This window comes from Bowmanella dokdonensis (assembly GCF_017254865.1).
GTDB classification, from domain to species: Bacteria; Pseudomonadota; Gammaproteobacteria; order Enterobacterales; family Alteromonadaceae; genus Bowmanella; species Bowmanella dokdonensis.
Window position 1 is genome coordinate 171792 of record NZ_JAFKCV010000004.1, and the last position, 57671, is coordinate 229462.

The following is a 57671-nucleotide window of genomic DNA, read 5'->3' on the forward strand; positions in this document are numbered from 1 at the left end:
CAGGCCAGCAAAAAGACGAGCATACCGGGGTTGCGATTGAATCCGCTGCGGGCAGTCTGGCCAGAAAACACCTGAGCCAGTGGCAATACCAACAGCAACAGCAGGTCGCCGAACAGGCCGCCCGTGAGTTTATGCAGCGACAGGCCAATCCTGTCGGAAAAATACCGGACTTTTCCCAGACGCTCAGCGAGGATGAGCAGCGACTTAAGGCCATTACCAAAGAGGTGAATTGCGACTCGACAGTCAATGCTACGGTAGCCGTACTGATGGGGATAGCCGGTGGGATGGTCAAATGCAGCAACAAGCCGGATTTTCAGCAGTTTATCGACAAGCGCCTGAACAAGCAGAACTGAGGCCTGCCCCGGGGCTGATTTTCCAGGCAAAAAATCCTCTGCTAAGGTTTTAATTCAGTGCCGGCAAGGTCAGAATAGGCGGTTGGGCGTTCAGCTTTAAATGGATCTGATATATTGCATAATATTTCAATAATCCTGCATTTAAATGCGATATATTGCGCCGGCCCGCATTGTCTGAGGAAGGAAAGATGTCATTGAATATTGCCAAGTTTGGTGGCACCAGTGTCGCCAATATTGATGCCATGCGCAGTTGCGCAAAAATCGTTATCGGTAATCCCGCCACCCGGATGGTAGTGGTAAGTGCCGCAGCGGGCGTAACTAATCATCTGGTGCAACTGGCAAACGAGGAACTGACCTCTGAGCAAGTCAATGAACTGATCGCCAAGGTGGAAAGTATTGAGTTTGCCATCCTGGTCGGTCTCCAGTCCCCACCCCATGTGACGGTCAAGCTCAATGAGCTGTTGAGCATTTTGCGCGATCTGGCCTTTCATGAGGAATTGCTGCACAGGCCGGATTTGAAAGACGATTTGTTGTCTCTTGGGGAGCGTATGTCCTCCCTGCTGTTCGCAGAATTGTTGTGCCAGATGGGGCATTCGGCGGAGAATTTCGATGCCCGCAAGGTCATCAAGACAGACAACGAGTTTGGCCAGGCCGAGCCCGATATCGCCCAGATTGCCTTGCAGGCGGACAAACTCGTCAGGCCCGAGCTGGAAAGAGTGGTGCTGGTCACCCAGGGCTTTATCGGTTCGGATGAGCAGGATAACACCACCACCTTGGGGCGGGGCGGGTCCGACTATACGGCCGCGCTGCTGGCCGAAGCCCTGGATGCGGCCACCTGTGAGATCTGGACCGACGTTATCGGGGTCTATACCACAGATCCTCGCATCACCGATAAGGCCAAACCACTGCCGGAACTGAGCTTCGAGGAAGCGGCAGAAATGGCCACGTTCGGTGCTAAGGTATTGCATCCGGCGACCATGGTACCGGCGGTGCGGAAGAATATCCGGGTGTTTGTCGGTTCCAGCCGGGAGCCTGAAAAAGGCGGCACCTGGATCGCCAAAGACTGCAAAGTGGAGCCTCACTACCGGGCCCTGACAAGGCGCAAGGAGCAGGTGCTGGTGACGGTGAAAACCCCCAGTATGCTATATGCCTCAGGTTTTTTGCAGCAGGTCTTCGAGATTCTGGCCCGTCACCATCTGAGCGTGGATCTTGTCACCACCTCTGAGATCGCCGTGTCGCTGACCATCGACAATCCGCCCAACTCCGTCAGGGCCAGACTGAACCGCGAAACCATTGAAGAGCTCAAGGAGATCAGTGAGGTTAAAGTGGAAGAAGGCTATGATCTGGTGACCGTAGTGGGTAACAATATGCATAGCGCTGCCGGCGTTTCCAGCCATATTTTCGCTGCCATCAAGGATTATAACCTGCGCCTGATCTGCTATGGCGCCAACCCGCACAACATCTCCTTCCTGGTCAGGGAAAGCGACAGTACCGAGATTATTAAACTATTGCACCGTGAGCTGTTCGAGCAGGAGCCGCTGCAGAGTCATCATGCCAATCATGGTTAAGGGGTTTGTTGCCCCTTAATCAACATTACCTCAATTAATCCCTGACTCTGTGCGCTTTGTCACAGCGGGGTGCTATTCGCTACTGTCCTTGTCTTCTGTGTCCCTTCAGCCGTTGAATTAGTCACAGCAAAGAATCTTCCTGATGCCTTCCTGATAGCGTCTCCATCATCGGCGGGTCCGGCTGCTGCCTGCGCCGTGAATAATTCAAAAATAACTCCATAGGGGACTTTTATGAGAGCAAGGTTCAACAAACATCTTACGGCTATTGCCGTCGCTGCCTCACTGGGCATCGCCCTGCCGGTCATGGCCAATAACACCTCCAATATCGTCGGCTCAGTGATGATTGAAAGTGTACAGGGCCTGACTGCCACGGCCACCAACCCGGAAACGGGCTATAGTCGCCAGATCAGTATCAATCCAGAGGGGCAGTTCCGATTTGCCCAACTGCCCCCCGGCAATTATCAGGTAGAGATCAAGCGTGACGGTGGGGTCATCGCCACCCAAACCCTGCGTTTATCACTGGGCTCCAATGCAACACCGGTCTTTGACCTGCTTGCCGCTGGTACGGAAGTGATTGAAATCTCAAGCGCTCGCATCTCTGCGGTGGATGTTTCCACTACAGACTCCGGTCTGGTGGTCAGTGAAGTAGAGCTGGATAAGATGCCGGTGGCGCGCAACCTGACGGCGGTATCGCTGCTGGCGCCGGGCGTGGTGCAAGGAGACGAGGGCTTTGGCAATACAGCCTCCTTTGGTGGCGCATCGGTAGCGGAAAACGCCTGCTACATTAATGGCCTGGAAGTGACCAATACCAGACAGGGGTTGGGGTGTGGCTCCGTGCCCTTTGAATTCTACAAAGAGTTTCAGGTAAAGACCGGCGGCTATTCGGCTCAGTTTGGGCGGTCCACCGGCGGCGTGATAAACGCCGTGACCAAAAGTGGCACCAATGACTGGGAATTTGCCGCTACTGCTTACTGGCAGCCTTCCAGCCTGCAGAGCGAAGGCAGTTACTCCCGTGCCAACGGAGGTACCGGAAGGGTATTCAGGGATGCCCGGCGGGATGAGAATGACCGGATGGAAATGACCTTCTCCGCTGCCGGCCCTATTATCGAAGACACCTTGTTTGTTTATGCCCTGGTCAATCCAAGAGACGTAAATCAGAAATTTGCTACCGATACCGGCTTTGCCAACAACGAATACAGTGGCATTACCGAGTTCCGGGAGCGTGAAGCGTCCGGCGGAGATAACCTGTTCTGGGGGGCGAAACTGGACTGGGATATCAATGAAGATCACCGCCTGAGCTACTTTGCCTATTCTGATCGTTCTGATACCCAGGAGACGGTCTACAGTTTTGACGCCAACAGCGGTGTCATCAGCGATGCGCCCATCGGATCCAACCTGCGCATGCGAGGGGGGGAAGCCCAGAGTCTGACTTATACGGGCTATCTGACCGATGATCTGACCGTATCGGCAATGGCGGGTGAAATTGAAACCCAGTACACCACCTCACCGAGCAACCAGGACTGCCCCCGCGTCGTGGACAACCGGGATGTTGCCAATCCAGCGCATGCCTGCGGACCTGGCACACCAGTGGGTGACAATTATGACAAGAACACCCAGTACCGCCTCGATATAGAATACTTTATCGGCTCCCACACCTTGCGGCTCGGGGCCGATGTGCAGGATCGCGAATCCTACCGTGTGACTACGCCGGTGGCCGGACATAGCTGGACCTATGACACATTGTCCGCCAACGGGAGCATACAGGGCAATAACGGCGCTTTATATACCAATAGCACAGGTGCTCCCCTGGACTATGTATCGGATCGAATTTTTGTGGGTGGCGGTGCTTTCAGCTCTGACCTCACCGCTTATTATTTTGAAGACAAGTGGCAGATCACCGATACGGTATTGTTAACACTGGGCGCCAGAAAAGATGAGTTTGAGGGGCTTACCCCAAGCGGCAGCACCCTGTATAAGTTCGACACCGGCGTTGCTCCCAGGCTGGGTGTGAGCTGGGACGTGAACGGGGACGGCGATTCCAAGTTGTACGCGACCTGGGGACGCTACTACCTGCCGGTGGCCAACAATACTATCTATCGGGCAGCCGCGGGCATCAATGATGCGACCACCTACTATACCTTTACCGGCATCGATTCTAGCACTGGAGCTCCCACCGGCATTTCTCCGGTTACCGGGTCCGCCGTCAGCTCCACTGTCACCAATTCGGTGGCGACAATACCTCAGCAGCCCATATTCCAGGCACAGGAAGCGGATCCTTTCGCCAAGGATGAGCTGATCGTGGGCTATGAAAGGGTATTGACCGAAGAACTGAGCATGTCCGTGCGAGGCACTTTCCGGGAAGTCACCAGCGCCCTGGATGACTATTGCGGTTTCTATGCTTACCCCTACTGCGTGCTGCTCAATCCCGGAGAGGCATCGTCCTGGTATAAGGATGGTTACTACTGGAACGGACAGGACTTTGTCATTGATCGGGATCTGTTCGACGGTATACCGGATGAAGGGTCGCTGACTACGCATTCAGTGGATACGCTGGGTTTGCCTGAGGCCAAGAACGAATATCTGGCCCTGCAGACCGGGTTGAAGTATCAGGCTGAGGATTTGCGTTTGAACTTCATCTACACCTGGTCACGTAGCACGGGTAACTTTGAAGGGGCGGTGAAATCCGACATTGATCAGGCCGATGCCGGCATCACCCAGGACTTCGACTCTCCTGCCCTGATGGACGGAGCCGACGGCTACCAGCCAAACGACAGGCGTCATGTGTTCAAGTTATTCGGCAGCTATGACATCAGCGATGACTGGTCTATGGGGTTCAATGCCACCCTGGCCAGTGGCCGTCCCCTCTCCGCTTTTGGTCAGGGCTACCCCAGTGACGATCCCGATGTGTATGGCAGCTATGGGGACACCTTCTACCTGTTTACCGGTCAATGCCCGGACAGCAACGGCAACGGCGCTTGTGACCAGGAAGAGAAAGTCTATAACTTCGTTCCACGGGGCACTGTGGGACGAACGCCATGGACGTTCAATGTGGATATGTCACTGGCCTATCATTTCAATATCCAGGGGGTGGAGATGCGTGCTTCGCTGGATCTGTTCAATGTGCTGAACTCGCAAGCGGCGACGGCGCTTAACGAGCACTTTGAGAGCTCTGAAGGCACGGAGAATCAATGGTACGGTGCGGCCTATTCCTGGCAACAACCACGCTATGTGAGACTGGGTGTGGAGGCTCGTTTCTAGGTCGACGCATGCTCCAACAATGAAAACCGGCCTCGGCCGGTTTTTTTAACTTCTGATACCGTAACTTGTCGCATGACCTTGCAGAGATCTGCCTTTAGCCACTTATAGTCGGTATCAGGAATCAGGAGACATAGATGCTGCGCTATATGATTGTCGAAGATGAAGATCTGGCCTGCGAGCGGCTTAAAATGGAGTTATCCGTGCGACCCGCCTGGCACCTGGTTGCCGAAGCCCGCGAAGTCAACGAAGCCAGACAGGCGCTGATGCGACATAAGCCACAGGTTTGCTTCATGGACATCAATATTGTCGGAGGCAGCGGATTTGAATTGGTCAGGGAACTGCAGGGAAGGCTGGATACACGCTGGGTATTCACTACCGCCTACAGCGAATATGCAGCGCAAGCCTTTGCCGTCAATGCCTGCGACTACTTGCTAAAACCCTTTGACCAACAAAGGTTTGAAGCGGTGCTGGGCAAGCTTGAAGCCCGGTATGCCGCTGAGCAGAAACCACTCGAGCGTCTGGCAATACGCTCCATGGGCCATGTACAGTTTATCCCGGTGACCACTATTATCTGGATTAAAGGTGCCGGCAACTATCTTGAGTTGCATTGTCAGGACAAGACTTACCTGCACCGGGAATCCATGGCTGTGCTGGAACAATCTTTGGATGCGCGGCAATTTTTACGGGTTCACCGCTCGGCCATGATTAATTTGGATCACTTAATGGCCATCAACAGTGAACTGGGGCGATTTAATAATATTGAAATGAGTAATGGTGATGAAGTCAGAATCGGCCAGTGCTATCGACAATCCCTTTTCAGACAGATCGGACTGGAATCCACAGACTGAAGGAGGCGGGCAAATCTCTCCGCAAACTCCGCGTCATGTCTTAATCAACAAACCGAGCTTCTGGCTCTGTCACTCAGGGGGGTGGGCATTCTATTACCTCAGCATGTCGCTGGATAATATTTTCCTGCTTCAGCAATACAATCAGCTGGGTAGTATGGTGTTAGTAGCATTGTTACCCATTGCCTTACTGGGCATGTTGATGACCTGGCCGTTACGCTTTTTATACCAACGCTGCTGGAATCTGTCGGTGACCCGTCTGGCTCTGGTGGCAATGGCCGCGAGTTTGCTGGTTGCCTGTGCCTGGGTGGTGCCGAAAAACCTTATCCTGTGGGTCAGTCAGAAAGCATACACTCAGGGCTACGTGGGGTTAGAGGCGTTGTGGCTGGAGTTTCAAAGTGCCGAATTTTCCTGGCTCATGTTGTTTATGACGGTCAGTCAGACCTTCTTCACCATCATGGTCTGGAGCAGTCTGTATTTCGGTATCAATTATTACTTTAGGTTGCTCGAATCACAGGCCAAACAACTCAGCTCCGCCCGCCTTGGCCACCTGGCCCAAATCCGCATGCTCAGATATCAGATTAATCCGCATTTCCTGTTCAATACCCTTAATGCCATTTCCACCCTGGTGATGCGTGAAGACAAGCAGCTGTGCAGTAAAATGGTCAGCCAACTGGCAACCTTTCTGCGTTATTCCCTGGACAGTGATCCGGAAAAGAAAATTCGTCTCCAGGATGAACTCAAAGCCCTGTTGTTGTACCTGGATATAGAAAAAACCCGATTCGGCAATCGTCTGGAACTATCCCTGGCGGTCAGTAAAGAAGCCGAGCATGCACTGGTGCCCAGTCTGATACTTCAGCCGCTGGTTGAAAACGCCATCAAGCATGCCATCGCCAAACTGGCCAGAGGGGGAGAAATCAGAATACGTGCCTGGATCGATATCGATGTTTATTTGGAAGTGGAAGACAACGGTCCGTTGAACGACCTGTCAGGGGTAAAAGCCGAGGGGGTAGGGCTGAACAATATCGCTGAGCGCCTCAGTGTACTTTACGGCGAGCATCAGTCGATGACGCTGCGACTGGCCTCACCACAGGGACTGTGTGTGAGGCTGCGCCTGCCGTTGGAGACCGAACAGCATGAATAAGGTTACCGTGTTGATAGCAGACGATGAAGCACTGGCCAGAGAGGGAATGCTTCTGCTGCTACAGGATTTGGAGAATGTCGAGGTTATCGCATGCTGTGAGGAAGGGCAGCAGGCACTGGAGACCATCCAGTCGCTCAGGCCAGACATTGCTTTTCTGGATATCGAGATGCCTAATCTGAACGGCAGACAGATAGTCGAAGTGTTGCGCCGGGCTCCTCAGTTGAATACACAACTTGTTTATGTGACCGCCTTCGATCAGTTTGCCGTGGAGGCGTATGCTCAAGGCGTACAGGACTACCTTCTCAAACCTGTCAGCCATGAACGGCTGCAGGATTGTATTCAGCGTTTCTGTATTCGCCGGCAACAACAACGGGCCAGCGTTGACCTGGATACCATCGATCAGTTGCTGAGACAGCGCACCGGCAAAACGGTGCAAGGGGTGATTCACCAGCTCAGTACCGATAGGGAGACCCATCTGTCCAGCGTCAATCCGTTTTTATCACTGAAAAGCGGAACCCAATGGTTCCGGGTAGCACTGAATGACGTGCATTGGATTGAATCAGCCGGTGACTATATCTGTGTGCATTTGGCCGATGCGTCACATATTGCCCGCCATACCCTGACCAGCCTGGAGAAAGAGTTGGATCCAGCGTCTTTTTGTCGGATCAGTCGCTCGGCCATCATCAATCTGACTCAACTGCAACGCCTGATCCCAAATGCCAACGGCGAGTATCTGGCCCTGCTTTTGTCAGGGCAGCAGATAAAGATCAGTCGCCATTATAAAAACCGGCTTAAGGAATTTAAGTGACATCCGCAACTGCGCCTGGCAGCGTATCGCCCAGGCTCAGATTGCTTAACTGAGGATAAAGACTAATGAAAACACTGTTATTCGCTTTTTTAGCCGCAGTGATGACCGCACAGGCTGCAGACATTCAGGTAAAGCGGTATACCACCAGTGAACAGGACTGGGGGACCAATGCCTACTGGCTGGTCGGCGATAAAGGGATAGTGGTTATCGACAGTCTGTTACGTGAGTCGGATGCCCAGAATTTTGCCGCCTTGCTCAAGGCTCAGCAGCGCCCGGTACTGGGAATGATCCTGACCCATCCTCATTCTGACCATTATTCGGGTATCCCGCAGCTGAAGCGGGTTCTCGGCGACTTTCCGGTGTACGCCACGGCGGCGACGGCGGATGCCCTGGCGGCGGATTTTGCCAAATTTAAACAGAATTCTGCCGAGCAGTTTGCCGGCGATATTTATCTGGGAGGGCCACCGAAAGTCGATAAATTGATTGATACCACAGCGCCATTGCAACTGGGAGATTTGGCGTTTGAGGTACAAGATCTTGGCGAGGGAGAAGCGGCCAATATGACAGTGATTTACCAGCCACAGAGCCGCTCTTTATTTGTCGGTGACATACTGATGGCCCATCATCATTATTATGTGGGGCAAGGTAATCTGGACAATATCCTCAGGCAGTTTGCCACCTTACAGGCAGACTATCAGGGTAGGCAGGTCACTCTCTACGGTGGACACGGGGATCCTGGGGCCCTCAACCTGCTGCAGATGCAGGCCGATTACGTATACCATACCCGGCAGACCTTCCAGACGATGATGACTGAGCCGGCCAACTTGCAACAGGGCAAACCATCTCGCGATGCCATACTTGAGGCGGCGCGAACAATTGTCAACGCCTACCCCTATTTAAACAACTACGGATATGCCGAGGGAACCATAGTGCAGATGAATCTGATCAATCTGTTTCGACGTCAACAGTCTGCACAGGTAAAGGCTACAGGAAGCTGACCTCACCGGTTTCCAGTGAATATTCGGCGCCCACTATCAGCATGCCGTCCTTTTGCACCATCTGTTCGAGGATGGCCGAGCCACTTTTAAGCAGGTTGACAGACATACGCACATTGGCCTGCATGGCTTGATGAGCCAGCTCGGCCGGATCGTCTTTGAGGTTGGTATTAAGCAGGCCGGATACGGCCGGGCTGATGCGCTCTACTATACTGCGCAGATTCTTGGACTGACTTTCCATTGGGCGGCGCAACTGATCCAAAGTGGCCTGAATGGCGCCGCAATGGCTGTGGCCAAGCACCACCACCAGGCGGGTACCGAATTGTTCGGCGGCAAATTCCACGCTGCCTATCTGGGTCGGTGCGACAATATTGCCGGCTACCCGGATAACGAACAGATCACCCAGGCCCTGATCAAAAATCATCTCCACCGGTACCCGGGAATCCGAACAGCCGATGATCACCGCAAAGGGCGTCTGACTGGTGACCATTTCACTGCGTCGGTTCTGGCTGAGCAGGGTATCGAGGCTGCGCACCCCGGATACAAATCGGCGGTTGCCCTCCTTGAGTCGGGAAAGGGCCTCTTGGGCGTTATTCATCTACACTCCTTCACATGTTCGGCAAAAGTCCCAATATAGCTGGTTGGCCAATGCGGCCAAAGTGCTTTTTCCTTTAAATGGGATAGCCATAAGCAAATCCGTAGCTTGGCAGATAGAATAAATAGTTGTTCAGCCTGGATTAATTCTCTCAGGCTAAGGTTACAACAGGATTAACTTAGATATTAAGGACAACAGGATGAAGAAAACACTGATCGCTTTGACTCTCTCGACCATGGTGCTGGGAGGCTGCGCCTCCAATGCCACCAATACGCAAAAGGGTGCTGCGATTGGCGCCGTGACAGGCGCCTTGCTGGGTAAAGGTACCGGAGACAATGCCAAGAGCCGTTATGTCTGGGGAGCGCTGGCCGGCGCCATTGCCGGCGGAGCAATAGGCAATTACATGGACAAGCAGGAACAGGAGTTTCGTGATGAACTGGCCGACACCGGCGTGTCGGTGTACCGCGAAGGAGATAATCTGCGCCTGCAAATGCCCGGTAATATCACTTTTGCCACCGGCAGCGCCAATATCGCCGGGGACTTTTATCCGGTGCTGGATGATGTGGCAAGAGTACTGAACAAGTACGAGAAAACCTTCCTGGTGGTGGAGGGACACACGGACGATGTGGGCAGTGCCGAGAGCAACCAATCCCTTTCCGAAGCCCGGGCCAGATCGGTGAAAAACTACCTTACCCAGCAGGGAATTGATGAGCGTCGGGTGCAGGTTCAGGGCATGGGTGAGTACCAGCCCGTCGTACCCAACAGCTCGGATGCCAACCGCCAGACCAACCGGCGGGTTGAGTTGAGGATTATTCCAAACAAGGCCTCATAACATCCTCCAAAGGCCGCCGATCCGGGCGGCCTCAAGCCATCCCCCCAGCAGTCAGAGACTGACCGAGATCAACAATTTTGGGAATAATGCCTCTGTGTGGTTGTATTCTCTTGATGACATAATAAAATGCGAACCGTTTTCATTAACGGTTGTATTCTATGTCTGCCAAGTATCTTATTCCCCTTATGGGCCTCTCCTTTGTCAGCCAGGCTGACCAGCAGGATATCGAGCGTGTTTCTGTGACCGCCACCCGCGGTGCCTACCCGGTCAGTACCGTACCGGCGGCCATCAGTGTGATCAGCCAGGAAGATATCCAGGCCCAGTTGGCCCACACTCAGGACCTGTCGCAGATCCTTGGCAATCTGCTGCCCAGCTTTTCACCCAGTCGTCAGAAGCTGACCTCGGCAGGCGAGACGCTGCGAGGCCGTGAGCCCTTGTACATGATTGACGGCGTGCCTCAGTCCAATCCCCTGCGCAACGGCTCGCGGGACGGCAAGACCATCGATCCGGCCATGATTGAACGCATCGAAGTGATCCGAGGTGCCAATGCTATTCAGGGCATGGGCGCCAGCGGCGGGATTATCAATATCATCACCAAATCGGCAGGCGGTAAAGCCCACCAGGTCAGCCTGGGTTTTTCGGCACCCACCTCCGGCGGCAGCGACAGCCAGAGCTTCAAGAGCAGTTACCTGTTCAGTCACGAGGGTGAGCAGACCGAGCTGGTGGCGGGCGTTTCCCTGGCCAGCACCGGCATGTATCGGGACGGCAATGGCGATCTCATCGGCGTGGACGGTACCCAGGGCGACACCCAGGACTCAGACAGCCAGGACTTTTTTGTCAAGGTCAAACATGCACTCGACGCCGAGCAAAGCATTCAGTTGATGGTCAACCACTACGACATCCAGGGCAATGGCGACTACGTTGTAGTAAACGGCGATGTCGATGCAGGTGTCCCAACCAGTGCCGAGCGTGGTGAAATCCAGGGCGGGGCGCCGCAGAACAAGGTCACCACCGCGTCACTGGACTACCAGAATGATAACCTGTGGGGCGGTCAACTGACCTGGCAATGGTTTCTGCAGGATTTTGCTGCTCTGTATGGCGGCGGTACCTTCGGTACCTTCCAGGATCCCAGCCTGGGCGAGAACATTTATGATCAGTCGCAGAACAAGTCCACTAAGCTGGGCAGCCGCCTGACCTGGTTTAAACAGAATCTGGGCGGCACGGACCTGGATCTGGTCACGGGTCTGGACTGGCTGAACGACGAAACCTTCCAGGAGCTGGCTCTGACTGGTCGAAAGTGGGTACCAGAGGCTAAGTTTAATAACCTGGCACCTTTTGCGCAGTTGCGTTACGACGGCCTGGAAGACTGGGTATTCAACCTGGGGGCCCGTTACGAATATGGCAAGCTGAAGGTGGATGACTTTACCACCCTGGCGTCCTACGGCAGTGCCTTTGTCGAGGGGGGAGAGCCGAGCTTCAATGAACTTCTGAGCAACCTGGGTGTGGTGTATCAAATTACCCCTGAACTGCGTGTTTTTGCCAGCTACAGCGAAGGTTTCAGCATGCCGGATGTGGGCCGGGTCCTTCGAGGCATCAACCAGCCCGGCTTGTCGGTCGCTTCCTTCCTGAGCCTGCAGCCTGTGGTATCGGATAACCGAGAAATCGGCCTGGACTATGCCAATAACTGGCTTAGCGTGCAGACCAGCTACTTCCAGTCCGATTCGGATTTGGGATCGCGCCTGCAGGCTGACGCCGATGGTATCTATAGTGTGGAACGGGAAAAAACCGAGATCTCCGGCTTTGAAGCCCAGGCGCAGTTTTACTTCGGGGCCAGCAGCGTCGGTATCAATTACGCACGCACCCAGGGCCGCTATGATGGCGACGATGACGGCGTGGTGGATAGTGATCTTGGCGGGGCCAACATCAGTCCCGAGCGACTGAATTTATACTGGCAGCATGCCTGGAATCCGGATCTGAGCAGCCGGGTGCAATTGAATAAGCTGTTTGATATGACCTTTGAACCGGGCGAGGATTTTGAGGGCTATCTGACCCTGGACGCATCCCTACGCTACGACCATGGCCAGTGGGGCAGCTTTACCCTGGGGCTGGAAAACCTCACTGACAAGCAGTACATCACCTACTATGGTCAGACCAACCCGGCGCCGACCCGCTATTTTCCCGGTATGGGTCGCACGGTCAGCCTGACCTGGCAACTGGCGTTCTAAATGAACGGTAAGGCGGTGCATCGCTGGCTGGGCTGGCTGGCCGGCAGCTGGTTTGTGCTGGTCAGCTTAAGTGGTGCGCTGCTGCTGTACAAGAATCCGCTGCTGGCCTGGCAGTATCCAGAGCTGCGACAGGCCGGGCCGGTGGCGTCCGTGACCCACTGGGGGCCACTGCTCAATCAGTTGCAACAAGATCCGGCCTTTCGCTATGCCAAGCTACCGGCCGCCGATGCCTTATGGCTGGAGGCTGTGACCCATGATGATATTCGTCATTATTACGACCAGGGCTTCGAGCTGCTGCTGGTGCGCGCGCCCCACAGCGATTTGATCGGCTGGCTGTACGACTTCCACCTCCACTTACTGCTGGGTGAACTGGGTCACGAAATCCTGGGCTATCTGGGCCTGTCGATTGTGGCGCTCATCGGAGTGGGGCTTTATCTCTGGTGGCCCCGGCAGTTTCGTCGCCAGCTCTGGCGCTTGCCGCTAACTAAGCTCAACCTGCGTACTTTGCGCCAGTGGCACACCAGCCTGGGTAGCCTGTTTACCCCGCTGTTACTGCTGGCGACCCTGACCGGGGTATTGATGGTGTTCAATGGGCCTTTCAGGGCAGGCATGAATTGGTTATTTACCGACCCGCCCCTGCAGATGCCGAGCCGGGAACCTGTTCCCTGGCCGCTGGCTGACACCGACTGGCCGGAAATCCTGCAGGTGGCGACCCGCCACTGGCCGCAGATGGATTTCCGTTTACTGAGTTTTCGCCAGCAGGAGACGGATGCGGTGAGCTTCCGGGCCAAGGCAACCGATGAATGGCATCCGAACGGACGCGGCGTCTTGATATTGGAACCGGGTACCCGCCAGGTATTGCTGGCACGAACAGCCGAATCCCTGGGGCAGGGCCATCAGCTCAGCAATGCTATCTACCCCCTGCATATCGCCGCCGTGGGGGGTAACTGGTACAAGATCCCGCTGTTGCTGACCGGCTTATTGCCGCTGTTGCTGATGACCACCGGGCTGGTCTATTACCTCAAGCGTCCCAGATCTTAAACCTGAGTCTGGATTAACTTGTTTCCGGACCTCTCACATACCCGGCGGCCTGAATCGTTTTCAGGGTCTCTATCCGGTGAATATTTTCCCGGATGACAGGCCCTGGCATTCATCGAGGCCCACAAAAAACAGATAAGCTACAGCTTGCTTGGCTCTAACAGCCTGCCTGGAAACTTGCCCTTTCGTTATTACGATTGCTGTTTGGCATCACTGGTCAACAGAGTTCAACTGTTTAACAGCCCACTGCTTAAACCGGTTTTGTATTGAATCACGCCGTGCTTAGCCTATTTTTACAGGTAAAGCTGTATGGAGGGCCCAACCCTTATGGCAAATAAACAGAATAATTCGTCTGAGGAAAAATGGTCACAGGACGTCACCGAAAAGAGCGATTCCCTGGATCTGGAAGAGGGTGTTTTTACCTGGAAAGACCCCAGGAAAATAGCCAGGTCATTGAAAAAGTCAGCCGATTCCAGCGATAAGCGCAAAACCGACCCCTTTCGCTCAGCCATGTCCATGCTCGTCTTTTATATCAACCGTACAGGTAAGAACCTGGACAAGGATCAACTGGATATCCTGGAGCAAGCCAAGCAGGAACTGCGAAAACTCTATGGCAAGGATGAGTAGGTAATCTCAATTATTTCGGAGGGATGGGATGAAGGGTTTCACCAATCTTCGCGCTCTGTTTATTAACACATCGCTCAAAAGGAGCAATGAGCAAAGTCATACCGGATTACTCCTCGCCGCCTCGGCGGCCATCATGAGCAAGCAAGGGGTGGCCGTCGAACATCTGCATCTGGCCGCGCACGATTGTCCGCCCGGCGTCTACCCCGACATGACAGAACACGGCTGGCCGAAAGACGAGTGGCCCAAGCTATGGGAAAAAGTCAAAGCTGCGGACATACTTATCGTGGGGACGCCCATCTGGTTAGGGGAGGAAAGCTCCATCTGCCGCATATTGATCGAGCGCCTCTACGCCATGTCTGCGCAGCTCAACGACAAAGGCCAGTCCATCTACTATGGCAAGACAGGAGGATGCGTGATCACCGGCAACGAAGACGGGATCAAGCACACGGCGATGACCATTGGATTTGCCCTCAACCACCTGGGGTATACCATCCCCCCGCAAGCCGACTGCGGATGGATAGGCGAGGCGGGCCCCGGCTCTTCCTATGGCGATCAGCTTGAAGGCGGCGGCCGTGCCGGTTTCGACAATGAATTCACCCAACGGAACACCACCATCATGACCTGGAACTGCATGCACCTGGCGCGGATGTTGAAGGCAGCGGGCGGCATCCCCAATCAGGGCAATGATCGTAAGGCCTGGGACGCAGGGCAACGTTTCGACTACGAAAATCCCCTGTGATTCGAAGAACTCAGATCTGGCCCGAATGACGGTAGAGGGCCGGTGACGCAGTGGCGCGTCTTTCACTGCAGGAATATCGGTTCTGTTGCGTTAGAATGGGGATAAGTGGTTGTATAAATGGGAGAAAGCCGGGTACAGTGAGAGCATGTAAGAACGAATGGTTTCAGACTGATACTGGATTTTGACTGGCCTGCTAAAGCGGTCATCGCAGTCGCGGTCCGGCAAAGCAGCCGCACTCAACATACCAAGGGGACCACTGAGAAACCTATGACCAAGCTAAATTCACCAAAGGCTACGCCTTTTTCTCAGACGTTTTTCCATGGCACTAAGGCTGACCTGAAGATTGGTAGCCTGGTGGAAGCCGGACGCAACTCAAACTTTGGACAGAGGAAACAAGCCAGGTACATCTTTCTAACGGCAACGCTGGATGCTGCCATCTGGGGCGCTGAGCTGGCCCTTGGTGAAGGGCGGGAAAGGATTTACCTGGTGGAGGCCACCGGTCCCATTGAAGACGATCCTGACTTAACCGACAGGAAATTTCCCGGTAACCCAATAATGTCCTATCGCTCCGTCCATCCGTTTAAAGTCGTCGGAGAAGTAGCAAATTGGCAGGGGCATTCAGTTGAGCAGGTCAGGGCGATGAAAGAAGGAGTGGCAAGACTCAAGGAACAAGGGATTGAGTCCCTAAATGATCGCTGACAAGTCAAAATATTTGCTCCTCGCTGTGCCCGATGCCGATAGGCTGATTGCGCTGTTTGTGAGCATCATCGGCACAAAAGTCTGGACGCTGATTGAGCTTTTGCATAACCCTGTTTACTTTGTCCCTTGCGGTAGCCGATGACGTCTTATCAGAACAGCGAATCCGAGAAAGTCGCACTTGAACATGAAGCCGCCCGGCTGTTTATGCGCTGGTATGAGCGTAATACGGGTGAAGAAATCCGCCATATATGGCACAACCGGCCACAGAAACCGGATGTCTCAAGCTATTTAAACGGAAGCCGTCTGGATCTGGAAATCGCCCACTTGTACGGCTCCGAACAGGAAGCCATGCAAATTCTGGGGAGGGAACTGGATGACAGTACCCGCCAGGAGTTAAAGGAGCTGGAACAGTACGAAGAAACTTATCCCCGTTTGCTGAAGGCGCTGAATCGGATTCTGGCCAACAAGTCGTTAAAACAATATAAAAGCCAACGGGTGTGGCTGGTGATCCGCAATGCTCATCCGGCCTGGACCACAGAGGAAATTCAGTCGCTGCAGCATCATATCAAGGTGCCTGATCAACATCCTTTCGAGCAAATCTGGATGGTCGGTGATATGCGCGGCGAGACTGGAATAATCCAGTTGTTTCCCTGAGCAGAACGAACAAGGGATCGCGCCATCCGTATGGTTTTAAAGCGATTGAGATTCAGCAATGCCGCTGAGGCTTTGATCTCCGGCGATAACAGGCGCACCGGCAGCGCCGGTTGGACGAGCGTCGCAGATGGGTGTCTGGTATGCTTTTTCTCCTCCTAAGCAAGCAAGGAAAAATAATGAAAACAACCGCTTCGATTAGAAGTCTGGCCTGCAGCCTGATGGCGGCGCTGGTTATGCCCGCCTGGGCGGCGTCTCTGGATCCTGCCCGGATAGAAATGCTTGGCCCCATCCCATTGGGTGAAACAAAAGCCGGCCCCCATCAGGATGCTATTGTCAGGAATATCCAGACTGCCCTGGCGGAATTGGATAGCGATAAACTCACTGTCTTCGGCCAATCTTATTCCTGGCGGCCCCTCGAGCCTGTCCAGGCCGACGCTGCCGGGCTGATTCTGTCGAGGATGGAACTGGGGGTCGATGGCTTTACAACGGGTCATTTGTCCGTTACCGGGCTGGATAAGGTGCAGCTGTTTGTTGACGGCCAGAAACAGGAAAAAGAGGACAAGGGATTTAAACTGGCCCTGCCAACGGGTGACTACCAGTTACTGGTGGTGGCCGAAGAGGTGGTCGCCGGCCAGTCTCCCGGCTTCGAATTTACCGGGGCCGAAGCATCCGACCAAGTGACCCTGCAGCAAGGCAAGCGACGCCTGTCTGCCCGGCAACTGTTTGATAGTCCGGTCGTGTCCAACCTGCAGGTCTCCCCAAAAGGCGCCTATGCCCTGGTCAGCTACAGGCGGTTTACCCCTGAGCAGGAGGATACGGCGGTCAGCCGCACCGAACTGGTCAGAGTGAAAGATATGCAGGTACAGCAGGTTTGGGACTCAGCGCCGGCCAATGCACTGTTTTCTCCGGATGAGCAACATTTGCTGTTCAGCCAGCATGACAAACTTCAAGCAATGAATCTCAAGGATTTGTCCGTCCGGGTCATCAGTGGTGAGCTTAAGGATGCCAGTGGCTTTCGTTTTGTGAACAGCGACAGTCTGGTGTTTGCCTGGAATCAGGAAGGCAAGGACGACGGCGAGCTGGTGAAACGCTACCAGGCGCTGGAAGACAGATGGAGCGGCTGGCGTGACAACAGCCAGTTGTATCAGTTGGATCTGGACAGCGGTTTTATCCGCCAACTGACCGATGACAAGGCCAGTTCCAGTCTGCTGGATGTCAATGAGGATAAAGGTACGCTGTTGATAGGGCGTAGCCTGGTGGACTACAGTTCCCCGCCACATGGCCTGTCCGGTCTGTATGAGCTGGACCTGGCCAGCCTTACCGAACGCGAGATTGGCCAGTACCGGGCGCTGAATGATGCCCGGTATGCCAAGAGCGGCCTGTACGTGCTCGGGGGCCCCAACTTTGCCGGTGGGGCCGGGCTGAATGTCAGTGAGGGACTGACGGCCAATGACTACGACGGGCAGCTTTATCATATGGCCCTGGACGGCAGTAATGTGAAGGCATTGTCGAAAAGTTATGATCCGGCGATAAGCGCCATGCAGGTCCTGGACAATGACGATCTGCTGCTCAAAGTCGGCAAGGCCGACCGTGTGCCGCTTGTCTGGTACGATGCCAGTGAACAGAAATATAAAGAGCTGACCCCGCAACTTGACGTGGTCAAGCATTGGGCGGCCAGTGAGGGGGATCAGCCACAGATTCTGTATGCCGGCACCACGACCTCCATTCCTCAAGCCCTGTATCGACAAAAGCTGGGCCGCAAGGCAGAGAAGGTTTGGGATTCTGCCAACTACTACGCCGATACCCGGATACCTGAACTGGAGGAATTTGACTTCGTTAACGCCCGGGGCCAGAACATAGACGGGCGAGTGTATTTACCCCACAACCTGGACAAAAACCGCAAGTATCCTGCCATCATCTATTACTATGGCGGCACCGCACCGGTGACCCGTGGCTTTACCGGCCGCTATCCCTTTAACTTGTGGGCGGCCCATGGTTATGTGGTCTATGTGTTGCAACCCACCGGTACCACGGGATATGGCCAGGACATGTCGGCCCGCCATGTGAACGCCTGGGGGGATGACACCACCGAGGATGTGATTGCCGGGACACAGGCATTCCTGAAGGCCCACCCTTATGTGGACGCGGACAAGCTCGGGCATATCGGGGCCAGCTACGGCGGCTTCATGACCATGTGGCTGGCCACCCAGACGGATATCTTTGCCGCGTCCATCTCCCATGCAGGGATTTCCAACATCACCTCTTACTGGGGGCAGGGGTGGTGGGGCTTCGGCTATTCCGGCGTTGCTTCCAGGGGCAGCTTTCCCTGGAACAATGCCGACTTGTACAGCCAGCACAGCCCTTTGTTCCATGCGGATAAAATCAGCAATCCCATGCTGCTGATCCACGGCGACGCAGACACCAATGTGCCGCCCGGCGAGAGCCAGAACATGTATACGGCGCTGAAACTTCTCGGCAAGGACGTGGAACTGGTGGAGTATAAGGGGGACAATCACCATATTCTGACCCGGGACAAGACCTTCCACTGGTGGTCCACCATCCTGGCGTATTTTGATAAACATTTGAAAGACGAGCCCCAGTGGTGGCAGCATCTGTATCCACAGGAGTGACAGGTCAGGCGGCTGCGGCCGCCTGATGTTGTGTTAACCCGCACCAAACAGGACAAGTTATGAAACGGAAGCTAGGTTTGCTCTTGGCCATCTCAGCCCTGCTACTCAGCGCCTGCATGGCAACAGGCCAGAAGTCGGCCCCGGGTGATGCCATTGGCTCGGTCGACCCGGACAAATTACTGCAGGATTATGGCGTATTTGCCGAGGCCTACCGGCAATACCAGCCTGACGGGGATGATCTGGACGCCATGGCCCGCCTGGAAGGCAAAGGACTGATCGTCATGTTTGGCACCTGGTGTCATGACAGCGAAAGGGAAGTGCCACGCTTGCTAAAGTTGCTGGATGAATCCCAGGTTAAGATTGCCTGGTTGCAATTGGTGGCGGTAGATAGGCACAAGCAGGAGCCCTCCGGTCTCAACCGTCAGTATCAGCTTCATTACACGCCCACTATTATTCTGCTCAGTGAGGGGGAAGAAGTGGGTCGTATCGTCGAAAAACCACAGAAATCCCTGGCGGCCGACCTTGCTGCCCTGGCAGATAGGGCGCCTTGAGCCGGTGTACCGGCGCGAGGCCGCTTTTACTTAAGCTGCTGAAAATACGCTGAAGTTTTTCTTCCATCAGAATATTTTCTGGCTAAACTTTCAACTACACCTTCAGTAGCTGTAAGCAAAAATAATAATGAATCAGGTCACACTGCGTTCCTGTTGCGCCGCCCTGGTGTTGGCGCTCATTACGGCAAGCCCCGGCTTATCTGCTCAGCAGGGCTCTTCCCTTCAATCATTGACCGATCTGGTGCAACAACAGGATTTCGAGTCCGCGTTGCAACTGGCAAATCGCCTGTTGCCTGAATGGGAGGGAGACCCCCGCTTCGATTACCTTTATGGCCTGTCTGCCCGTGGTAATGGTCTTGTCCACCAAGCCCTGTTTGCCTTCGAGCGGGCAGTGCACAACCAGCCTGACTCCGCTGCCGCCAGGTTTGCTCTGGCCAGCACCTACTTCGAGGTGGGCAATATGCCGGCTGCCCAGCGTGAGTTCGAACGTTTGCAGCAAAGCGGCCTGGACGGCGCCCTGGCAGATTCCGTGGCCCGTTACCTGGATACCATACAACGCTGGCAGGGAACCACGGAGCCACATTGGCGCAACTGGGTGCAGGTGGGGTTAGGCCACGATTCGAACCCCAACAGCGGGGTGGAAGACGAATTTGTGCATATTCCTCTGCTGGGCCAGGTGAGGCTGTTTGAGCAAAGCCGCGAAATCAGCAGCAGCTACTATGATGTCCAGGCCCAGGTGCAGTGGATAGTGCCGCAGGATCAGCATTCAGCCTTCAATCTGTTGGCCTCAATACTGCATGCTCAATTCAGCGACGATGCGGTGTGGTCACGTAGTTATGCCAGTCTGCAGGGCGGTTATGAAACCCGGCTGGGCAGCTATGAGATGCATGCCCAGGCCTTCTACCGGCCCTTGAGATTAGATAGTGAAGCCTATCTGGACTACTACGGCGTTAAGGCCGGAGTGCTGCGGCCATGGCGACAAGGCTGGCAACTTGGTCTGGATCTGACCCTGGCCAATCAGCAGTATGATCAGTTGTCTGAGCTGGATAAGCAGGTGCTGATGGCTGACGGCTGGATAGGGGCTGTCACCGACAGTGGCGAACACAAGTTGCTGCTGCGCTGGGGACGGGAAAATGCCGATCTGGCCCGCAGCGATTTCAACAGCCGTGACTATCAGGGGATAGGTTATCAATGGCGTCATGCCTTTGCTGGCCAGTGGCTGACCAGTATCAGTCTCGACTATCTGGATGCGGATTATGAAGCCGTCCATCCGCTGTTTGGCGAGGTGCGCAAGGACAGTTTCCTGCGTGCCGAACTGGAATTGCGCTACCGCTTCAACAACCAGTGGCAATGGTCCACCAACCTGACCTATCTGGATAACGACAGCGACCTGACACTCTACCAATACCAGCGCACCAAACTCTGGACAGGAGCCCGTTATGTTTTCTGACCCACGACTGACATGCAGTTTGATGCTGCTGGCGGGGCTTGGCTTGCCGGTTCAGGCTGAACTGGCCCCTGCCGGCAAGGCCATTATGGCCAGGGGGCAGGTGCAGGCCAGTGCTGAGCAGCAAACCAGGGCGCTGAAAAGGGCGTCGCCGGTATTTCAGGTGGATCGGGTCAGCACCGGGGCACAAAGCGCCACCCAGCTTCGTATGCTGGATGGCGGCCTATTGTCCATGCAGCCGGAAACCGAGCTGGCTATCCATGACTACCTGTACAATGAGCAAACCCATCAAGGCTCGGTTTCCATGTCCATGCTCAAAGGCGGCCTGCGCACCGTGACCGGAGCGCTGCAACATGCCCAGGGCCAGTATCAGATGGATACGCCGGTAGCCACCATCGGCGTGCGGGGCACCCATTACGAAGCCAGGCTGGTACAGGGCGATCTGTATCTGGCCGGCTGGCAGGGCATTATTGATGTGCAGGTCACTGTACCTGGTAAAAACGCCGGTTTTTCCCTCGGGCCCGACGAGCCTTACCGCTTTGCCATCGTGAGGGCCAACGGTGAAGTGGAGTTTCTGATCGGTGCACCGGCGCTGTTTGCCGAAGGCCATAACCAGCCTGACGGCACAGGGTTATTGGCCCAACAGGCTGAATTGGACTTCAGTGTGGAAGCGCCGGACAGGCAATTGGGTGAACCGGCCCCATCCTTGAGCTATGATCTGACCGGCCGTGACTTTTTCGACAACGAGCGACTGGTCAGTGAGTGGACGCCGGGAGAGGGCAGCGACATCAGCCGCAGCGGCGAAGCCACTTTCGATTTTCTGGCCAGCCATAGCCTTACCAGCAGCCAGGGGGCTTTATCCAGTCTCAGTATGAGCATGCAGGTGAATTTTGATGGCGCCTGGGTGCCCAGCGGTAATCTGTCTTTTACCGATTCGGGCGGTGAGTGGTTTGCGGTGTTCAACGGGGTGCTGGACAGCCAGTCCATGGATCTGGTGGTGAACTTTGCCAGCCATGGCAACAATCTGGCCGATGGCAATATCCAGGCCCTGCTGGTGGACGATGCCAGGGCCATCCTGGGTAATCTCAGCCTGTTTGAGCTGGATAACCCCTCGGTGCAGGTCGGCGGCGGTTTTGTGCTGACAGAACAGCCATAAGGAGCATCATATGAGAATCTTGCTTGTCTGGCTGATAACAACCCTGTTTAGCCTGAGTGTGCAGGCGGCCCAGAGCAGCGGCAGTTTCCTGCACCCGGCCGCAGGACAGTCTTTCGATGGCAACCTGCTGGTATCGGTGCAGGTTGCAGACTCCGATGGCCTGAATGCGGTCTTTATCACGTTTGATGAACAGCCCGCCCGTTTGTATTTGTGCCAGAGCCGCGATGTCTGTCAGTCCAATTTCAGACGGACCCTTTCCGATATCAATCCGGCCATCTCGGGCCTGAACCCGGGTGTGCTGACCCTGACCCTCTGGGCCATGGACACCCAGGGCAATGTGGCGTCGCTGGACAACCGCACCGTCACCTGGCAACCTCCCTCATTGGGCACAGTAGAGGTGTCCCGCAGTGCTGATGGCACCTCCTTGGATGTTAGCTGGCAGAGCAGTCCGGGGCTTTTGCGTTATAACCTTTACCTGGCCAGCCAGTCGGGAGTTAACCGCAGCACCTACCGGCAATTGCCGGATGGCCAGGCCAGACTGGCGGTGCGCCAGCCACCGCAATCCTTTACCGGCCTGGACCCGCTTAAAACCTATTATCTGCTGGTTACCGGCTTAAGCGGCGCCGGCGAAAGTGCCCTGAGCGGACAGATAACCCTTCCTGCCCCCGATGCACCGCCCAATGCTCCGCCTATTGCCAGTGATGATGCCTACAGTACCTCACAAGACCAGCCCCTGGTGGTGCCTGCAGTCTCGGGACTGCTGGTCAATGATCTGGATCCTGACGGCGACCCGCTGACCGTTGCCAACCAGCCGGCTTCACCGCCGGCGTCCGGTAGCCTGGATTTGCAGGCTGACGGCAGTTTCAGCTATACCCCTGACGCCGGATTTACCGGCCAGGACAGCTTCAGTTATACGGTGCTGGATGGCAAGGGGGGCAGCGCCCAGGCCCAGGTGACGGTGGATGTGACCGCTGCGGGTATCAACAATCCGCCCGATGCGGTGGATGACAGCTACAGCCTGTTGCAGGATCAGGTGCTCATGGTGCCTGAGGCTAGCGGTCTGCTGGCCAATGACAGCGATGCGGATGGCGATGCGCTGACGGTGGATCCTACTCCTGCAGTGATGCCTGTGTCTGGCTCTTTGGATCTGAACGGCGACGGCAGTTTCACCTACAGCCCGGATCCCGGCTTTGTCGGCCAGGACAGCTTTACCTATGACGTGCTGGACGGCAACGGCGGCGTAAGCCAGGCCGAGGTCAGCATTGAAGTCACCGCCATTCCCGGAGATATTCTTGGCGACTCCCTTAGTATCACTGGGGACCTTCTGTATACCGGCCTGGGTGAGGAAACCGCCGGCGGTCAGATTGGCACCGGCCGCTACCGCATCGGCAACTGTATTCAGGTGATTGACACCCGCTGCACCATGGTGGGACGTTACGAAGAAACCGACCTCAGCGGCCAGCAACCAGGAGCACAGGGCAGCTATGCTTTTGTGATGACCTATCCGGGGATAGGACCCTCACCGGTACTGGCCAGATCCGTGGTGCCCAACAGTAATTCCCTGCAGTTTTATGATGTAGGCGGAGCCACCTTTGCGCTCAGCCTGTTTCCCGATCAGGGTGGAATTATTCAGGCTCAGTACCCGGCTGTTCCATTTGATGAATCAATCGACTTTTTTGCCTTTATTACCAATCCCGTTACCTGTAACGGCTTACCTGTGGGTAATCCCTGCAGCATAGGCGAGGTGGGCAAAGTGGTGGATGCCAGTCTGACCGCCCCCCTGGACAGGCTGGAATTTACCATTCCTGGTATCGCACTGGTGGAAGGGCAAAGCGCACCCCAGGCGGAGGATGATCAGTTTCTGACGGGTATGGACCAGGTATTGACGGTTGAGGGGCTGGGAGTGCTGGCCAACGATCTGGATGCCGACGGGGCCCTGCAGGGCGACAGCCTGGTGATCAGAAACAGCCTGAATCCTGGGATTGGGTCCCTGGTGGGCCTGGCGGTGGATGAATACCGGCAGTTGCTGTACCTCTATCCGTCTTTTGGCGCCAGTGTGCAGGTGCTGGATCGTCAGGGGACACCTCAGGGAAGCTTTACCTCCCAGGGTGAGGCGGCCAATGATGTAGACCTGGATGTGGCTCCACGGGGACTGATGCTGGGCGACACTCAACTGGCCCAGGGCACACTGTTACAGATCAATGGCGAGACCGGGATTGCCGAGATCTATGCCATAGACCCCCAATCCGGCACGCTGTTGGCTCAACTGGATCCGGAATTTGGCAGCAGCCATGTAGTGGGCGGCGTTTACAACCCGGTCAGTCAGAGCCTGTTCCTGATTCAGGACAATGTGCCGGCAGGTGCCGAGGCCAACCGGGTGGCCGAAATTGACCCGCAGAGCGGCCTGGTGCTGGGCAGTTTCAATCTGGATCCCCAGCAGTACTCGGTCAGTTTTGGCGACATTGGCGTCAATCAGCAGACCGGCCATCTTTACCTGGTCAGCAGCATCCGCAGCGAGATGGCCGAATATGATACCCAGGGGACGTTAATCCGCACCCTCCCCCTCCCTGCCGGAGTGGGCACTATCAGCGGCCTTGCAGTCAACGCCAGTGGCGACCTGATCTGGATGGCGTCCACATCAGGGCAGGTCTTTGAGCTGGGTCTGGCTAACCAGGCCAGCCTGCCGACCCTGACGGTGACTCTGGTGCAGGAGCCGGCCCATGGCACCCTGACCCTGGAGCCGGGCGGTGGCTTTCAATATACCCCGGCCACGGGCTTTACCGGTCAGGACAGCTTTACCTACCAGGTCAGGGACAGCTTTGGTTTGATCAGCCTTGCCCAGGCCAGCATACAGGTGCAGTAGCCATGTTGTGTCCGGAGTCAGACAGGGCGTGAAAAAAACGGTAGTCGGTCGACGTTTTCTGGCCCTGTGGTTATTACCGCTGTTGCTGCTACTGCTGTGTCTGATCCTGCAGTTTTTTCCCGCCAAGGGCATGGAGCAGACCCTGCTGCGCCTGGAAGGCCTGCTGTACGATGCGAAGATCCAGTACCTGCCCCCCTGGCCTCGCAGCGTCAGCAATATCCAGATTGTGGATATCGACGAGCGCAGCCTGCATGAAGTCGGCCGTATGCCCTGGGACAGGCGGGACTTTGCCCGCCTGACCGATAAGCTTAGCCAGGCCGGCGCCCTGGTGATCGCCTTCGATATTCTGTTTTCCGAACGCCAGGACAATCAGGTCCAACAGGCACTTTCCCAGTGGTATCAGGCAGGAGAACTGCCTGAGCAGCAATGGCAGAGGCTAAGGGATAAAGCCCAGGCCATGGACGCGGATCGACAGTTTGCCCGGCGACTGGGCGAAACCGAAGCGGTGCTGGCCAACCTGTTTCACCATCATCCACAACTGCAAAGCGGAAAGATTCTTGCCGGCAAGGTTGCCCAACCAGAGGGCGCCATACCGGGCCAGATTAAATCCTATCAGGGCCATGCGGGACCTATTCCGGTGCTGGCAGAAGCCGCCTCCGGCCAGGGTTTTATGAATGCCGATGCGGACGCCGACGGACTGACCCGACGGGCGGCGCTGCTGCTGGAAATGAACGGGCAGCTTTACCCCTCACTGGCGCTGGAAACTTTCCGTGTCTACAGCCTGGTGGAGCGGGTGCAGCCAAGCTGGGTGCAAGTAGCCGGCCAGGCACAACTGGAAGGGGTCCGGGTCGGCAACGCCCTGATCAGGACAGATCAGCAAAGCCGCATCCAGATCCCTTTTCGCGGCCCGGCTCGTGATTATCCCTACAGTTCGGCGGCTGATGTGCTAAGCGGCAGGATACTTGATAACAGATTCGATCAGGCGGTGGTATTTGTCGGTACCTCGGCCACCGGCCTGGCGGATTTACGTGCCACGCCTACGTCCCTGACCTTTCCCGGCGTGGAGATCCACGCCACGGTGTTTGACGCCCTGATCTCGCCACAGCACTTGCCCTACCGGCCGGACTGGGCGACCGGCGCCCTGGCCGTGCAACTGGTGCTGCTGGGATTGCTGTGTATTTTGCTGTTGCCACGCTTCAGCCCCTGGACCAGTTTCGCCGCCACCTTATTGCTATTGGCGCTGGTGGTGGGCTTCAACCTGTGGCTATGGCAGGTGCATGTGATGGACCTTCCCATGGTGATGCCGCTGGTGCTGGTACTGGTACTGTCCGCCTACTTCATCTGTTACGGCTTTTTGTCCGAAGCCAGCCGCCGCCAGCGGGTCAGGAATATTTTTGCCCAGTACCTGCCGCCGGCTCATATCGACCGACTGCTTAATGAGCCTGGGTCGGTGAGCCTGGCCGGGGAAAAGAAAACCCTGTCGGTGCTGTTCAGCGATATCCGCGGTTTTACCAGCATTTCAGAGGGCATGACCGCCCAGGAGCTCAAGCTGTGGCTGAATCAGTTTTTCTCGCCCGTCACCAAGGCGATTCTGGAAAACGACGGCACCATAGACAAATATGTGGGCGATATGGTGATGGCGTTCTGGGGGGCGCCGCTGGAAGAGCCTGAACATGCCAGCAAGTCCATCCAGGCGGCCTTCGCCATGCTGGAGGCCCTCGAGCAGGTCAATCAGTCCTTTGCTGCCCAGCAGCAGCCGCTGGCGAGCATCGGCATAGGGATCAACAGCGGTGAGATGAATGTGGGCGACATGGGCTCGGATTTCCGTCGCAGCTACACGGTCATCGGCGATGCGGTAAACCTGGGCTCGAGGCTGGAAGGCCTGACCAAATTCTATGGGGTGGAGGTGCTGGTCAGCGAATCGACCCGGGCCCTGGCCGGTGATTTCAATTATCTGCTGGTGGACAAGGTCAGGGTCAAAGGCAAGCAGCGGCCTATCCGGCTGTGTATGCCGATTAATCCATCAGCAGCAGAGGCGTTCTGCACCCTCTGCAGTCAGCTTAACCAGGCCATTGAAGCCTATCTGCAAAGGGACTTCGAAGCCGCCCGGCGGATCCTGCAACAACTTCCTGCCGATAATCCGTTGAGCACCCTGACCGGACTTTATCTGCAGCGGGTGCAAAGCTATCTGCAAGCTCCTCCGCCGGAAGACTGGGACGGCACCTTTGTGCATACCAGTAAGTGAAGTAGAGTCTGCTTTAGCTGACCTTAGCATTAATACTCAGATCCAAACAAAGAAGGTAAAAAGGCAGCGCCGGCTTGGCCTTCGCAGACACGCTGTAAACCCTTCCCTGGGCGCTTCGCTTCGACATCCTGTCTCAGAGAGTCTGCGAAGGCCAATCCGACACTGCCTCCCAGCCTTTTCTCTGTTTGTAAGTAAGGGGTTTGCAGCCAGACCGTCGAACTCGGCGACGGCAGATGAAACTTTTTAAGACAGACTGAGAGGAACTGGATTTTGACGGCACTTGTAGGTCTGGAAAGAGCGAATAGGCGACATTGGCGTGGCGGATTGTTTGATTTCTAAAGTCGGTAAAGGCAATCTGAATGGTTAATTTGGATGCGACCCTTTTTATTCCGACTCTTTTTATTCCGACCCTTTTTATCCTACTTTCGTTTTATTCCACTTAAGCTTGTATTTTGGTCCTAGCGGCAGTCACAGCTGATGTCCCCTGGCTGTCATCCATTTTACTCGCGCAGAGGACGCATAGACGCCAAGAATACCAGAACAAAGATTACTGCCTAAGGCTGGCTCTTCACCTGTTTGTAGAGGTGAGAGATTGTTCGTCACGAAAATTCTGAAGACAAACTGAGAGAAATTGGTTACTGGTGACACTTTGAATGGCGGGGTTGAGCGAGTTTCGGTCTTTACTGAGACCAGGCGTGGCCGTCTGCTTCAGACTGTGAGTTCAACCGATCTTAGAGGCAATAGACACCAAAGCCGCCCAGCGGGATGAGTGCTCATGCTCTGATGTCAAAACCATGCGAACTGCGCGCTCACGCAATTCAGGGGAATAGGTTACTCTCTTTATCATTGGCTAATTCTCTCAAGATAATTAGCCTCCGACAAACCCGGAGAGATTCAAGGTTGCAAAAGTAACCTCACAATTTTGTGTAACTAAAGATTTTAGTTAGCTGATTCACAACCTGATGAGTTGCACTCAATAACCGTGACTACCGGAGTCAGCCCATTACCTGTTGGTGCATTAATCGACATACCCATGGACTGTAAATAAGAGAGCAATGCATTTAAGTAGTCAGAATCACTGGTATCTACTCTATAACTTGAATACTGGATTTCTTGGTGTGTCATTCCAATCGTGTTATTGTATTTGTCGATAATCTTTAATATATTCACCAAGGTTTTCGTTCTCGTATACTTAAACTCAACCGTAATCTTACTTTGATCTGCCAAAGTAAATACTTTTACATCCTTGATGTTTATATTAAGTATAGAAGCTGTATTCACAAGAGTCCTGTCTATCAGGCCAAGCATGGTTTCGTTCAGCCTAGACTCAGCATATTGTTTAAAGTCATTCTGATAGAAAGAATGTCGAGCCAACTCCAGTCCATTTGAAACTAGATTAGAGGGGACTTGGTAAAAACCATCACCAGAAAAATCTGCGTACATGGCTTTTATCCCGTCTGAAAAGTCCTTGAAAGCCTGACGCTCCTGAGTAGTCGTGGTAGACGGACTTATAATAGTGTAAGTCTCGCCATTATAAAAATGCTCAACATTATATTTAGAAACAGCGCCAGTGGACGTATCCGTAACATACACTGCATCAGTGAAACTATCATAATAAGAATTCTCGTGAATCCACTGATCTATGACTTGAAGACCATTTGATGGATTTCCATCAATGGCAGTACCACCAAATGCAAAAGCAGATGTAAAAGATAGAATAAGAAAAATGAGCTTCATGTTAATTTCCTATAAAAATAAAGCAATTATCCATATGTCAGAAAAACTCAGTTCAAAACTTTCTACTCACCTCCTTCTTTATCTATCGGCGCTAAGAAAATATATGCTATCCAGACTAGCCAATTAGCAAAAATTACAGCTAGAATCCAAACCTTTTTTTCCGTACCTGATGTTTTATTCGACTTCCAAATATACAAAACTGGAAAAAACCAAAAAACAAACACCAAAAAGAAGGGCGCCCAAGCCATCAACGTTTCTTCTAGGTAACTCATAGACAAACCATTTAAAATTGGAGGAAAACTATCTTCAAAGAGACTTGAGGGACGAGACTATAGATCTAAACTTGGAGAACTCAGACCATCCTAGTCATGACATCATTCCTTTGATGCCCTGAATCCTACTACCAAAAATTTTGTCTGGTCAATATTTTTTATCTCCAAAAAGTTACTCGTCTATGTGACCAAGCTAACTTAAGAGCGAACGGGGTCAGTTCTTGCACTTTGCAGAGAGACCGCATTTGGCACAAACCAGCCGATCTTCCCAACTCTCACCTGTCCTAAGGTGAAGAGCAGGCTTTCATCAGCCGTCGCTTTATCTGGCGGTCTGGTGCAAAGCTGACAGGGAAAAAACCAAGGACAAGGTGGGAAGGCATTGTCGGATTGGCGTTCGCAGACTCTCTGAGACAGGATGTCGAAGCGAAGCCCCCAGGGAAGGGTGCACGGCGTGTCTGCGAAGGCCAATCCGGCAGTGCCTGTTACCAGTGCCACTCCAGAGAAAGACTACACTTTACGCCCACAGCGCCGCCGCGTGAAACACAGACAACAAGCCCCCTCCGTGTTCTCTGTGATTCTGTGGTTCACCAATTACCAGTCCTATGGACTAAACCCCGGAATAGCCGACAAATCGATCTCATCCAGTTGCTCGGGTTTGAGAAAACGCTCTGCGTATTCCAGGTAGACCTTCTCTTTGACAAACACATCAAACAGATCCGGGTCGATATGGTTGCCCAGTTTCATCCGTCCCATAATGGTCAGGCATTCGCTGATCTTCTTGGCCTCTTTGTAGGGCCGGTCGGCGGCGGTCAGGGCCTCGAAAATATCGGCGATGGCCATCATCCTGGCCGGTACCGACATCTGCTCGCGGGTGAGCTTTTTCGGATAACCGGTGCCGTCCATCTTTTCATGGTGGCCGCCGGCAAACTCCGGCACCCGCTGCAGGTGCTTGGGAAAGGGTAGGGATTCGAGCATCTCGATGGTGATATCCATATGCCGGTTGATAATGGCGCGCTCTTCGTCATTCAGGGTGCCGCGGGCAATGCGCAGGTTGTAGACTTCCTCGTCGGACAGCAGCGGCACCATTTCAGTGCCGATGCGTACCTGGCGGGACTGACCGATTTGTACCAGTCTGTCCTGATCCTCGGGGCGCATAAACTCCCCGCCGGTGTTGGCCTGTTTAACGAAGGCCAAATCCTCATCCAGTTGCGCCAGTTCCCCCTGCATCTGCTGCATTAGTTCAGGATGGTCTGCCTTGTCCTTATGCTGCAGGTATTGCAGTTCCACATCCCGCTTGGCCAGCTCGAAACGGGTTTCCACCAGGGTGATACGGTCAAACACGGTTTCCAGCTTGGTGGACTTGTCCATTACATATTCAGGGGTGGCAACCTTGCCGCAGTCATGGATCCAGCCGGCCAGATTCAGCTCGTGGCGGTCTGCATCTGACATACGGAACTCCGCCATCGGCCCTTCGGTGTGCCGATGTACGGCTTCGGCAATCATCATGGTCAGTTCCGGCACCCTGCGACAATGGCCGCCGGTATAGGGGGATTTTTCGTCTATGGCCTTGGCGATAAGCTGGGTGAAAGACTGAAACAGCTCCTCCATGGCATCAATCAACTGGCGGTTGGTCAGCGCTACCGCCGCCTGCGAAGCCAGGGCCTGCACCTGCTTGACGGTTTCGGGCGAAAAGGGTCCCACCTCGCCGTTGTGCCTGGCGTTGACCAATTGCAGCACGCCGTTTAGCTCACCCTCGTGGTTTTTCATCGGGATGGTCAGTACCGAACGGGTCTGGTAGTCGTATTCGTCATCCATCCGCTTGGCATTAGAGTGCTGGTAATCGGGTTGCTGGGACAGATCGTCGATATTGATGACCTGGCCGGTTGCCGCTGCATGTGCCACCGCAGCCTTGGTATTGGGTTGACCGTCGATGAAAATAGGAATGGGGGGAAAACTTGCCTGCAAAGGGGAGGAGCCGCCAAAATGCAGCCGCAGGCTGTCATTGAGCAGGGTGTCGAAGACCAGATTGTTTTCCTGGTCTACGGCATAGATGGTCCCGCCATCGGCCTGTGACAGGTTTTTGGCCGCCAGCAGAATGTGTTCCAGCAAAACCCGGGTATTCTTCTCACTGGACAGGGAAATGCCAACATTGACGATTTCCTCGAGAATCTTGTCGCTATCCACCTAAGACTCCTCAGTAAAAGCTACTTAAGCAGGTCTACTGTAGCTGGCTTTTAGCTGGGAGTCTTGTTGGTTTTTCACGACAGTGTGTGGGAAAAAGAAAGCACCCTGCACCGATCCGACGTGGACCAGAGCACTTGTCTGACCTTGATCTTTCTGTGTCCCAGGATGTCACCCACTCTTTACTTCCGCAGGTTGGTCAGTTCAACGCCACCGGAACCATCCGAACGCAGATCGAAGTCGCCCACGTCGTCCACCCGGATATCGCCGCTGCCGTCGGTCACTTCCACCAGCCCGGTCACCGTGCTGACCTCGATGCTGCCTGAACCGTCATCGATGGTCAGATTGCCTGAGACGGTATTCACTTCCAGGTCACCTGAACCATCGATGATATGGGCGCTGCCTGCTACGGTGAGCAGGGTGAGGTCGCCGGAGCCGTCATCGATATGCACATCGCCGGCCACCGTGACAATGCGCAGATCCCCGGAGCCGTCTTTTACCCGCAGGTTACCGGCGACAGTGCGGACGTCTGTACTTCCTGAGCCGTCGGTGATGTTCACATCTGCGCTTATGTCCTCAACCCGCAGTTCACCGGAACCGTCGTTGACATCCAACCTGAGCCGTTTAGGCATCAGCACTTCCAGGTGGATACGGGCCTCGCCCCGGTAGTCTTCATTTATCCGCCCCACCAGCCTGGCGGTATCGCCGTCCCGTTCCAGGGTCAGTTCGTAGTCATCCTCGTCCAGGCTTGACCCAAAATCTGTCTCGATGCTGGCGTTGACCAGAATCTCAGTCCGGCCTTCCTCGCCCTTGATATTCAGCTCACCGGCACCGGCTTCAACTGTAAAGGCCTTTAACTGGTCTGTGTCGACGCTCAGTTCACGGTGCTGCGCGGCCAGGCTGCCAGCCGACAACAAGCTAAGAGTGAGCAGGGGAGTCAGTAATTTCATAATCTTCCTTATCGATTTTCAATAAATATTCCCTGGTTAGTCGCAACCCCGCCGGCAAAGGTTTAAAGCCGCAGAATTTATACCAACCGGATTAATCTTTAGTGCACTCAGCGAAAGCCAAAGTGTTCGATACCAAGGCGCCCGTATGAAGGTCTAGTGGCGCTAAATCGAATACGGGCAACACAGGTAGCGGGCACTTTGGCTTCGCCCGCAGGGAGCGCCATGGATGGCGTGAAGTAGAACAACGCAGGAGCAGTTGTCGAGAGCGTCCAGAAAGCATTATCTCTGCGTTCCAGCCTCTTGACATAGAGCCACTATGCCTTCGAGGCTGCGCCTTGAGCTAATCCTTTCTGGTCAGCTCTGAATGCACTAAAGATTAATCCGATTGGTATTAGCTTGGGGCTAGGCTGGGCGGGATATCCTGGCCAGGTAGCAACCATGAGTGGCCGAGTGCAAATGCAGGTATTCCACTTCGGGGTTGGCCAGGTATTGTTCGATATGCTGCCTGAGCTCCGGTTCATCCGCAACCAGGGCGGCCAGTTTCAGCCGATGCTGTGGGCAGAAGGCCCGCAGTGCCATGCGACGGGTTTTGAACATGACGGGGATCTCGCCAGGCTGATAGTGCCGGCTGACTTGTCCCTCACGCACGTAGATGGCATAACAGGAGCGGAATGGACTCTCTACGTCCAGGTGCCAGTAATTCACTAATAACATGCGTTCGCCAGGCTCCGGCAACTGCAGTGTTATCCGGCAGGGATAGCTGTTGGGATGGTCGACCCGGGCGGTAAGGACGCCATGTTTGGCAAGCTCCTGCTCCGACAGGCCATACAAGGGTTCGAATTGCTGATGATCCAGGGTGTGAAACTGAAAGGACATGAGTGTGGTACTCCAGGGTAAAATGAGTGAGTTAGAAGGCTATTCCCATAGGCATGGCGTAGCGATCCGCTTCTTGCTGAAAGCCATTCTTTTACCTGGCCCTTAAATTCAGCAAGAAACGGACAGCCAGTTAGCAAAGGCTGCAGTAGCATCTAGACTCCAATTCCACTCGGGGAGCAAATCATGTCACAGACCACCCACACCAGGATCCTGCAGGTCGCCGCCTATATCGAAGCGCATGCCGAACAGGCCTTGCCCCTGGAACACCTGGCTCAGAAAGCGGCCCTGAGTGACTTCCACTTTCAGCGGCAATTCAAGGAGTTGATGGGTATCACCCCAAAACAGTTTCAAAATGCCATACGCATACAAAAGCTCAGGCAGGCCCTACGTGATGGCCGCCAGGTGCTGGATGCCATCTACGAAGCGGGATTCGGCTCCAGCAGCCGGGTCTATGAGCAGTTGTCTGCAAGCGTAGGCGTCACGCCGTCCGAATTGCGCCAAAGCGGCAAGGGCTTGCAGATTTACTTCACCCTGCGTCACACGGACTTTGGCTATCTGTTGATGGCGGCCACCCACAGAGGGGTCTGCAATGTGCAGTTTGGCGAGTCTTTTACCGCCCTGGTCAGCCAACTGCATGAAGAGTTTCCACAGGCGGAGCTGTTGCCGACTCCCGCGGAAATGGAATCTGAGCTGGATAAGTGGATGCAGGCGCTGGAGAGGCATTTACAGCAAGGGGGACCCCAGCCACAGGTGCCCATAGAGCTATTTGGCACCGCATTCCAGATTAAGGTTTGGCAATTTCTGTCCCGTATCCCGGCCGGGCAAAGCCGCACCTATAAGCAGGTGGCACAGGCCATTGGCGCACCTAACTCCCACAGGGCGGTAGCCAATGCCTGCGGCGCCAACAGGGTAGGGGTCCTGATTCCCTGTCACCGGGTGCTGCGGGGCGACGGCAGTCTGGGGGGCTATCGTTGGGGGGAACAGCGTAAACGCCAGTTACTGGAACTGGAGCAAGCCGGTGGCCGTTGATATCGTCACAAGCCCGGATTGTGGACTATTGTGGCGTGACCTGGACAGTGGGGTGGTTGGCAGGGCTTTGTTGGAGCAGGGCTATTGTGTGACCGGCGAGGCGCTGAGCGCCGAAGCCTGTGAACAGCTTGCCGGCCTGTATGAACAAAGGCAACGATTCCGCTCCCAGGTTCAGATGCAGCGGGTTAATTTCGGGCGTGGACAATACCGCTATTTTGCGTATCCCCTGCCCGAAGGCATACAGCGATTACGTGAGGCTTTTTACCGTAAGTTAGTGCCTGTGGCCAATCATTGGGCTCAATGTTTAGGCCTCGACAGACACTGGCCATCCACGCTGGGAGAATTTTTAAGAGAAAACCATCTGCAGGGTCAGCAACTGCCCACTCCCCTGATGCTGGATTATGGTCCAGGCGACTATAACTGTCTGCATCAGGATAAATACGGTGAAGCTTTCTTTCCCTTTCAGGTGCTTATCCAGCTTAACCGGCCGGGGAAGGACTTTACCGGCGGAGAATTTGTCCTGGTGGAAAACCAGGCCAGGCGACAGAGCCGTGTCATGGTGGTCCCGCTGTCCCGGGGCCAGGCAGTGGTTTTTCCCAACAGTCTGGGCGTGCAGCGCTCAAGCCGCGGCTACAGTCGTACCCAGATAAGACATGGTGTCAGTCAGATTATGACCGGTCACAGGCGCAGTCTGGGGCTGATTTTTCATGATGCTCTGAAATAAACCCGTCTGACCAGGGCGATAACCTAAAAGGAGGCTTTCCAAAAAGTTCTTCTGGTGCCTTCCGTCTGCGGATTTTATTCAATCAGGGACAGGTTGATTGGCCTGTTTCCAAACCACTTGGGCAAAATCTTCCGCTGTCAGGGGTTCGTTGCCATAGAAGCCTTGAAACTCGTCACAGAAATGACGGCGTAGAAATTCGAATTGATCGCTGTTTTCGACGCCTTCAGCAACGACCGTCAAACCCAGGCTGCGACCCACGGCGATAATTGCTTCGGTCAACCCCTGATCTTCCTGTGAACGGACAATATCCTGAATAAATGAGCCATCAATCTTGATGGTATCCACCGAAAACTGTTTTAGATTCGACAGGGAAGAATAGCCCGTCCCAAAATCATCGATGGCGACCCGAACTCCCATTTGCTTGAGGCTTTGCAAGATCTGAATGGTTTGCTGCAAGTCGCGCATCACCATGCTTTCGGTAATCTCGACCTCCAGCAAACGGGGGTCCATTCCGGTTTCCTTCAGCGCCAGCTTGATATCATCAAGCAGGTGCTCATCGATAAACTGTCGAGCAGAAAGATTGATGGCAATAGTCAAGGGAGGATAGCCTTGCTGCTGCCAGGTAACATTCTGCTGGCAGGCGGTTTTAAATACCCAGCGGCCAAGCGGAATAATCAGGCCGTTCTCTTCGGCCAACGGTATAAACTGCATTGGCAAGACCAGTCCCAGCTCAGGATGCTCCCAACGCAGCAGAGCTTCCATGCCCGTTACCTCGCCGTTGGACATGCGTCGTTTGGGTTGATAGTAGAGGCGAAACTCATTGTGCTCCAAAGCGCTGCGCAGACTGGATTCGAGCGAGAGTCGCTCAAGTGAGTTGGTATTGAGTGCTTCGGAGTAAAACTGGAAATTGTTTTTACCCAGCTCTTTGGCGTGGTACATGGCGACATCGGCGTTTTTCATCAGCGTCTGTTCGTCGCGGCCGTCGCCGGGATAGAGGGTAATGCCGACACTGACGGTAACCCGAAACTCCTGCCCCACCAGCTCAAAAGGCTTGGCTACCGCAGTCAGAATTTTCTCAGCGACGGGCACGACCTGCTCCGCTTCAGATATTTCCGGTAGCAGAACCACAAATTCGTCGCCCCCCAGACGGGCCACGATGTCGCTTTCCCGAACCGAAGCGCGCAGGCGCAAGGCGACTTCTCGCAACAGCTCATCTCCGGCATCGTGACCCAGCGAGTCGTTGATGGTCTTGAATCTGTCCAGATCCAGGAACAATAGCGCCAGATGCCGCTCATAGCGGTGGACCCGTTGCATATTCTCTGTCAGCAGGTGGCTGAAATAGGCGCGATTGGGCAGGTCGGTCAGGCTGTCGTGAAAAGCCAGATACTCTACCTGTTTGGCATGCTCAATCCTCTCTTCCATGACGCGCTTGCGCTCTTGTTGGAGCCGCCAGTTCAACCATCCCAACAAGGTAAATATGATGATCAAAAACAGGCTGGCGCCAGCTGATCGCAAGATATAAAGCCGCACCGTCTCGTGGGCCCCGGCCAATTGTTCTTTTTCTGACAAACCAACCACTATTGCCAGCGGGTACTGGTATAACTTGCGGATAATTGTGTACCGACGGGTGTTGTCCCAGGGGTTGGATTGAACACTGGCGGGGGAATTCGCATCGACGTCTTCCTGAGCCAGGGCACTGTAATCCAGGGCGTCGCCTGCCGAGATCGCTTCTCCGGTGCGTTTTACCCTGAAGATACCGTCCGTGCCGATCATCCCCAGTACACCTGAGTTGCCCATCACCGAGGGTTCGTAACCGCTGACGAAATAAGCCGCAGGTACCAGCACCGAAACCACACCGGCGAACCGGCCCTGGTTATCCCGATATCCTTGTGCAAAGCGCAGTTGCCATTCGTCGTGGCCGGTGCGCTGGGGCAATCCCACAACCATATCCTGAGCGCTGCGGACGCTCTCCGGTACAGTGTCAGCCTTAGCCTGAGGGATATCTGAATCATTATTCCTTACCAGAAGCCCGCCCCCGGCATCGGTAATTTCAATGGTAAATAACATGGGCGGCGGTAGCAGACCTTGCATACCGAGATCGTCAAGAACCTGTTGCGGCGGCTGGCGCCGCAGTTCGTAGCCGACCAGTTTGAGGGTTTGATCGATTTCGCGCAGCGCACGCACTACCTGGGCTTCATAAGTGTCTGCTACGTCGGCCGCCAGCGCAGCGGCCGTCTGGTGGGCCGTCTCGCGCTCCCGTGTGATGAAATTGAAGGTGGCAGCCCACAATACCGCTAACACCACCAGAGTCAGAGCAGTAAACAATACAGGAGGTTCCATCAGATACCGAAGCCAGCGAGCTGATCCCCTGTGTCGTTTCTCAGTTCTCAGGTGGGAAGGGGTTGATCTTGGGTTATTCAATATTGAGGACCCGCAAGTTTTCGCTGACATTCTCTGAGTCAATGTAGCCTATAGCGCGAGGGTTGTTCGCTATGGCCTCAATCATGGCTTTATCATCAGGCACACTTTGCGGCGGCTGACCGCGGCCGGTGAAAATCAGTCTCGACCAATGGGCCTTGATCTGTGCGGGTGTGCGTCCCAGATAGCCTTGGTAGAACTCTTCATAAAGGGGCGAGCGCTCTGTCTGATCCAGGGGGATCACCTGCGCGCCATTGGGCAGTTGATTCAGCCTGCCTAAATAGATGTCCGCCAGTTCCTCGCGGTTTATAGAGGTTGATGGGCTTTGAGCCGACATCACCACCACCACGTCGGAGAAGCCGGCGCCCGTCACACCCCACAAGAGAAATCCTATACCCAGCCTTTTAAGCGCATTTAGCATCTTCACACCTCAAAAGACAAAGTCGAGCGTGGCGCTGAACAGGCCCACTGTGCCACCAGGCTCAAAGCCTGGCTGATCATTTGCCAGCACGCCTTCAGAACCGGCACCCAGATTAATGTGCTCGTACTGCATTTTGAGGGCAATGCTGTGGGCAAAGTCCCATCTCAAGCCGACGGCGACACGCGTTTGAATGGCGGCATCAGCCAGGATTTCGTTTAACAAGGCATTCAGGGGCCGGGCTTGCGGTATATCCAGCCCCGGGTGAGAGGTCATGCCGTAAAAATTACGTCGGGCCAAAGTCAGGTAGGGGGTGACAGGACCAAAACGATAGCCGCCGGTGAGGTACCAACCGCGAGTGTCACCGACCAGAGTACGGCTACGATTACGCGCCCATTCGCCCAGAATAAACCAGTCACCGGTATCATAACGACCCCCCAGGGTCATGATTTCAAAGCGCTTGTCATCGATATCGAATTGCTGGGCTATCGCCTCCCCCGCCGGTCCGAAGGCGCTGTACGCGTTAAACAGGTTATCAAAAGCGTCTATAGTCAGGCGGGTATTCGTGTAACTGGCAAACACCGTTAACGCCCGCCACTCAAGCGTGTTTGCCAGGGTCAAGGCGTTATCTGCCTCAACCTCAAAGGACGGGGCTTTTACTGTTTTCCCACCGTAGACCAGTTGCAAAGTATTGGTGGCCTGATCCAGACGGGAGCGGTACAACAGGCTCAGACCGTCGATATTGCTAACGGGTACCAACTGGTAGACTTCCGGGGGGGGACGGCTGGTGGCGTTGGCATAGCCTACCTTGCGGTATTCTGAGGTCATAAAGGATGGCAAAACCATGCGTCCCGCACGCAATTCCAGATCCTGACTGAGATTGAGATTCAGGTTTGCCCACTCTAATTCCGGAGAGTAGCTGCCGTCGTACTGCTGTTCGAAAATCACCTGAACCACGCCAGAGACTGTTGAGCTGGCGTCAGTTGATACCTGAAGACCCAGCTTGGAATCTACCTTGACGCTCCACTGGTTACTGAAGCCGGCGCCTTCGGGTACCAGCAGGCTGGATACAAAATCCGCCCGTTCTTCATTGGAGTGCACCACTCCCAACGTACCGAAGCCGTCCAGCCGCAGAGGCGAGGGCTCGGTCGTTTGAGCCGTGGCAAACGGAGCCATGGCTGCGACCAGGCACGCAATAATCGCATGCCGGGGGAGGGTGATTATGGTGAGGGACATAGCGAATTAACCTTTGGACATTCAGTCAACATTCATTGGATTGTAACAGAGAGCTATTTTTATACCGTCTCCAGGCACAGCAAGCAGGGACGATACTTGGGTTCATTCTGGCACAGCAACAAAGCCCTGCAAATCCAGGGTTTTGTTCAGTATTAGTCTAGTAATTCAGGACAGCTTATCCCGGAAATCCTCATACTCAAACTTGCGCACCAGCTCAAAGCTTCCGTCTTTATGCAGGATGCCGATAGACGGATGCTCCACGCCGTTAAAGAAGGTGGTTTTGACCATGGTGTAGTGGATCATGTCCTCGAAAATAATCCGCTCACCCACCTGAAGTTCGTGATCGAAGCTGTATTTCTCAATCACATCGCCGGCCAGGCAGGAGTTGCCGCCAAGCCGGTAGGTGTAGGCCTTTTCATCCGGCAGACCGGCGCCGCGGATAACCGGGCGGTAGGGCATTTCCAGCACATCCGGCATATGGGCGGTGGCGGAAATATCCAAAATGGCGATAGGTCCGTCGTTATGTACTATATCCACCACCTCGGCCACCAGTGGACCGGTCTGCCAGGCCACGGCTGAGCCGGGTTCGAGGATAATCTCCAGGTCGTATTTTTCCCGGAAGGCCCTAAGGGTCTTGATCAGATGGTCCACATCGTAACCCTGGCGGGTCATCAGATGGCCGCCGCCCAGATTCAGCCATTTGAGCTTGGGCAGATACTTAGCAAAACGCTGTTCCACCGCAGCCAGGGTGCGCTCGGCAGCAAAGGAGTCGCATTCGCATAAGTTATGCACATGGAATCCGTCGATACCGCTTAAGTCCACCCCTTCCAGATCCTTCGCCATCACACCCAGACGCGAGCCGGGAGCACTGGGATCATAGAGTTCGGTTTCGGCCTCACGGTGTTCAGGATTGATGCGAAGGCCCATGGAAATACCGGCCTTGGCCACCTGCTCCTTGTAACGCTGCCATTGGGTGAGGCTGTTAAAGGAAATGTGGTTGACCAACTGACACAGTTCGTCAATATCCCCCTGCTTATAGGCCGGTGAGTAGGCATGCACTTCCTTGCCCATCTCAAATTTGGCCAGTTTGGCTTCCCATACTGAGCTGGCGGTGCAGCCTTGCAGATACTTGCCTACCAGCGGGAAGGTGGACCACATGGAAAAGCCCTTCAGGGCCAGGATAATGCTGACACCGGCCTCATCCTGCACCCGCTTCATCAACTGCAGGTTTGCTTCAAGCTTTGCTTCCTCACACACATAGCAGGGAGAGGGAATATCGGGATTCATTATGGGATCGTTCAAAGTCACCCTCCTCAGACAATAACCACAGAGTCACTTAAGCACACGGAGTGGGGAAGGCAATTCCCGGTGTACTCCGTGCGCCTGTGGTGAGTTTGTTACTTCTTAAACGGGCTGTCGCATTCCAGCACATGCCAGGGCAGGCCGTGCTTGTTGAGCATGTCCATAAAAGGATCCGGATCGAACTGCTCCATGTTCCACACACCGGGCTTCTTCCAGGTGCCATTTAACATCAGGGCCGCGCCAATCATCGCCGGTACGCCGGTGGTGTAAGATACCGCCTGGGCGCCCACTTCCTCGTGGCAGGCATGGTGGTCACAGTTGTTGTAGATAAAGATGGTCTTTTCCTTACCATCCTTAATCCCGGTAATGTAAGTACCGATACAGGTCTGACCCTGGTAACCCTCAGACAGGGAGCCCGGGTTGGGCAGCACGGCTTTGAGGAATTCCAGCGGTACGATTTTCTGGCCCTGGAAGTCGATGGGCTCGATGCTGGTCATGCCGATACCTTCCAGTACCCGCAGGTGAGTCAGGTAGGCTTCACCGAACGTCATCCAGAAACGGGCACGCTTGAGGGTGGGGAAATGCTTGACCAGTGACTCCAGCTCTTCGTGGAACATCAGGTAAGAGGCGCGCACGCCGATATTCTGGTAATCCAGATCTTCACGCACCGACAACGGATCGGTTTCTTTCCACTGGCCATTCTCCCAGTAGCGCCCACGCTGGGTGATCTCGCGGATATTGATTTCCGGGTTGAAGTTGGTGGCAAAGGCTTTGCCATGGTCGCCGCCGTTACAGTCGACGATATCCAGATAGTGGATTTCGTCGAAATAATGCTTGGCCGCATAGGCGGTGTAGACATTGGTCACACCCGGATCGAAGCCGCTGCCCAGCAGCGCCATCAGGCCGGCTTTTTCGAACTTGTCCTGATACGCCCACTGCCAGGAATATTCGAACTTGGCTTCATCTTTGGGCTCGTAGTTGGCGGTATCCAGATAGTCCACGCCGGTTTCCAGGCAGGCATCCATGATGGGCAGATCCTGGTATGGCAGGGCCAGGTTGATAACCAGATCCGGCTGGACCTTGCGGATCAGTGCCGCCACCTGGCTGGCATCGTCTGCATCAACGGCGAACACGCCTTTGACCCGGTCGGCGCCGCACTCTTTTTGCAGGGCTTCACATTTCGACAGGGTGCGGCTGGCCAGATAGATTTCATCAAAGTGCTCGGGCAGGCGAGCGCACTTCTTGACGGTAACTGTGCTGACACCACCGGCGCCGATGATCAAAACGCGAGACATAAGGCATTATCCTCTTGGTTTATGTTCTGTGACCAGTCACGTTGCGCGTTACTGGCCGGATCATAAGCGCCTGCTATAAGACGCAAAACGCTGCATGCTAACAGCTATTTTCAAACTGGCAATAGCCGTATGGCAATTGCCGTCAGACATTAACCTTAGAATATTCGTGCTTGATTACCAATTGAGGTCAGTTCCCTTAGGGCTCCGTTTGTTCATAGCTGAACACCTCCGTCAACGGTTTGTTGAAGACTCTGGAAATTTTAAAGGCCAGTTCCAGGGAAGGTGAGTACTTATTGGCCTCCAGCGACATGATGGTCTGGCGGGTCACGCCGGCTGCCTTGGCCAGAGCGGCCTGGGTCATCTCGTCATGTTCAAAGCGCAGACGGCGTATCTGATTGTGAATCTTGCCCTGAATGCCCATCAAATACCCCGGCGATACAGATAAAGCTGGGTAACGGACTTGGCGGTACTCGACAGCAGCAGGATCACCAGCAGCGCATGGGCACAAAGCATGGGGGTAAAGCTCAAAAAAGGCATGACAGAAGCATGCCAGTCGATGGCGTTGATGATCAGATGCCCAATCAGCAGGGCGACGGCGCCAAACAGTACCCCGTAGGCGATACTGTTAGCTTTGGCCTCTATCTGATAATCCCGTTCATCCCTGGGCTCCTCTTCACCGCTGCGCCAGCGGATCCAACCGAACAACAGAATAGACGCGAGAATGCTGAGAATAATGACTTTCAGGATCAGCTGGCCCATCTGTTCGCTGGGCTCTGTAAGACCGGTTTCCATCCCTGCCAGTTCGCTGAAGTAATACAGGGTCACGAGCAAATCCAGGGTCAGCGTCGCCAGGATATTCTGCTCTCGGGTGGACAGGTGTTGAAGTGACAACATGTGTTATTTCCTTGCAGAGGTGGTTTTCTGAACAACACAAAAGGTAATCTACTTTACACTAAAAGTAAAAAATATATTACTTAATGTATTTTATTTCTTACTTTTTATCCAGGAAGCCAGTTTGGTCAAACCCACCAGTTAATGGGCTAATCACCCGGGCGATTCAGAGGATGAAATTTTAACTTACTGTTAAATATGAGTTTATTATTTGGCTTAAGGCTTGCTTACAGTCTACGAATTGCCAAGATGCAGGTATCAACCAAGAGGATGAATTATGCCGGTGCCATTACAGGATCGTCCCATTGACAATGTCAGGGAAGAAGTCATAGACAAGCTGATATATAACTATGGTCAAGGAAGCTTGTCGCTGGAGGCTTTCGAACGTCGTCTGGATATCGCCATCCAGAGCAGCGATGCTCAGGAGATTGACGCCCAGGCCAGGGATCTGCCCCATCAGGTGACAGAGCAATACCAGCAATCCCGATCCCAGGCCTTTGACGTGAAATTTGACGCCGGCCAGGAGGCAGACAACGAAACCATCGTCAGTGTGCTGGGGGTGGGGGGGACGGATCGCAGCGGCGCCTGGGTGGTACCAAGGGAAATCCGCAGCCTGAGTATTCTTGGCGGTTCCAATCTGGATTTCAGCCAGGCGGTATTTACCAGCCAACAGGTGACCATCAAGGTATTTTGCCTGTTCGGCGGCGATAATATCTATGTGCCTGAAAACGTCAATGTGGTCTCCAAAGCCTTCTGTATTCTGGGTGGCAATAATATTGACCTGCCTCCCGTGATTAACCGGCGTCAGGTACCGACCCTCATTATCGAAGGCCTTGTGCTGTTCGGCGGAGTCAATGTCAAAATAAAACGGACCATCAGGGAACGGCTGGTTTCCTTCGCCCGGCAGGTCAGGCAACTGGTGGGCACGGATAAGTAGTGCGGGCAACTAAACCAGGTTGTTTTGCCGGCTTTCCCGGGCGTGCACATGGCTGTGATGCCAGTGTTTCTGCTGCCAGCGACGATGGAAGATAAACGCCCGGCCTGATTCGTCGATCACCGCAGAGAGCAGCAGACCCGCCACCCCCCAGTCCAGTACAAAGGCCATCAGGTAGGCCAGAGGCAGGGCCACGGCCCAGGTAAACAGCGGTCCCACCCAGGAGATGTACCAGCCATCGCCGGTGGCGCGCAGGTTAAAGCCGGTCATGATGTTGATGGTACGGCCCGGCTCAGACAAGCCGGCCAGGGCGAACCACCAGAAGGCGCCGGCCAGCAGCTTCTCATTGTCCGTATACAGGCTCATGATGGGATGATGCAGCAGCGTCAGCAACAGAGCCACCAGTCCGGTGCCCCACAGGGCGGCCCGAAGGCTCTGGCGCAATTGTTGATCCGCCTTGTCCATCTCACCGCTGCCGACCTTCTGGGTCACCAGTATCTGAGTGGCGGTGGTGAGGGCTACCGAAATAATCAGCCCCAGCATAAAGGTATTGAAAGTATAGATTTTGGCGGCCAGTGCCTGCGGCCCCAGTTTAGCTGCCAGACTGTTAAGCACCACCATATTGATGTCAAAGGATAAAGGCTCGATGGCACTGGGAGCAGCGATCCGAGCGAGGTTGTGGCTGACCGAACTGAAATTGCTGCCCAGATCTGCCCGGCTGACCCTTAAGTTGAGGTTGAAGGCGATAGCCAGCAGGCTCACCAGTACACCCAGGCTTGAGGCGATCACACTGGCCCAGGCCACACCTGCGATACCATATTCAGGCAGGCCAAACAGTTGAAACACCACAATGCAGTTGCCAGCCAGGTTGGCGATGAAATACACCAGATTGGCGAGCAGGTTCCATCCCGGCAGGCCATACATATTGAGAATGGATTGGCAGATGGCCTTGCCGCACCAGACCAGCACCAGGGCAAAGGCAATGTGCAGATACGTCTGTGCGTCCAGGCCAATCTGGCCCCTCAGGCCCATCAGCTGCGTGATATCTTCGGCAAACAGACATAAGAGACCGGCCACCAGACCGGCCAGCAGTATCGACCAGAGGGCAAAAATCCAGATAGTGGCATTGGCCCTGGCGTAATTGCCCGCGCCGATGCGCTGGTTGGCGATACTGGCACCGGCAAACACTGTCACCCAGATCAAATTGCCGCACAGAAACAGTACCGGGGTCAGGGCGCCGGCGGCCGAGGCGGCCGAATCGCTGATGATACTGAGGAAGATGGTATCCAGTAGCGGCACCATAAACTGCAGCGCCTGCTCCAGAAGCAAAGGTTTACTCAGTCCCCAGAGGCCTTTTTGTTGTGCCTGACTCACATGCCTTCTCGCTGTTTGATTTAATTATCGTGAAGCGGCTTGCACAAATGTGCGGTCCCTTTATGATCCAGGCTCATCTGCCATCAGACAAGTAATGCATGCCATGAGCCTTTCCCCTTCTCTTATACAGGCAACAGAGCAATTTAAAAACTGGATGCAAACGTATGCGCTGCCCCTTTGGGTGCAACAGGGCATAGAATCGTCTTCCGGGGCGGCATTTGAGACGATGCTGATGGACGGGAGTGCCGATGTGCAGGCGGATCGCCGTACCCGGGTTCAGGCCAGGCAGATGTTTGTGTTTGCCGCTGCCACTGAAATGGGCTGGCTTCAACAGGGCAGCGCTCTGGTCACCGGCATTCAGCAATATCTGGACAGATTTGCCCGTCATCCCAAACAACAAGGGGCTTACGCCTTTAAGCTGGACGCACGGCATCAGATAGTGGATGCACGGCTGGATACCTATGACTGCGCTTTTTTCCTGCTGGCCTGGGCTTATCAGTACAAGACTCAGGGGATGCTGGACGCGAGCAAGCGGGCCGACAGGCTGATGCTGATGCTGAACAGCCGGTTCAGGGGTGCCAACGGCGGTTGGCTGGAAGGCGATTATCCCGCTACCCGGCGACAGAACCCGCATATGCACTTGTTTGAGGCTTTTCTGGCCTGGTATGAAGTCAGCGGCGAGGAAATCTGGCTTGAGCGCGCCGGACAGGTATTCAGCCTGTTCGAAAGACATTTCTTCGATGCCAAACAACAGGTGCTTTACGAATATTTCGATGACCAGCTTAACCCGTTGCCGGCGGCCCAGGGCCAGGTGGTTGAGCCCGGCCACCATATGGAATGGGTCTGGCTGCTGCGACAGTACCAGAAGCATAGCGACGTGAAGGTGGATGGATACTGTCAGGCCCTGTATGACAAAGCGTTAAATTGTGGCCTGGATAAACAGACCGGTCTGCTGGTGGATGAAATGGATGCTCAGGGGCGGGTGGTCAAGGCCTCTAAGCGGCTCTGGACAGTGACGGAACTGATCAAGGCACATCTGGCCCAGGCTGACGTGGGGTTGCAAGGCGCAGAAGAAGAGGCCGCCAGCAGCATCCAGGCCCTGATTCAATATCACCTGAACACCCAGGTGCCGGGTTTTTATATCGAGCGTCTGGATGAACGGAATCGGCCCATGGATCAGCCCGCGCCGGCGACTTCCATGTATCATCTGATGATGGCCTGCCGGGAAGCCGTGCTCTACTGCAATCAGCATTGCCTCTGATTACATAATTGACGGGGTATTTGTTCTGAACGGCACTGATATGCCTTTAACTCCCAACTTCGGGTAAACTGCGGGCCGTTTTACGCCTGCCGTACAAGAAAGATATAGGTATCGGCACTCTGGTTGATACCATGTTGCCTTATTCGATGATCTTTTTCGTGGGCTGGACGCTACTCTTCTATCTTTGGGTGTTTGCGCTCGGTATGCCGGGGAGCAGGGCGCTGCCACCTATTACCAGCCGTAATTAAACGGGATTCAGGGAGTTTTTGATGAAGTATCTCAACAGTGCCAGTTTCAGCCATGCCCAACCCGACAAGGTCGGCGTGCTGATTACCAATCTGGGGACCCCGGATGCCCCTACCAGAAAGGCCCTGAAACGTTATCTGAAGGCGTTCCTGTCCGATCCCAGAGTGGTGGAAGCGCCCAGGTGGCTTTGGTGGCTGGCCCTCAATGGCGTGATCCTGAATATCCGTCCGGCCCGCTCGGCAAAAGCCTATCAGACCGTCTGGACAGAGCGGGGTTCACCCCTGATGTTCCATACCCATGACCAGGCAAAGGCACTGCGAGAGGTATTGGACCAGGCGTGGGGGGATAATCTGGTGCTGGATTTTGCCATGCGGTATGGTAATCCGGGGATTGCAGAGGTGCTCGATCGCATGTTGGATCAGGGAGTGCGTAAGCTGTTGGTATTACCCCTTTATCCCCAGTACTGCGCCTCCACCACCGCTTCGACCTTTGATGCCATCAGCGAGTGCCTGCGTCATCGCCGCTGGATCCCAGAACTGCGTTTTATCACCCAGTACCATGATGAGAATTCTTACATACAGGCGGTGGCAGACAAGATACGGACCCACTGGCAGGAACATGGTCGCGCCGACAGGCTGGTGTTTTCCTACCATGGTATTCCAGAACGTTATTTGCGCAACGGCGATCCCTACCATTGCCAGTGCCTGAAGACCTCGCGCCTGGTAGCCCAGAACCTTGGTCTGGACAAAGAGCAATACCTGACCACATTCCAGTCCAGGTTTGGCCGGGAAGAGTGGTTGAAGCCCTACACGGACGTGACGCTAAAAGCATTGCCTGCAGAAGGCGTTGACTCGGTGCAAGTGGTCTGCCCGGGCTTTTCCGCCGATTGCCTGGAAACCATTGAGGAAATTGGCGAGGAGAACCGCGAGTACTTCCTTGAGGCCGGTGGCAAGCGTTATGAATATATTCCGGCACTGAACGCAGATGCCGGTCATATCCAGGCGCTGGCACAGATTGTCACACGCCATCTGGCGGGCTGGCAGGGAAATGACGATCAGGGGGAGCGACAGGCGCTCTCCAGGGAGGCGGGGGCGCCCAACTAAAGACCGAAGGGGGCGAAAGTACCTGCCGCCGGGATGCAGTCCCTTTGACGCTGCAACGAGCCCTGACTACACTGGAAACAGGCCTCAGATCAAAAGGTTGAGTTGGGGTTCCGGAGCCGGTATCAATGCCTAACAAGCCTGCCAATTCAATCCTTAAAGATCAGTCCCTGCAATTTCGCCTTGAGAAGCTCCGCCAGATTGTTATCGCCTCGGAACTTTGTGTGCTGCTGATCCTGGCTCAGCATATCTGGCTGGGACGCTGGAGAACCACCGAGATACTGATAGTGCTGGCCCTGGCTTTGTGGGCGTCCTATCTCATTGCCAAGCGAGGCCGGCTGATGGTGGGCGCCGCTATTTTGCTGAGCACCCTGACCCTGGTCGCCAGTTATTTCATGTGGATGTATGGGGGAGTGCGGGATGAAGCCATTCTGATCCTGCCGGCCATCCTGATTTTTACCGCCGTGATTGCCAGCTACGGACTGTTTCTGCTGCTGCTGGGTTTTATGCTGGTTAACCTGCTGGTGCTGGGCTATGTGAATGAAGTCGGCGTGTATGTGAACAATGATATGGAAACCGGGTTGTACAGTGCTGTGCTGCTGGCTTTGATACTGTCGATCATCAGTTTCAGCGTGTGGTTGTTGTCCAGCGATCTGCGCAAGATGCTGGAGAAGCTGTCCATTGAAAACCAGCGGGTCAGAGAGTCCCAACAGGAAATCCATCGGTTGGTCAACCATGACCCCCTGACCGACCTGCCCAACCGACGCCTGGCCAAGTTTCTGTTTGAGCAGGCCCTGGCCGCCTCCAATCGCAGGGAACTGATGGTTGCGATTATCTTTCTCGATCTGGATCATTTTAAGGCTATCAATGACTCGCTCGGCCATCAGGCCGGGGATCTATACCTGCAGAAGTTGACCCAGCGTCTGCGCGGACTGTTGCGTGAGTCCGATACCTTGTGCCGCTTCGGCGGTGACGAGTTCGTGTTGATCATCCAGAACGTAGAGCACCATGAGCAACTGGCCATGTTGTGCCAGAAAATCCTCAGCCACGCCACCCAGTCAGTCATGATCCAGAACAATGAGATTTGCCTGACCGCCTCCATCGGGATTGCCGTCTCGCCGGCTGACGGGGGCGAATTTGACGGCCTCTGCCAGAAGGCGGACATGGCCATGTACAGTGCCAAGGAAAGAGGCCGCAACAATTATTGTTTCTTCAGTGAGGATATGAATCAGTCCGCCCAGGAAGTGTTGCAGCTGCAACTCGAGTTGCGCCAGGCCATCGGCGCAGGACAACTGGCTTTGCACTACCAGCCGAAGGTGGAACTGAAAAGCGGACGCATAACAGGCGCTGAGGCTCTCTTGCGCTGGGAACATGCAAGTCGCGGCTTTATCGCCCCGGATATCTTTATACCTCTGGCTGAGCGATCGGGCCTGATTATCGAGCTGGGCGACTGGGTGCTGAAGGAGGCGGTCAGGCAATGCCGACGCTGGCATCTGATGGGTTTCGACTGGCTGACGATGGCTATTAACGTGTCGTCAATCCAGTTCAAGCGGGGCCATTTCGAACTTGCCGTTATGGAAGCGTTGGACAATGCCTCGCTGGAAGGGCGATTTCTTGAGCTGGAGCTGACCGAATCTTTGCTGCTGGATGTGCAACCAGCGTTGCAACAAAGCCTTGCCAGTATTCAGGACAAGGGAGTGGGCTTGTCCATCGATGACTTTGGCACCGGATATTCGAATCTGGGCTATCTGAAACGCTTCAGGGTTTCTGTGCTTAAAATAGACAAATCCTTTGTCACCAATCTGGCCGGTAACAGCCAGAACGAGGCCATTGTCCAGGCCATTATCCAGATGGCCCAGAGTCTGAAGATCGGCACGGTGGCCGAAGGCGTGGAGGATGGACAGACCGCCGCAAAGCTGATCGATATGGGATGTGAAGTGGGCCAGGGATACCACTGGTCCAAACCACTGCCCTCCGCAGACTTTCTGCGCCTGATCAAGCCCACTGCCTAACCCGTTTACTACTAGTGAGCTGTTTCCCTGTTACCATGGACTTTCTCCACCATGGCTTTGATTTTCTGCATATGGAAAGGCTTGAGAATAAAACCCCTGGCGCCCTGATTGACCGCCTGACTGACGTTTTCCATGGTGCCATGGGCGCTGACCATAATGACTTTGACCTGTTGGTCCAGTTCCTTGAGTTCATTCAATATAGCCAGGCCACTTTTGCCAGGCATCTGGATATCCAGAAACACCAGATCCACTTTGTTTTTGTCATACAGACTCAGCGCCACATCGCCGGACGAGGCTTCCATCAGGTTGCAGCCAAACAGGCTGCGCAGGGTGCTGCGTAGAAAAGCGCGGACATCGCTGTCATCATCCACGATCAGGGCGGTCATTTCACTGTACTGCATGGTCATCTCCTTACTGTCCATGAGAACTGGTTACCAGGGATTCGATTTGATGAGTCAGCTCCTGCAGGGTCTCGGGCAGTGAGCGGCTTTGCAGGTTTTTCTCGATCCTGGCGGCGGTATCGCTGAGTTGCTTAAACTGGAACAGGGCCGCCGTACCCCTTAGTTTATGCGCGAGCATTTCGAGCTCGTGGCGGTTGTTCTTCCTGAAGGCGGTTTGCAGGGCAGCCAGATGATCCGGCAGTCCGCCGATAAAGCGGTCCTTCAGTTTTCGCAGCTCTTCGTTTGGCAGGCTCAGTTCTTCGCCGGAGCTGTCTTGTTTGAGGTATGTGGCCAGGACCTGATTGAATCTCTGACGATTGACGGGCTTGGCCAGATGGTCGGTGAAACCGGCCTGCAGATATTTCCTGACGTCCTGCTCCAGCACATTGGCGGTCAGGGCGATGACGGGGGAATGGACCCCCACGGCCCGGAGCAGTTTGATGGCCTGCAGCCCGTCCATCACCGGCATGTTAATGTCTGACAGGATCAAATCGAACTCTTCGCCCATGGCCGCTTCCAGCATCTGTTGGCCATTCTCTACCGCCTTGACCTCCAGACCACGGCTTTGCAGGATCTTGCTCAGCAGATGGCGGCTGTCGGCCGAATCTTCTGCCAGCAGCACCTTACCCCTGAATGAACTTTTTGCGGCCATGGGTGCCGGCTGTTCAGGTTCCTCCGATTCTGCTGTGGCGGGATAAAGGGCGGTCACCAGGGTAAAACAACTGCCTTTGCCCACCTTGCTGGACACTTCAATATGTCCATCCATTCTGGCGGCCAGTTGCTGGGAGATGGATAAGCCCAGGCCCGTACCGCCATACTGGCGGCCGATGGATTCATGGCCTTGCTCGAAGGGAGCAAAGAGTTTGTCCAGTTGGTCCTGCTCAATCCCTATGCCCGTATCCCTGATGGCAAATGATAAGTGGCTCCCCTCAGCACTGACCTCGAGGCTGACCGAGCCCTGATGGGTAAACTTGATGCTATTGCCGATTAGATTGACCAGAATCTGCTTCAGGCGCAGGGGATCGGCCAGGAAGCGCTCCGGCGTCTGGGCCTGTATGCTGACGCGAAAATCCAGTCCCTTTTGCTGGGCCGGTCCCCTGACCAGAGCCTCTACTTCTTCGAGCAACTCGTGCAGATTAACAGCCTGCAGTTCGATAACCAGTTTGCCGGCCTCCACCTTGGACAGATCCAGAATGTCATTTAACAGGGTCAGCAGGTGCTTGCCGCTGGTACTGATGGCCTGCATAGCCTGATCATGTTCATCGGCGCCGATTTCTCCTGCCTGAATGGCTTCGGCATAACCGATGATACTGGTCAGGGGAGTACGGATTTCATGGCTCATATTTGCCAGGAAACGGCTCTTGGCTTCGCTGGCATGGGTCAGATCGACGGACAGTTGCTGTAACTGTTGCCGCTGGCTGACTATCTCCAGTTGGGTGGCAATACGGGCACGAACCACCTCGGCGTTGAAAGGCTTGTGAATATAGTCCTGGGCCCCCAGGCGCAGGCCCTGTTGTTCCTTTTCCGGATTGTCCAGGCCGGTAATAAAGATGACCGGAATGGATTGGGTCATGGGAATGGAGCGGAGGGTGCGCAGGGTGTCGAAACCATCCATGTCCGGCATCATGATATCCAGCAGAATCAGATCGGGTAACAACTTGACGGCCTTCTCCACTGCCTGGCCGCCACTTTGGGCCAGCACAATATTGGCATCTTCGCGTAGCAGGTCGCTCAGCAGCCTGAGATTGGCTTTCTCATCGTCAACCAACAAGACCGTTGGATGTTGCGTCGCCATGCCGGCTCTCTCCCTGTTCATGTTCAAACCAGATAACCCTGTTCTTGCCCTGATGCTTGGCCAGATAAAGCATATCGTCGGCCATTTTCAGGGCATCGCTGGCCTTGTCTTTCAGTCCAGGCCGACAGGTTATACCACCGATACTGATGGTTACCCGCTGACCGTCCTCCCCTCCGACCTGTTCCAGCCCCAGGTTTTCTATTGCTGTACGGCAGTTTTCCATGATCTCCATACTGCCTGCCTGGCTGTTCTCTGGCAACAGGATGATAAACTCTTCGCCCCCATAGCGGGCCACCAAATCACGGGGGCGCTTGAGCTGGGCAGAAAGCTGTTGGGCGACCTGTTGCAGTACCCGGTCACCGGCAGCGTGACCGTAGCGGTCGTTATAATGTTTGAAGTTATCAATATCCACCATCACCAGCGAAATCTCAGAGTGATTGCGCATGGCCACCCGCCATTCGCTGGCCAGCACTTCCTCATGGCGGCGCCGGTTGGCCACTTCGGTGAGCGGATCGATGTTGGCCAGGCGCTCCAGCATCAGCCTTTGCCTGGCGAGTTGCAGATGCAATTGGATCCTTGCCAGTACGATGGCCGCATGGAAGGGCTTCTGGATATAATCACAGGCCCCCAGCAGCAGCCCCCTCTCTTCATGGCTGACATCGCCCAGGGACGTGATGAAAATCACGGGTATGGCGCTGGTTATGGCGTCATGCTTGAGCTTGGTGATGACATCAAAGCCGCTCATGCCGGCCATTACCACATCCAGCAGAATCAGATCCGGCGCCAGCTCCCTGGCCTTGCGAATGCCCTGGGCCCCGTCCTTGGCCAGAATAACCTCCACCTCGTCACGGAGGATGTCGCTCAGGATCTTGAGATTGGTCTTTTCATCGTCAATGATCAGTACACGCTGTTTGGCCTGCATTGTCAGTCAATCATCCCTTTAGCGCCTGACAGGGAGCAATCATTCACTGCCGTCCCCATCAGACTCATTTTTATCCAGTTGTTCGAGCAGTTCCTCGACGATTTGCACTGCTTTCTCATATTCGATTTCCGCCACTTTGTTACTCAACTGGTCTATCTGCAGGGCGTAAGGGCTGCCTTCGCTCATCAGTTCTATATCGGGCAGATGGTCCTCCACGGCAAAGTCCGATTGCCGTAATAATGGCAGGATCTGCCGCAGGGACTCCTTCAACCTTGTGACAGAAAATGGAATATCGCAAGTCTGGCGGCGACGGGACGCATAATGCGGTGTTAGCTTTTGTAACAGTTCCCTCAGGGTGGCACAGATTTCCTGTAACTGTCCCTGCTGGCAGGGGCCCTGCTCCAGCCTGGCCTCCAGCCTGCCGCAGCTTTGCGACAAGCCGAAGGCGCCGATATAGGCACAGGTAGATTTGAGCGAATGTATGGTGCGGAACAGTTCCTGCCACTGCTGGCCAGCATAAAGTTGCTCCAGTCTATCGGCGGTGATCTGTTGTTCATGATAGAAATCTTTCAGCAGATTAAGGTAAAGCTCGGTCTTACCACTCATATTGTTGATAGCGCGGAGACTCTCCAGGCCGTCTATCTCGGGCAGAGGAAGGTTATTGCGGGCCATTTCTGTGCCGGTTGCAACCGGCCTCCCTGCATCGATACTGGTGCGTTCAGCCATTCCCAGGTGATGACGCAGGGTCTGGAACAGCTCCGAGGGTTCCAGCGGTTTACAGATGTGGTCGTCCATGCCCGCATCACGACTCTTTTGCCGATCTGTCTCCATGACATGGGCCGTCATGGCGATAATTGGCAGCTTGACCAGTTTGAGTTTGTGCCGGATAAGGTTGGCCGCCGTCAGGCCGTCCATTTCCGGCATCTGAATGTCCATCAGCACCAGGTCAAATTCCTGCTGTTCCAGCATATCCAGTGCAATCAGGCCGTTATGGGCGACACTGATTTGCACCCCGGTATCTTCCAGCAGGCCGATAGCAACCTGACGGTTGATAGCGTTGTCTTCAACCAGCAGCAGGTGAAAAGCGCTGAGATCGGGGATAGCCTGTTCTTCCGCAGATAACGGAGAAGGCTTGCCAGGGCGTTGGGCCAGCAGACCAGTGAGGGCATCCACCAGGGCGGAGAGGTTGACCGGTTTCTCCAGAAACTGGCTGATCACGCTATAGTCAACCAGCCGCCTGGCTTCTTCCTTGTCGTAAGCCGTAACCATCAGGATCCTCGGTGAATCGCTCAGGCGCAACTGATGAATACGCTTGGAGGCCTCAATACCGTCCACACCGGGCATATGCCAGTCCATCAGGATAGCGTCATAGCAGTGACCGGCCTGACTGCTCGCGCGGACCATCTCTATGGCTTCTTCTCCTCCTGGCGCCTCGTCGGCCTGGATGCCAAGCTCAGTGAGCAAGTCCTGCAACACATTCCTGGCCAGTGGTACATCGTCCACGACCAGCACCCGTAAGTCGGCGATTTTCTGCCGACCGGCCATTGAGGGTTGTTCGGTTGGTTCGGCGGTCTCCATCATCACGCTGAAATAAAAGGTTGATCCTTTGCCAAGCTCACTGTCCAGCCAGATCTCCCCTTCCATCAGCTCACACAACTGCTTTGAGATGGTCAAACCCAGGCCTGTTCCTCCGTATTTCCGGGTCACCGAATCGTCCGCCTGAGCAAAGGACTGGAAGAGGCGCCCCTGCTGATCTGCTGTCATGCCGATACCGGTATCCATCACCGAAAACTGTAACCTTACCCTACCGTCGGGCTGGGCTTCATGACGCACCTTGACATAAACCAATCCCTGCTCGGTGAACTTCACCGCGTTGCTGATCAAGTTGACCAGCACCTGCTGCAACCTCAGGGGATCGCCCATCAGGTTGTCAGGCAGGCTGTTCTCTACATCCGATACCAGCTCCAGGCCCTTGGCGTGGGCTCGCAGGGCGGTCAGGTTGACGGCCCGCTGGACCACTTTACTCAGGGAGAAGCTGGTATGTTCAATATGCATTTTGCCGGCTTCAATCTTGGAGAAATCGAGGATATCGTTGACCAGTCCCAGCAGCCCTTCCCCCGATTCCTGGATCTTGGTGACATAGTCCAGTTGCTCTTCGTTCAGCGCGGTCTTAAGTGCTAAACGGCTAAGGCCGATGACCGCATTGATGGGAGTGCGGATTTCATGGCTCATCCTGGCCAGGAAGGAAGACTTGGCCTCGGTGGCTTCCTCGGCCCTGAGTTTGGCGCTGGCCAGCTCCTTGGTCCGCTCCAGCACCTTGCGCTCCAGGTTCTTGTTGGCCTCCACCACCCGGTGGAACAGGCGAGTATTGTCGAAAAGAATGGCCGTCTGATTGGCCAGCAGTTGCAGCACGTTGACCCGTTCCTCGGTAAAAGCGCCGGTCAGCTCAAAGTGTTCCAGATACAGAATGCCCCGGTACACGCCGGTCACAATGACCGGGATACAGAGCAGGGATTGTGGCTTGCTGGTCTGGAAGTAGGCATCCCGCTGCAGGCTGCCGGCCTGTTGCAACTCATTGATCAGTCGTGGTTTGAGGGTGCGGCTGACCAGGGCCAGCAAGGTCAGCGGTAAATCCTGCTCATCACGTCGTTTGGGATAACTGGCCTTGATCTTCAGATGGTCTTCTTCATCCAGAAACATCAGGCTGCCTGCCTGGGCGCCGGCATTCTCGACAATGATATTGATCATCTTGTCCAGAAAAGCGCGCAGATTGACCTTGCCGCTGAGGGTTTCGGACGCCTTGAACACGGACAGCAGATCCAGATCCTTGTCGCCCGGACCGCCGGCTTTGCGGCCCAATAACGGCAGCAGCGCCGGATGCCGTTCGAGCAAGTGGCGGACTTTAGCCTCAGCCCGCCAATGTCTGAAGCTGTGATGAGCCTGCAACAAGAGTTGGCTGGCAAAATCGGCGTTGCCCATTTGCTGCCAGTATTCGGCGTATCGTTCCTGTGCGATGGCCTGATGCTGGGTAAAACCGCTGGCCTCGGCCTGGCCGATGGCGCGCTGGTAGAGCTGCCAGGCATTGGCATCGCCCTGCAGTGCAGCCAGCTCCGCTTCCAGCATGGTCACTTTGTGGCCATGATTGGCGCCGGCGTTGACCGCCCAGCCTCGCAACATCTCCAGTTTTTGTTTGAGTCGGTTGAGGGCTGACTCGAAGGCGGCATCTTTATGACTGCCACAGCGGCGGGCCAGGCGGGCGGCCAGCAGACCGGCAAAGAAATGATATTCCGTCTGGTGATACAGGGACATGGCGACCCCGGCCAAAGGCTCAGCCGCCTCGTCATGCTGTTTTGCCAGGTCAAGATCGTCAAACAGGTAGCCGAGCATCAGCTTGATACTGTGATAACAGAAGAGGATGGTCAGATTGGCCGTTTCCTGCAGCACGGGTACCTGACTGGCCTCGTTATACGCCTTGCCCTGCAGAAGGAGCGGCTGGGAGCCTGGCTTTTGCAGGTTGAGGGAGAATTGCTGCCATAAGCGGATAAACTCGAGGTTATAGGGGATACGCTTTTGTTCGATAAAGGCGCCATATTTGTCAAACACCTGACCGACATTGTCCAGTGAGGTCCCGCTCAGACACAGATAAAAGCTGTAGAAAAGCGCAGAATGGACGGCGTACTCCAGGTTTCCCTCATCCATTGCCAGGTAAATGTTGCTCTCCAGATCTACCAGAGCGTCGTGCAGGGGGGCATTCCAGGGCAAGACCGCCGCTGCCTTTTGGAACTGGACTTCGGCGGTATTCAACTGGTGATAACGCCGGTCCACGGCGATGGCCAGTTCGGCGAACTGCAGGGCTTCCCGGTACTGGCCGAAGGCGCCGCTGAGGATCATGGCATGGGAGCCATAGCCGCGGCTGGCCGGTGCGGCATTTCCCTGTTCTATGCTGAGCCTGACCAGGGCGTGGGTGACGATCAGGTACTGTTCAGGCCCCACGATATAAGCCACCGTCAACAGGGAATTAAGGATTTCCATGGCCACCAGGCAGGTCTCATCCTGCATGGCTGGCAACTCCAGCAGCGCGGTAATATTTTGCTTGTCGTACAGGGATTCCAATTGCAGATAGCGGGTGGCGATGCCCTGATAGTTGCGAATATCCACTCCGACCTTATCCAGCACCTCGGCGGCCAGTTCGAAGGCCGGCTGAAACTGGTTCTGGCCAAACAGGATCAGCAACTGCAGCTTGGCCACTTTCATCCGCTGGGTCTGATCTTTAACCCGGCTGCTCAGTGACTCACAATGCTGGCCGGCCTCTTCGTAGGCCTGGGTCAGATACAGACTGCTGGCCAGCCCAAGCTGAATGTCCCTGCACAGGGCAAAATCTGTCTGCCAGTCCTGATCCGACAGCAATTGCCAGGCGAGGGAGAAGTAATCCCTGGCGCTTTGATAGGCATTGGCTTCCTGGGCCTTACGACCGGCCAGCAGATTGAATGCCGCCAGTTTTGGCTTGCCGTACTCAGCGAGGAAGTGATCCCCGGCCTGATTCAGATGGCCGATAAAGCTCAGTACCTGTTCCTGCTGCTCCCCTTCGCTGAGGCTGTCCAGATAGACCTGACCAATGGCCAGATGGAGGGAATCGTTGCCCTCGGTCTCTTCCAGTAGATAGGCAGCCTGCTGTAACCTGTCATGGCTGAAGTGTACCGATTCGATGCGTTCACCCCTCGGATCGGTAAAGGCATTCATAATGCCTTGCTCGACAATCTCGCCGATATGCAGCTGGAGGTCACCGTGATCCATCTGCAGCAGGCTTTCCAGCATGTCGGTTTGAACCTGGCTGCCGATCAGGGCGGCAAATTTCAGCAGCCGGCGACTGATCCTGGACACCTTGCCCAGACGCTTGGCGGTCATTTCAACCAGATTATCGGTGATCTGTTGCCGTTCAATCTCCTGAATGCTCCAACTCCAGTTGCCGAACTCGTCACGACTGAG

Annotated in this window: 43 protein-coding genes and 2 pseudogenes (2 of these 45 cut by a window edge); 27 read left to right on the forward strand and 18 right to left on the reverse strand. The window is 54.9% G+C overall.

Features of this window, described 5'->3' with window-relative positions:
- From J0A66_RS08880 to J0A66_RS08910, 7 genes are all read left to right on the forward strand, one after another.
- On the forward strand, positions 1–353 hold the final stretch of the coding sequence (locus J0A66_RS08880; protein WP_206573444.1) for a hypothetical protein. 361 nt of this gene lie to the left of the window's left edge; only the last 353 of its 714 coding nucleotides appear in the window; its start codon lies beyond the left edge, outside the window; its stop codon occupies positions 351–353.
- Positions 354–541: 188 nt separating this feature from the next.
- Complete coding sequence (gene lysC, locus J0A66_RS08885) at positions 542–1921, forward strand: lysine-sensitive aspartokinase 3 (protein ID WP_206573445.1); 1380 nt, start codon at positions 542–544, stop codon at positions 1919–1921.
- Positions 1922–2152: 231 nt separating this feature from the next.
- On the forward strand, positions 2153–5179 hold the full coding sequence (locus tag J0A66_RS08890) for a TonB-dependent receptor (protein WP_206573446.1): 3027 nt from the start codon (positions 2153–2155) through the stop codon (positions 5177–5179).
- Positions 5180–5313: 134 nt separating this feature from the next.
- Positions 5314–6027, forward strand: coding sequence for a LytR/AlgR family response regulator transcription factor (locus tag J0A66_RS08895; protein WP_206573447.1), 714 nt, complete (start codon positions 5314–5316; stop codon positions 6025–6027).
- On the forward strand, positions 5957–7168 hold the full coding sequence (locus J0A66_RS08900) for a sensor histidine kinase (protein WP_206573448.1): 1212 nt from the start codon (positions 5957–5959) through the stop codon (positions 7166–7168). Before J0A66_RS08895 ends, J0A66_RS08900 begins: the two co-directional genes overlap by 71 nt.
- Positions 7161–7976, forward strand: coding sequence for a LytR/AlgR family response regulator transcription factor (locus tag J0A66_RS08905; RefSeq protein WP_206573449.1), 816 nt, complete (start codon positions 7161–7163; stop codon positions 7974–7976). Before J0A66_RS08900 ends, J0A66_RS08905 begins: the two co-directional genes overlap by 8 nt.
- 65 nt (positions 7977–8041) lie before the next feature.
- A complete protein-coding gene (locus J0A66_RS08910; protein ID WP_206573450.1) occupies positions 8042–8974 on the forward strand; it encodes an MBL fold metallo-hydrolase in 933 nt (310 codons plus the stop codon).
- On the opposite strand, the gene J0A66_RS08915 is transcribed toward J0A66_RS08910, so the two are convergent.
- Positions 8961–9569, reverse strand: a complete 609-nt coding sequence (locus tag J0A66_RS08915; protein ID WP_206573451.1) for a carbonic anhydrase — start codon at positions 9567–9569, stop codon at positions 8961–8963. The two genes, J0A66_RS08910 and J0A66_RS08915, sit on opposite strands and share 14 nt — an antisense overlap.
- Before the next feature lie 196 nt (positions 9570–9765).
- Between J0A66_RS08915 and J0A66_RS08920 the strand changes: the two genes are divergently transcribed.
- From J0A66_RS08920 to J0A66_RS08980, 13 genes are all read left to right on the forward strand, one after another.
- Positions 9766–10398 (forward strand): YiaD family glycine zipper/OmpA-like lipoprotein, encoded by a 633-nt coding sequence (locus tag J0A66_RS08920; RefSeq protein ID WP_206573452.1) that lies wholly within the window; start codon positions 9766–9768, stop codon positions 10396–10398.
- A 158-nt stretch (positions 10399–10556) separates the two neighbouring features.
- Positions 10557–12623 (forward strand): TonB-dependent receptor, encoded by a 2067-nt coding sequence (locus J0A66_RS08925; protein WP_206573453.1) that lies wholly within the window; start codon positions 10557–10559, stop codon positions 12621–12623.
- Positions 12624–13664 carry a PepSY-associated TM helix domain-containing protein gene (locus J0A66_RS08930; RefSeq protein ID WP_206573454.1) on the forward strand — a complete coding sequence of 347 codons (1041 nt, stop codon included), beginning with the start codon at positions 12624–12626 and terminating at the stop codon, positions 13662–13664.
- A 324-nt stretch (positions 13665–13988) separates the two neighbouring features.
- Positions 13989–14288, forward strand: a complete 300-nt coding sequence (locus J0A66_RS08935; RefSeq protein ID WP_206573455.1) for a DUF3175 domain-containing protein — start codon at positions 13989–13991, stop codon at positions 14286–14288.
- Between the two features lie 28 nt (positions 14289–14316).
- Positions 14317–15027, forward strand: a complete 711-nt coding sequence (locus J0A66_RS08940) for a flavodoxin family protein (RefSeq protein WP_206573456.1) — start codon at positions 14317–14319, stop codon at positions 15025–15027.
- Between the two features lie 267 nt (positions 15028–15294).
- Entirely contained in the window at positions 15295–15726 is a 432-nt protein-coding gene (gene arr / locus J0A66_RS08945) for an NAD(+)--rifampin ADP-ribosyltransferase (protein WP_206573457.1), read from the forward strand.
- A 138-nt stretch (positions 15727–15864) separates the two neighbouring features.
- Positions 15865–16380 carry a hypothetical protein gene (locus tag J0A66_RS08950; protein WP_206573458.1) on the forward strand — a complete coding sequence of 172 codons (516 nt, stop codon included), beginning with the start codon at positions 15865–15867 and terminating at the stop codon, positions 16378–16380.
- 176 nt (positions 16381–16556) lie between these two features.
- On the forward strand, positions 16557–19010 hold the full coding sequence (locus tag J0A66_RS08955; RefSeq protein WP_241264108.1) for a S9 family peptidase: 2454 nt from the start codon (positions 16557–16559) through the stop codon (positions 19008–19010).
- A 59-nt stretch (positions 19011–19069) separates the two neighbouring features.
- Entirely contained in the window at positions 19070–19561 is a 492-nt protein-coding gene (locus J0A66_RS08960) for a thioredoxin family protein (RefSeq protein WP_206573459.1), read from the forward strand.
- 127 nt (positions 19562–19688) lie between these two features.
- Positions 19689–21011 (forward strand): tetratricopeptide repeat protein, encoded by a 1323-nt coding sequence (locus J0A66_RS08965; RefSeq protein ID WP_206573460.1) that lies wholly within the window; start codon positions 19689–19691, stop codon positions 21009–21011.
- On the forward strand, positions 21001–22164 hold the full coding sequence (locus tag J0A66_RS08970) for a FecR family protein (RefSeq protein WP_206573461.1): 1164 nt from the start codon (positions 21001–21003) through the stop codon (positions 22162–22164). Before J0A66_RS08965 ends, J0A66_RS08970 begins: the two co-directional genes overlap by 11 nt.
- A gap of 10 nt (positions 22165–22174) precedes the next feature.
- Positions 22175–25027: a cadherin-like domain-containing protein gene (locus J0A66_RS08975; protein WP_206573462.1), complete on the forward strand. Its 2853-nt coding sequence runs from the start codon at positions 22175–22177 to the stop codon at positions 25025–25027.
- Positions 25028–25055: 28 nt separating this feature from the next.
- The gene (locus tag J0A66_RS08980) at positions 25056–27272 is read left to right on the forward strand and encodes a CHASE2 domain-containing protein (protein ID WP_206573463.1); all 2217 of its coding nucleotides are present in this window, start codon (positions 25056–25058) and stop codon (positions 27270–27272) included.
- Between the two features lie 724 nt (positions 27273–27996).
- Here the strand turns inward: J0A66_RS08980 and J0A66_RS08985 are convergent.
- From J0A66_RS08985 to J0A66_RS09005, 5 genes and pseudogenes are all read right to left on the reverse strand, one after another.
- Positions 27997–28119: pseudogene (locus tag J0A66_RS08985) on the reverse strand (IS3 family transposase); the annotation flags it as partial.
- A 92-nt stretch (positions 28120–28211) separates the two neighbouring features.
- On the reverse strand, positions 28212–29009 hold the full coding sequence (locus J0A66_RS08990) for a hypothetical protein (protein WP_206573464.1): 798 nt from the start codon (positions 29007–29009) through the stop codon (positions 28212–28214).
- Positions 29010–29881: 872 nt separating this feature from the next.
- Positions 29882–31465, reverse strand: a complete 1584-nt coding sequence (locus J0A66_RS08995; protein WP_206573465.1) for an HD domain-containing phosphohydrolase — start codon at positions 31463–31465, stop codon at positions 29882–29884.
- Positions 31466–31644: 179 nt separating this feature from the next.
- The gene (locus J0A66_RS09000; protein ID WP_206573466.1) at positions 31645–32412 is read right to left on the reverse strand and encodes a DUF4097 family beta strand repeat-containing protein; all 768 of its coding nucleotides are present in this window, start codon (positions 32410–32412) and stop codon (positions 31645–31647) included.
- 402 nt (positions 32413–32814) lie between these two features.
- Positions 32815–33288: a DUF1203 domain-containing protein gene (locus J0A66_RS09005; RefSeq protein WP_206573467.1), complete on the reverse strand. Its 474-nt coding sequence runs from the start codon at positions 33286–33288 to the stop codon at positions 32815–32817.
- Positions 33289–33471: 183 nt separating this feature from the next.
- Between J0A66_RS09005 and J0A66_RS09010 the strand changes: the two genes are divergently transcribed.
- Entirely contained in the window at positions 33472–34317 is an 846-nt protein-coding gene (locus tag J0A66_RS09010; RefSeq protein WP_206573468.1) for a bifunctional transcriptional activator/DNA repair enzyme AdaA, read from the forward strand.
- A complete protein-coding gene (locus tag J0A66_RS09015) occupies positions 34307–35041 on the forward strand; it encodes a 2OG-Fe(II) oxygenase (RefSeq protein ID WP_206573469.1) in 735 nt (244 codons plus the stop codon). Before J0A66_RS09010 ends, J0A66_RS09015 begins: the two co-directional genes overlap by 11 nt.
- Before the next feature lie 78 nt (positions 35042–35119).
- Here J0A66_RS09015 and J0A66_RS09020 read toward each other — a convergent pair whose 3' ends face one another.
- The 7 genes from J0A66_RS09020 to J0A66_RS09050 all read right to left on the reverse strand — a co-directional run bounded on the left by J0A66_RS09020 (position 35120) and on the right by J0A66_RS09050 (position 42604).
- The gene (locus J0A66_RS09020; protein WP_206573470.1) at positions 35120–37381 is read right to left on the reverse strand and encodes a putative bifunctional diguanylate cyclase/phosphodiesterase; all 2262 of its coding nucleotides are present in this window, start codon (positions 37379–37381) and stop codon (positions 35120–35122) included.
- 73 nt (positions 37382–37454) lie between these two features.
- Positions 37455–37880, reverse strand: coding sequence for a type 2 periplasmic-binding domain-containing protein (locus J0A66_RS09025; RefSeq protein WP_206573471.1), 426 nt, complete (start codon positions 37878–37880; stop codon positions 37455–37457).
- A gap of 9 nt (positions 37881–37889) precedes the next feature.
- Positions 37890–39113 (reverse strand): porin, encoded by a 1224-nt coding sequence (locus J0A66_RS09030; protein WP_206573472.1) that lies wholly within the window; start codon positions 39111–39113, stop codon positions 37890–37892.
- A 165-nt stretch (positions 39114–39278) separates the two neighbouring features.
- Positions 39279–40415, reverse strand: a complete 1137-nt coding sequence (nspC, locus tag J0A66_RS09035) for a carboxynorspermidine decarboxylase (protein WP_206573473.1) — start codon at positions 40413–40415, stop codon at positions 39279–39281.
- A 95-nt stretch (positions 40416–40510) separates the two neighbouring features.
- Complete coding sequence (locus J0A66_RS09040) at positions 40511–41710, reverse strand: saccharopine dehydrogenase family protein (protein ID WP_206573474.1); 1200 nt, start codon at positions 41708–41710, stop codon at positions 40511–40513.
- Between the two features lie 196 nt (positions 41711–41906).
- Complete coding sequence (locus J0A66_RS09045) at positions 41907–42131, reverse strand: helix-turn-helix transcriptional regulator (RefSeq protein WP_206573475.1); 225 nt, start codon at positions 42129–42131, stop codon at positions 41907–41909.
- Positions 42131–42604 carry a DUF2178 domain-containing protein gene (locus tag J0A66_RS09050; protein ID WP_206573476.1) on the reverse strand — a complete coding sequence of 158 codons (474 nt, stop codon included), beginning with the start codon at positions 42602–42604 and terminating at the stop codon, positions 42131–42133. The genes J0A66_RS09045 and J0A66_RS09050 overlap by 1 nt, the downstream gene beginning before the upstream one ends.
- A gap of 274 nt (positions 42605–42878) precedes the next feature.
- Between J0A66_RS09050 and J0A66_RS09055 the strand changes: the two genes are divergently transcribed.
- Positions 42879–43538 carry a LiaF domain-containing protein gene (locus J0A66_RS09055; RefSeq protein WP_206573477.1) on the forward strand — a complete coding sequence of 220 codons (660 nt, stop codon included), beginning with the start codon at positions 42879–42881 and terminating at the stop codon, positions 43536–43538.
- Positions 43539–43547: 9 nt separating this feature from the next.
- Here the strand turns inward: J0A66_RS09055 and J0A66_RS09060 are convergent, their stop codons facing one another.
- On the reverse strand, positions 43548–44909 hold the full coding sequence (locus J0A66_RS09060; protein WP_206573478.1) for an MATE family efflux transporter: 1362 nt from the start codon (positions 44907–44909) through the stop codon (positions 43548–43550).
- Positions 44910–45063: 154 nt separating this feature from the next.
- Here J0A66_RS09060 and J0A66_RS09065 point away from each other — a divergent pair, with 154 nt between their 5' ends.
- The 4 genes and pseudogenes from J0A66_RS09065 (at position 45064) to J0A66_RS09080 (ending at position 49528) form a co-directional block, all read left to right on the forward strand.
- Positions 45064–46170, forward strand: coding sequence for an AGE family epimerase/isomerase (locus J0A66_RS09065; protein ID WP_206573479.1), 1107 nt, complete (start codon positions 45064–45066; stop codon positions 46168–46170).
- Positions 46171–46262: 92 nt separating this feature from the next.
- Positions 46263–46414 (forward strand): annotated as a pseudogene (locus J0A66_RS09070) (AbgT family transporter); the annotation flags it as partial.
- Between the two features lie 25 nt (positions 46415–46439).
- A complete protein-coding gene (gene hemH / locus J0A66_RS09075; RefSeq protein WP_206573480.1) occupies positions 46440–47519 on the forward strand; it encodes a ferrochelatase in 1080 nt (359 codons plus the stop codon).
- Between the two features lie 125 nt (positions 47520–47644).
- A complete protein-coding gene (locus J0A66_RS09080) occupies positions 47645–49528 on the forward strand; it encodes a putative bifunctional diguanylate cyclase/phosphodiesterase (RefSeq protein ID WP_206573481.1) in 1884 nt (627 codons plus the stop codon).
- Positions 49529–49539: 11 nt separating this feature from the next.
- On the opposite strand, the gene J0A66_RS09085 is transcribed toward J0A66_RS09080, so the two are convergent.
- The 4 genes in view from J0A66_RS09085 to J0A66_RS09100 are tightly spaced (at most 39 nt apart) and all read right to left on the reverse strand, a layout consistent with a single transcriptional unit that may run on beyond the window.
- Entirely contained in the window at positions 49540–49929 is a 390-nt protein-coding gene (locus J0A66_RS09085; RefSeq protein ID WP_206573482.1) for a response regulator, read from the reverse strand.
- Positions 49930–49939: 10 nt separating this feature from the next.
- Positions 49940–51763, reverse strand: coding sequence for a hybrid sensor histidine kinase/response regulator (locus J0A66_RS09090; protein WP_206573483.1), 1824 nt, complete (start codon positions 51761–51763; stop codon positions 49940–49942).
- A complete protein-coding gene (locus J0A66_RS09095; RefSeq protein ID WP_206573484.1) occupies positions 51729–52685 on the reverse strand; it encodes a GGDEF domain-containing response regulator in 957 nt (318 codons plus the stop codon). The genes J0A66_RS09090 and J0A66_RS09095 overlap by 35 nt, the downstream gene beginning before the upstream one ends.
- A gap of 39 nt (positions 52686–52724) precedes the next feature.
- A protein-coding gene (locus J0A66_RS09100; RefSeq protein ID WP_206573485.1) for an ATP-binding hybrid sensor histidine kinase/response regulator crosses the window boundary here: on the reverse strand, positions 52725–57671 show its 3' portion. 1689 nt of this gene lie beyond the right edge of the window; only the last 4947 of its 6636 coding nucleotides appear in the window; its start codon lies beyond the right edge, outside the window; the stop codon is at positions 52725–52727.

What these genes read in the sequence shown, in the direction of transcription:
- lysC (WP_206573445.1), top strand. Translation starts at nt 542, where the DNA reads ATGTCATTGAATATTGCCAAGTTTGGTGGCACCAGTGTCGCCAATATT.
- J0A66_RS08890 (WP_206573446.1), top strand. Translation starts at nt 2,153, where the DNA reads ATGAGAGCAAGGTTCAACAAACATCTTACGGCTATTGCCGTCGCTGCC.
- J0A66_RS08895 (WP_206573447.1), top strand. Translation starts at nt 5,314, where the DNA reads ATGCTGCGCTATATGATTGTCGAAGATGAAGATCTGGCCTGCGAGCGG.
- J0A66_RS08900 (WP_206573448.1), top strand. Translation starts at nt 5,957, where the DNA reads ATGAAGTCAGAATCGGCCAGTGCTATCGACAATCCCTTTTCAGACAGA.
- J0A66_RS08905 (WP_206573449.1), top strand. Translation starts at nt 7,161, where the DNA reads ATGAATAAGGTTACCGTGTTGATAGCAGACGATGAAGCACTGGCCAGA.
- J0A66_RS08910 (WP_206573450.1), top strand. Translation starts at nt 8,042, where the DNA reads ATGAAAACACTGTTATTCGCTTTTTTAGCCGCAGTGATGACCGCACAG.
- J0A66_RS08915 (WP_206573451.1), bottom strand. Translation starts at nt 9,569, where the DNA reads ATGAATAACGCCCAAGAGGCCCTTTCCCGACTCAAGGAGGGCAACCGC.
- J0A66_RS08920 (WP_206573452.1), top strand. Translation starts at nt 9,766, where the DNA reads ATGAAGAAAACACTGATCGCTTTGACTCTCTCGACCATGGTGCTGGGA.
- J0A66_RS08925 (WP_206573453.1), top strand. Translation starts at nt 10,557, where the DNA reads ATGTCTGCCAAGTATCTTATTCCCCTTATGGGCCTCTCCTTTGTCAGC.
- J0A66_RS08930 (WP_206573454.1), top strand. Translation starts at nt 12,624, where the DNA reads ATGAACGGTAAGGCGGTGCATCGCTGGCTGGGCTGGCTGGCCGGCAGC.
- J0A66_RS08935 (WP_206573455.1), top strand. Translation starts at nt 13,989, where the DNA reads ATGGCAAATAAACAGAATAATTCGTCTGAGGAAAAATGGTCACAGGAC.
- J0A66_RS08940 (WP_206573456.1), top strand. Translation starts at nt 14,317, where the DNA reads ATGAAGGGTTTCACCAATCTTCGCGCTCTGTTTATTAACACATCGCTC.
- arr (WP_206573457.1), top strand. Translation starts at nt 15,295, where the DNA reads ATGACCAAGCTAAATTCACCAAAGGCTACGCCTTTTTCTCAGACGTTT.
- J0A66_RS08950 (WP_206573458.1), top strand. Translation starts at nt 15,865, where the DNA reads ATGACGTCTTATCAGAACAGCGAATCCGAGAAAGTCGCACTTGAACAT.
- J0A66_RS08955 (WP_241264108.1), top strand. Translation starts at nt 16,557, where the DNA reads ATGAAAACAACCGCTTCGATTAGAAGTCTGGCCTGCAGCCTGATGGCG.
- J0A66_RS08960 (WP_206573459.1), top strand. Translation starts at nt 19,070, where the DNA reads ATGAAACGGAAGCTAGGTTTGCTCTTGGCCATCTCAGCCCTGCTACTC.
- J0A66_RS08965 (WP_206573460.1), top strand. Translation starts at nt 19,689, where the DNA reads ATGAATCAGGTCACACTGCGTTCCTGTTGCGCCGCCCTGGTGTTGGCG.
- J0A66_RS08970 (WP_206573461.1), top strand. Translation starts at nt 21,001, where the DNA reads ATGTTTTCTGACCCACGACTGACATGCAGTTTGATGCTGCTGGCGGGG.
- J0A66_RS08975 (WP_206573462.1), top strand. Translation starts at nt 22,175, where the DNA reads ATGAGAATCTTGCTTGTCTGGCTGATAACAACCCTGTTTAGCCTGAGT.
- J0A66_RS08990 (WP_206573464.1), bottom strand. Translation starts at nt 29,009, where the DNA reads ATGAAGCTCATTTTTCTTATTCTATCTTTTACATCTGCTTTTGCATTT.
- J0A66_RS09000 (WP_206573466.1), bottom strand. Translation starts at nt 32,412, where the DNA reads ATGAAATTACTGACTCCCCTGCTCACTCTTAGCTTGTTGTCGGCTGGC.
- J0A66_RS09005 (WP_206573467.1), bottom strand. Translation starts at nt 33,288, where the DNA reads ATGTCCTTTCAGTTTCACACCCTGGATCATCAGCAATTCGAACCCTTG.
- J0A66_RS09010 (WP_206573468.1), top strand. Translation starts at nt 33,472, where the DNA reads ATGTCACAGACCACCCACACCAGGATCCTGCAGGTCGCCGCCTATATC.
- J0A66_RS09020 (WP_206573470.1), bottom strand. Translation starts at nt 37,381, where the DNA reads ATGGAACCTCCTGTATTGTTTACTGCTCTGACTCTGGTGGTGTTAGCG.
- J0A66_RS09025 (WP_206573471.1), bottom strand. Translation starts at nt 37,880, where the DNA reads ATGCTAAATGCGCTTAAAAGGCTGGGTATAGGATTTCTCTTGTGGGGT.
- J0A66_RS09030 (WP_206573472.1), bottom strand. Translation starts at nt 39,113, where the DNA reads ATGTCCCTCACCATAATCACCCTCCCCCGGCATGCGATTATTGCGTGC.
- J0A66_RS09040 (WP_206573474.1), bottom strand. Translation starts at nt 41,710, where the DNA reads ATGTCTCGCGTTTTGATCATCGGCGCCGGTGGTGTCAGCACAGTTACC.
- J0A66_RS09045 (WP_206573475.1), bottom strand. Translation starts at nt 42,131, where the DNA reads ATGGGCATTCAGGGCAAGATTCACAATCAGATACGCCGTCTGCGCTTT.
- J0A66_RS09050 (WP_206573476.1), bottom strand. Translation starts at nt 42,604, where the DNA reads ATGTTGTCACTTCAACACCTGTCCACCCGAGAGCAGAATATCCTGGCG.
- J0A66_RS09055 (WP_206573477.1), top strand. Translation starts at nt 42,879, where the DNA reads ATGCCGGTGCCATTACAGGATCGTCCCATTGACAATGTCAGGGAAGAA.
- J0A66_RS09065 (WP_206573479.1), top strand. Translation starts at nt 45,064, where the DNA reads ATGCAAACGTATGCGCTGCCCCTTTGGGTGCAACAGGGCATAGAATCG.
- hemH (WP_206573480.1), top strand. Translation starts at nt 46,440, where the DNA reads ATGAAGTATCTCAACAGTGCCAGTTTCAGCCATGCCCAACCCGACAAG.
- J0A66_RS09080 (WP_206573481.1), top strand. Translation starts at nt 47,645, where the DNA reads ATGCCTAACAAGCCTGCCAATTCAATCCTTAAAGATCAGTCCCTGCAA.
- J0A66_RS09085 (WP_206573482.1), bottom strand. Translation starts at nt 49,929, where the DNA reads ATGCAGTACAGTGAAATGACCGCCCTGATCGTGGATGATGACAGCGAT.
- J0A66_RS09090 (WP_206573483.1), bottom strand. Translation starts at nt 51,763, where the DNA reads ATGGCGACGCAACATCCAACGGTCTTGTTGGTTGACGATGAGAAAGCC.
- J0A66_RS09095 (WP_206573484.1), bottom strand. Translation starts at nt 52,685, where the DNA reads ATGCAGGCCAAACAGCGTGTACTGATCATTGACGATGAAAAGACCAAT.